The sequence below is a fragment of the Methanobacterium sp. genome, from assembly GCA_030017655.1.
Lineage (GTDB): Archaea > Methanobacteriota > Methanobacteria > Methanobacteriales > Methanobacteriaceae > Methanobacterium_D.
Genome location: JASEIM010000002.1, coordinates 1 through 57,671, shown reverse-complemented (window position 1 = coordinate 57,671; position 57,671 = coordinate 1). Strand labels below are relative to the sequence as shown.

Below are 57,671 nucleotides of genomic sequence, written 5' to 3'. Positions count from 1 at the left end.
TTTAAAGGCTTTATTCTCCTGATTTATCTTTGTATCTTCTATATTTTTTAGCATGTCTTTTATGAAATCAGAATTTAATATACTACCACACCATAGAGGACCTGAAATCTTAAAGTTTTTTCCACAAACAGGACAACTTGAAGGTATTTTGGGGGCAAAACCCCTAATCAATGTTCTATAGAGGCAATTATCACAGTGCATTATGTAACCTATGTTTTTTAGGGATTCATCGGTTATCTTAGCTCCTTTTTTAATTACTGCATAGAGTCTCATGTAATGTTCGCTGCTGTGTGAAAATTTCACTTCAATACACTTTTTATATTTGGAGAAAGTGCGGGCAATGAACCCAGCAAGAATCCTGATTCCAATCTCATGACAGTATTCAGTTTTAAGGGGTTTGGCACTATATTTTCGGATACACGGCTCTTTATAAGTTCCGCATAGTGCAGAAGTGTCAGTGGCAGTTGCGCATATCATTCCGCCCGCTTTAAGGCTAATTGCAGCAGATTCAATGTAGGGGGAGGGTGTACCGAAAGGATCTATGTCCACAACATCAAATTTGCCCCTGCATTTTCTAAGCAAGATATTTGAATCCTCTTTATATACTTTAACATTGTTTAAATTGTTTATTTCAATATTTTCATTTGCATATTGAACTGCCAGGGGATTAATGTCAGTTATAACTACATTAGAGACATCATCTATTTCCTTTGCATATCTTATTCCTCTGATGCCGCTTCCGCCAAAGGCATCACAAATACTGATTTCACGACCTAATTCCTTTTGATAAGCTTTTATTGCCAGTACAGATAAGTCCCTATTTAATTCCATAACTGGGTTGTAGAAAACAGGCGCTTTCGATGATATTTTATCAAATTCAGGGGCTTTAACTGTAACCAGTCCCTCTTTAATAGTTTTTATTTCCATAATTTAGCCTGATACATTATTTGAGATATAAATGTGATATTTTTAATTTGATTAAATGGTTTATAACTTGTTGAATTAACTATAATAAGTTTCTCAATGTTTAAATAGGAAATTGTTTTATTATCTATGTAGATGAAGGAGGAATTATCATATCTAAAATAGAATTTTTGAACAATGCATATGAAGGTAAAAATAACTGGTGGAGATATCTGCTTACAATAGGGGCAACATGGGGTATACAAATAGCTTTAGGTACCCTAATAGGCATAATTTTAATGATATATCTGATCATACAGGGCAATTTTTCCATGGCCACATATAATGGATATCTATATAATCCATTCTTTTTATTACCATTGTCTTTAATTGGATTTGGGGCATCATATTTAGTTTTGTATCTTTGCATGCGCTTTATTCATCTTAGAAGCTTCATATCATTTATTACTACAAAATCAAAGATTAACTGGATGAGAGTATTAAAGGGGGCTGTGGTCTGGCTTGCTATTTTAGGAATATATACTTTAATAACTTTTTTGATTAGTCCAGAGGGTTATAAATTTACCTTTAATCCAAACACATTTGGAATTCTTTTTATTATAAGTTTAGTAACATTTCCAATTCAAGCATCATTTGAAGAGTTATTTTTCAGAGGATATTTAATGCAGGGGTTTGGATTGCTAACTAAAAAGCCAATAGTACCTCTATTAGCTACTTCTATCATTTTTGGGCTTGTTCACGTAATGAATGGGAGTAACATGACTTTAAGCATCTTTCCAGTGATTGAAGCGTCTATAATGGGATTAATGTTGGGTATAATCACTTTAGGCGAGGACAGCATTGAAACTGCAACTGGAATACATATTATGAATAACCTCTATGTGGCATTAATAGTTAGTACTGAGGGCAGTGTATTGGGTGATGTGCCATCAGTCTTAAGTGTACCGGCTGATCCATCAGGAAGTGTATTATTAACAATTATTATTTCTGCAATTGCAATAGCAATTATATTTTGGGGTAAAAAAGATAAATTGATGGCAATATTCGAATAGAAGAATGTATAGTTATATGTATTATGATAAAGGTTCATATTCTTTTATTTATTCGTTAATAGCTCAGCATATGTTTTTTCCCCATATGTCGAGAGTTTTGGTCAGGTTATGTTTTTTTAATATCTTCTTTGAATTTCATTCTTTTATATTTTTGAATTTAGATGCTATGATGTGGATTTCATGACCACAATCCGCAAGACCATTGGCCAAATTAATAATTGAGATTACTGTGCCGTTTATTTGGGGTAAAAAATGTCAAAAAATGTCAATTTTCATTGGTATAATCTAATTATTGCTGGAAAAAAAATATTAAATTTTTTCAAATTGACTAAAAAGATGGATTTTTGAATTGGAGATTATGTATCTTAAATATTGAACTGATCAGATTTAAGTATTAATAATAATAGAAAAAATAATACAAATATTGGAGGTATAAATAATGACATATGAAAAATTATATGGGATGCTAGTTCACGACCATGAAGAGGTTAAAGGCCTTTTTGAGGAAACTATAAGTAAAAATGACACTTCCAAGTTCCCCGAAATTAAAAAAGAGTTGGAAGTACACATGATGGGCGAAGAGAAATTTTATTACCCTAAAGCAAAAAAAGTGGATAAAAAACTGGTCGAACATGGCATTGAAGAGCATGAAGAAGCCAAACAATTGCTTAGAGAATTAGATAAAATGGACACAGGCAGTAGCAAATGGATGTCTAAATTCAAAGAGTTAAAAGAGTCTGTAGAACATCATGTGGAGGAAGAAGAAGAAAAGCTCTTCCTTGAAACTAAAGAATCTCTAAGCGATAATGAGGAGATGGAAGCTGCTCAAAATATAGAGAAAGAAAAATCAAAAATGATGTAATTACATTATTTTTTACTTTTTTCTTTTTAATTTACCATAATTAAAATTAAAGATAATACAGCCCCTATTATCAAAATTATTGTGATTAACGCAATTAATATTAATGAAACGCTTCTTTTTACCTGTTTTTTCTTGAGAGTATCTATATTTTTCTTAAAAAATATGAAGGATAATGAAAAAAGAATAATACTTACTAAAACTGCCCCATATCCAATATAAATCAATAATGGTGATTCATTTTCTAAATACATTACTCTAGCGATATATAATCCACCCACAAGGGCGCCTAATCCTGCACTCATCCATGAATTATAGGTGGATTCGAAGGTAAAAACCATTAGTTTACGGTTTAAATCCACGTTTTTAAGAGAGCTATTTAAAGAATTATCACGTTTTCTTTCTTTAGAGCTATTATTAACTTCTTTATGAATGTTTGATTTAACCAGGAGAATCCCTCATATTTACTCTTTAAAAAAATATGATTTTATTGATATATAAATAATACGAAATACAATATTAATATTAAATAATTATATGGAGGTATTTAGATGAAGAGTCCTGACTTAACAGTAGATATAATTATTGCACGTGATAACAGGGATATTGTACTGGTAAAGAGAAAAAACGAACCATTTAGTGGTTGCTGGGAATTAACGGGAGGATTTGTCAAATAGGGTGAAAATATAGATCAACAGCCATCAGAGAAGTAAAAGAAGAAAAGATTTAAAAATAGACATTGAAGGCATAGTTGCTGTTTATTCTGAGCCGGACAGAGATTCTGAAGGCATATTGTTTTTATATGCTAATATTAAAGAATTAAAAAAGATAATTTTCAATGTTTAATTTAAATTAACTTAAGAAATATTAATTATGAAATAAATATGTTATAATCTATTCATATTTATGGAGTTTTAAAATGAACGAGATAGAACTGGAATTTGACGGTAAAAAAGTAACTTATGCCGAATATAAACTCATCACAAGGAAATTCATTGAAAAACAGATAAAAACCCCTGAAGAATTACAGAAATTATGGGTTGATGATGATAAAAGACGAAAATTTATAGATATGCTTCATGAAATGCGGATTGATATTAATTTTATAAAGGAAACCGAAAAAATAGATAAATCTGATACATTTGATGTTATTGCAAATATGATATTTGAAGCCCCTTTAATAACACGAAATGAACGCGCAGAACAGTATATTAAAGAGAATATTGATGAAATAAGTCAAAATGACCAAGAAGTTAGAGAAATCATACTTGATATTCTGGAGAAATATAAAAAAGGCGGAATTGAAAATATTGATCTTAGAATCCTTCTAAATGAAGATATGATTCAAAAAAATGCCTATAATATTTTAAAAAATAAGTTAGGATCTCTAAATATTGCTGAATTATTTAATGGCATTAAAATAGGACTTTATATGATTAAAAGTTCTTAAAATATTTTAAAATAAAAAATAGAACATATGCATTTACCTAGAAAGGTAATGAAGCATATGTACCTTTTAAAGTGTATGTAGCTGTATTCCAGTTATTTACAACACCCAGACTATTTTTAGAACTTGTTGCATCTGCTACATACCATTTACCGTCTACCCATATTCGGGCCCAAACGTGTCCGTATACACTACCACTGGTAAATCTGCAACTACCATGGGCATACATTGCAGGTAATCCTGCAGCTCTTGAAAGAGCAATAACAAGATGTGCTGTATCCACACAGTTTCCAGTTTTTGCGTTTAATGTACCTACAGCTCCTTTTTTGGTATTATAGTAGAAGGAATAACCAATATTATCCCTCACCCAGTTAAATATGGCCACTGCTTTCGCATATGTGGTAGTTTTACCGCTTGTTATTTTTGCTGCCAGTGCTTTAATTTGTGCATTGGTTACCTGACAGTTCGCTGTCGCTGCTAGATATTTCTGTAAATCTGCAGGCACTGGTGCACCCGAAATAACTGGTGTTGAAATTGAACTCCATGAATTTACTGAAACAGTAGCTGGTAGTCTGTTGTTTGAATCAGCAAAGCCGAGTATCTTTGCAAACATGTAAACAAAGGATTCATATTTCATTTCTCCAAGTGGAGTAGTTGCATGATTTGGTATTTTACCATTTGCATCTATGAATGCCTTAATTCTTTTTGCAAGATCCAGGTACTGATCTTTGGTTAAATCACCGCTTTTTATAGATTCGGCTGCTGCTGCTGGAGTGCCAATTTCTTTTAGTGATAATGGCATTTTTGCCCCATCATTGATTTCTATAGTACCTATGAGCATTAATCTAAGGAAATCTTCAGGGTTTATCTTGCTTGTACCTACAGTTACGTAGCTCGGTAGTTTATGATTTGTTTCAATGTACTTTTTGACATTCGCCGCTGCTTTTTGAATCTGAGCTAAGCTGAATATTGTTGTAGCTGTTCCATTTGAATTTGAAGGTGAAACTTTAAATGCTAAATCCATTGCAACGTTATTTGGTAGTGCATTGTTTGTATTGTAGAAATTGAATACTTTTGCAAACATATAAACTAAAGATTCATAATTAACTTTTCCTAAACTGCTTGATGCATAATTTGGAGCGTTATTATTGGAATCTATAAATGTGTTTATTCTTTTTGCAATATCCATATATTCTTTTTTACTGATACTTCCTGTTTTGAATGTTCCTGTAGATTCTTGAGGTCCAGATACACCCAGAAACTTAATTGATGTAGTTGTTCCATTGTTTAACTGAATTAAACCGCTGGTCATTAATTTCAGGAATTCAGACATTGAAATCTGGGCTGTGCCTATTGTTACATGGTTTGGAAGTCTATGATTAATATCAATGAATGACTTGATCCTACTTGCTGCACTCTTAATTTCGCTTAAGGTAAAGTTAGGTGGATTTATGAAGTCTTCATCTATTGTTCCATACCTGAATAAGACGTATCCTGATGCTCCATTATCTGCCGCTGATTTAATGTCCTGGTTAAGTTCACTTGCGGATAATTTGGTTGTATCGTAGTCTGAAACGTATGCTTGAAGTCCTGCAATCACTGGTTTTTCACCAGCCTGATCAACTATATATTTTGTTGTTGTACCAATCCATGCAGTATCTTTAGCGTAATTCCCTTTGTAAATCATTGGTACAAGGAAATCAACATATGGGGCAAGTTTAGCGTAATCCTGTCCATAGATATATGCGTTGGATGATCCTTCAGGCATTACTGCAGTTGAAACAGCAATATCAGGGTCAATAGCTTTAACTGTGTTCCAAACATCACGTACAAATGATGTTATATTCTCTGTTGCACCTGCATGCTTATTAGCTGCATTATCCCCAACTCCAGAATATCTCACATAATCGAGATGGATCCCATTGATATTGTAATTTTTTGCAATATCTTTAACTGTATTTAGTAAGTTTTGGCGATGTGTAGCGTTTGCTGGATCAACCCAGTTACCCTCAGCATCTTTGAAACATGTAATCCATGCATGTATCCTTATTCCGGTGTTCTGGAATTTAGATACAATATCTTTTAATACAGTTTTGTATGTTGGAGTTGAAACCAGATTTGCTTTAACAAATATGTCGGTAATATTTGCATTTTTAAGCTCGGTTACTGAAATTTTGCTTACATCTCCAGCATTTAACCAGATACCGTGTGTATTGGTATATGTGTTCCCTGATGCAGCTTGTGGCTCTTCTTGAGAGTTTTTATTGCTTTGATTTGTGGTATTTTGAGTTACTGGCGTGGTTACTGTACTTTCGTTTTCTTTACTTGTACTAACTAGATTTTTATTCACTGAATTTTCAGTTGAATTGTCTAATTTCTGTGTATTATTTAAGTTTTCTGTAACAGGTTTAGCTGTACTTTCAGTGCTTGTAGTTTCCATTGAAACTGTGTTCTTGTTTTGTGTATTCACTGACCGTTCATTGTTACTTCTTTGAACTCTGTTGTGTTTTGTATGTTTTTTGTCACTGGCCTTTTGCGTTGATTTTATGTCTTTTTCAGCCTTTTTTTGCGTTTCGGCTGTTTCTTTTAAAATATTCTCATCATCTGTTTCTGTATATATACTTTTATTTACAGTATTGGTATTAACAGACTGTGTTTGTACAATCCCCTCTTCTAATGCACTTACATTAGAAATACCGCCCAGTGATAAACTGGCGATTAAGAGGACTGTAAATAACAGTTTCCCCGTAATTATACCGCCTCCGATTCCCAATCATGCAAAAAATTTTTTCAATTTTTTGCGGTTGCAAATCTTTGCATTGCAGATTTGCAAACATAAAAATATCCCTAAGGAATATTTTTCTGGGTAGGGACTAATTATGCACTATTACATATAAAGGTTTCGGAAAATCAGGTTTAAAATAAGCTCTAATTAGTCTTTATTTCCAGTTTTAAAGGATATAGTGGTTTATTTCAAAAGCATGTTATGAGCATATAATAACCATTTAACTTATTATTGGACTTTATACACTCAAAGTGAAATTAAAACAATAATCTGATTGCTAATAATTTCCTGAAGGAATTTAAATATATTTTAAGAACCAGAAGAACTTAATATAAAAATAAGTATAAATTTTATTCAGATAATATTTATTTTTCTGTTAAGAGAAACAGTTTCATTTTATTCATGATTTAATGATTTATATGCTCCTAAAATCGTAAATGGATGAAAAATATTTATGTAAGGTTAATTATAATAGATATTTAAATAATGGTAATTTCTTAAATAACATCGTTATACATAAAGACTATTACTTTTCTTAATTACTAGTCCAGTTATGAGGTGAAAAATGATTCCTATTGCTAAACCATTTATAGGTGATGAAGAGATTGAAGAGGTAATAAAAGTATTAAAATCAGGATTTATAGCTCAAGGACCAAAAGTAGCTGAATTTGAAAAGCTTTTTGCAGATTATATCGGAATTCCACACGCAATTGCAACCAGTTCAGGGACTACAGCATTACATATAGCCCTTCTTTGTGCAGGAATTAGTAAAGGAGATGAAGTAATTACAACTCCATTTTCATTTGCAGCAACAGCAAATTCCATACTCTATGTGGGGGCAAAACCTGTGTTTGTTGATATAGACCCCAAAACGTATAATATTAATCCGGAAAAAGTTGAAGAAGCAGTAACTGATAAAACAAAGGCAATTATACCGGTGCATCTTTACGGTCAACCGGCAGATATGGATCCAATTAAGAAAACAGCCAGAAATCATGATCTTAAAGTGATTGAGGATGCTGCACAGGCCCATGGGGCTGTTTATAAGGGCACTAATGCCGGGGCTCTTGGAGATATGGGTTGTTTCAGTTTTTATCCAACCAAAAATATCACTACCAGTGAAGGGGGAATTATAACAACCAGAAACGCTGACTATGATCATGATGCACGCGCATTAAGGGCACATGGAGAAAGTGAAAGATATGAACATGTTATTTTAGGATATAATTTCAGAATGACTGATGTTTCTGCAGCTATAGGTGTAGCTCAAATTAAAAAGCTGGAAAACTTTAATGAAAAGCGTATAAAAAATGCGGAGTATCTAACTGAAAAAATTAAAGATATAGAAGGGATTCAGCCTCCTTTTATTCAAAAAGATGTTAAACATGTATTCCATCAATATACTATAAGGGTTTCAAGAAATAGGGATAAATTGATTGAATATCTAAATAATAATGGAATTGGAACCGGGATACACTATCCAAGGCCAATTTATAAACAGAAGCTTTACGAAGATTTAGGATTTAAAGCAAATTGCATGGAAGCAGAAAAAGCAGCAGCTGAAGTAATTTCTTTACCAGTACATCCTCGTTTAAGCCCTGAAGACCTTGAAAAAATAGTTTCAACCCTTAAAAAAGGATCAAAAGAAGTATTAAATAAATAAAAGAAATAAAATAAAGTTTAATACGGGAGAATTTAGAATCATTTTATGTTGGATAAGCTTTATTTAAGCTTTTGTTCAACTGATTTAACTTTCTCTTCCATTGTTTTTTCAACATCTCTTCTATCATCTATTTTAAGATGGGTTGCGACTCTCTGAGCCCCTTCATTGAATATGGTTTCATGGACAGCTTTTACAGCATCGAATAGTTTTTCAGCATTGTCAGTTTCTATTATAGTCCCTACTCCATTTATTTCATATTTAATTCCCATTTCATTTAAAACATTAATTCCAGAAGCAATATATTTACTTAAACTTGTACTGGAGGTTCCAATGGGAATCAGGGTAAGTTCTGCAGTTATCATAGGATTATATATGTATGAAATGATATAAATTTTTATTCCAATATTAAAAATCTGAATAATACAAGTTATCGCTGCTTTTTATAAGAAATGCTAAATTTGTCAAAAATATATTTGTGCAAGGTTCTTTTATGGTTAAGGCTGAAAATTTTAACAAATACTTGGAAAAAACGGTTAAAAAAACCATCTATGGCTATGATTTGCTCCAAAAGGATGAAAAGGTAGCTATAGCTCTTTCTGGTGGAAAAGACAGTATTTTAACGTTACATATGATGGATAAATTCAAAGATGAATTTAATCTTGATCTGATTGCCATAAGTATTGATGAAGGGATTTCAAGGTACAGAAATGAAGGCGTAGAGGTAGCAAGGAAAAATGCTGAAGATCTGGGGATAAAACTAATTGAAAAGTCGTTTTTAAATGAATTTAATTTTAAACTTGACAATATTATTGGGTTTTATAAGAGCGCCTGTATACCTTGCGGGGTTTTTAGGAGATATTTGCTTAATAAGACGGCTTTTGAAGAAGGGGCAGTTAAAATTGCAACTGGTCACAACCTTGACGATGAAATACAATCATTTTTAATGACATTTTCAAGAGCTGATTTCAGGAGATTTTCAAAGTTCGGCCCAAAACTTGATGCAATTCACCCTAAACTCATTCCAAGGATTAAACCGCTCTGGAATGTCCTTGAAAAAGATGTGGGAACATGGGCTGTTTTGAATAATATAGAAGTACATTTTGCAGAGTGTCCATACTCATATACATCGGCAAGATCTAAAATGAAGGAATATCTAAATAAAATGGAATCAAAAAGAAAAGGAACAAAGTTAAATATACTTGAATCCTTTAAAAATACATTTGAATTAGAAAAAAAGCCCGTTATTTTATATGAATGTGAAAAATGTGGGGAACCTTCATCTTCGAATGTTTGTAAAGCATGTGAAATGCGTGATGAAATAAATAAGCTTATTCTATAGTTATTCAATAATTCTGGTTATTGAACCAATACCTTTACTCCTTCCCTCACGGAATATTATTTTCTGACCTTCTTTGATATTAAAAGGTCTGTATTTAAATCTCATTTTAATTTTACCTGTATCTCCAGCAGACATAAATTCTTTATCAAGAGGTTCAAAAGCCACAGTCTCTGATATAGTTTCAATATGAGTTATACATTCATAACCTTCTTTAATTGTTGTAGGATGCACGAGGATGGCAACATCAGCTTCAAATTCTCTAACAGAACTTCTTTCATAGTTATAATCACATAAAATCATACCTCGTTTGATATCATCAATATTAACACCTTTTATTGAAATTCCTACCACATCACCCGCTTCTGCATAATCTTTTTTGCAGTAATGCATTTCAATGGACTTTGCCCGGACATCCATGTATTTTCCAGATCCATCGGGGCCTAAAAGTAATTTATCACCACTCTTTACTTTTCCCTGCCTTATTGTACCACTTACAACCACCCCAACACCTACAACAGAGTATATTTTATCTATATACATCATAAATGGCTTCAGTGATTCTTCTACCTTATTTGGAATCTTTAAATTTAAAAATAATTTGTCAAGAAGATCTAATCCTTCACCAGTTAATGATGATACATTTATAATTGGCACAAGATGAGGATTATCATTTCGAGCGACAAATTCAGCATCATCACTACTTTTTATCATAAAAGGGACTCTTCCAACAAGTTTTAAGAGTTCAAATACCTTTTCTTTGGTTTCTTTTACCTTTTCTGCAGTAACCATGTCAATTTTTGTAATAACCACTATTACTGGTAATTCCATGGCCATTATTATTCCAAGATGTTCTCTGGTAATGTGGGTTGGCCCCTGATCGGCTGCAATTGTAACAAGCCCATAATCGAGTTTTTGACCTACTATTCCCCGTATTGTTGTCCTGAGCCATGGTTCATGGCCTACAGTGTCAACGAAGCATATTAATTTATCACACTTTTCAACCAGTTTTGCCTTATCCTTTTTATTCAAAGGGTTTTTTATCCGCATAGCTTCATCATTGCAGAAACCATAGATTGCAAATGAAAGATCTGCTGAGAGGCCTCTTTCTATTTCGTGTTTTTGAAGATCAAGAAATATTCTTGTTCTACCAGAACCGTTATCAAGATTTCCTGTTGTGAGGGTTCCAACTAGTGTGCTTTTCCCATGGTCTACATGTCCAGCAACACCCACAAGCATATGATCCCGTTTAAAACCATTATTTTTCCCGATAAACACCCGGGCTATCTCTCCATTATCTGCAGGGTATTTTTCAACCATTAAAATAATCGCATTTATTTCTTCAGCCACTCTTTTTAAAACAAATAATGATTCTTCAATCTCTTTTTCATTAAGACCTATAAGATTACCATCATCGTCAACGCCAACAAAATAAATAGCTTCACCATTACCCCGCTCCATTCTATATTTCATCTGGGATGCAAGGCGTTGTTTTCTATCTTTTTGAAGATGATAGTTTTTATTCAGGCGTTCTTTAAATTCAATATTTCTTCTTTCGCCTTTTTTTGTGATATTATATATGCTGGTAGTCATGAGATTACAAAGAGATTTTTTTATTAATTCTTAATTAAATAACTATCTGGAGTTATATTCAAATTTTATCAGCGGTAGTAAAGTATGCTCCACCGTATTTTTCTTCCTGCAATTCTCTTACTTTTTCTGATGCATTTCGCACGTCTTCAGATCGTGCAATAATTCTCCTGCTTTTTATTTTGAATGTTTTGCCGCAGACGCATTTTTTTTGCACAACATCCTCTCTTGAGTACATTGCACGTCCGCAGTCACATCTAAATATGATATACATGAAATCACTATTAATATTTAAATTGATGATCACTGCTTATTATTCATGAATTAGTCACAGTATATTAGTTAATTAAAATTTTTTAACATAAATATTTATTTGAAAAATTATTATTAATTTATTTTTCATAAAATAAGGTATTTGGTGGATTTTTTTTAATTTTAAGCTTATCCCCATCCGAAAATTTTACCGAGTATTGGATAAATTATTTCATAAATTTTAATTAAAAGCGGATAGAAAACATTGGGTATTGTTAAAAAAGCCCCTATAGTGGCCCCAATATTTGCCCCGGCTGTAACAATTAAAACTCTGAACAAATTATTTTGCCAGAAATCTTTTAAACTTTCACATTTACCAAAATCAGAAAGATCATCCATATTTACCTTTCTTAATTTAGCTTCTACAAGCCCAGCAAACCATCCTGCAGCAAGCAGAGGGTGTAATACAGTTATGGGTGCAGCTAAAAAAGCGGTAATGGCAGAATAAATCTTCGAACCAGAAAGAATTGATCCAGCAAATGCAAGAATTCCAGTAAGTAGAATATATTCAATAAGACTGGTTTTAACATTAATTCCATTTAAAAATGCAAATAAAAAAATTAAAATAAATATTAAGGGAATTGAGAATAAAATAACTTTGCTAAATGAAATTCTGGATTTTTGAAGACTCATGAGTTTATACAGTGGCGGAATTTTATCAGGATTGTTCATATAATTTTTTATCCCTTCTTTATGCCCCGCACCAACAACAGCAACAACATTTTCTTCATTGATGTCAAGAAGCATCTTAGCCATATATGCATCTCTTTCTGTAACTAAAACATCGAAAGCTTTGGGTGACATTTCCTGGAAGTATCCCATAACCTCTTTTAAGGCATCACCTTCAGTTATACTATCTATATCGTCTATAGTTTCATCTTTACTAAAAAAGGAAGCTATTAATCCATATACAAATTTCATTTTTTCAAAAAAAGTCATTTTATCTATAGCACGTTTTAAAGTTATGGTTATGTCACGATCTATTAAAGCAACTTTTGCACCAACTTCTTCTGCTGCATCGATTGCAGCCATCATCTCTGATCCTGGTTTTACACCAACTTCATCCCCTATCTTCCGCTGCATATAGGACAAAAATCCACTGAGAAGAAAAAGAGTCAATTTATCTCCTTTAAGCAGTTCTTTTATTTGAAAATCATTTTTTGCTGAATCTCCCTGTCTTTCTTTCAATAAATTTTGATAACGGTTTAAGCATAATTCAACAGCAACAACGTCGGGATTTTTCTCTAAGATGGTATTTTTCACTTCTTCAATGCTTTTAGCTGATACATGCGCTGTTCCAATGATTTCAAGTGATTCTGGTGCCATAGTTTATCACGTTCTTTTTGATTTATTATTTATTCTATTAATAATATTAAATAATTTATATTTTTTTAATAATCCCATTTTGATAGACAGGAACCATATCATATATGTCTTTTTTAATACAGAATTTAACATCTTCAAAAAATCCAAGTTTTTTAAGCCCCAGTGCTGATTTGGAATTAATCACGGCTTCATTAACCATATTTTCGTCTCTTGATGCCATATAAGCTGCCTGAGCCATTTCATCAAGTTCATAGTTTTTAAGGTTTGATATTATTTCTCCAGCACCAAGAAAATCTTCAATTGCAAATCTCCCTCTAACTCCTGCCATTACAATTTCTATATGGTTTTCTGCAATTTTAGAAGCTAATTTGGCAGCTGCTTTTGCATTTACAAAGGATCCAACAAGCGATTTTGCGGTCATTCCTTTAAGGATTCTGGTACCATTGCTTGTTGTTAGAACAAGTGTATCGCCGCTGAAATTTTTTATTTCAACTGGTGAATTACCCACATCAAAACCTGGAATTGTTGCACCGTCTCTTTCACCTGCAAGAACTGCATCATATTTTTTTGCTAATTCAACGGCTTTATTCTTATCTTTAACTGCAAAAACTTTATTAAAATTATCTAATGCAACTGTAATTGTTGTACTGGCTCTTAAGACATCAACCATAATTCCAACATCGTGAGAAAGCGATTTCTCTAGGTTTAATGTAACTAGCATTTAAAAACACCAAAAAATTAGGATTTTAGAATAAAAAATGAATTGAGTGGGTTTATTTAAATTTTTTCAGCAAAACCAAATTTTCTTCTTACAGAAACTATTTTTACTTTAACCTCGTCACCAACTTTGGTATCAGGCACAAATACTACAAAACCATTTATTCTGGTAATTCCGTCGCCTTCTTTACCTACATCTTCAATTTTAACATCATATTCTTCCCCTTCTTCAATAGGGGCTGTTTTTGGACCTTGGTTTGTTCCGAACAATTAATTCACATCCTTCGATCAATATTATGATTGATCTTAAGATTATTTATAGTTGAATTAATATATAAATATTTTTAAAAATAGAAATAAAGCTAATGTGTTTATTTTAATTTTTTAACCACTAGAATCAATATTTTTTAATTTAGCGTTTGAATAAATATTTTAATGTTCAAATGAATAACTCTAACACTTTTCACTGATTCACTCTTTCTTTATTAAAATAAGAAAGGAATGGATTGATTGTTCTTCTGATCCTTTCTATTCTCCACCAGTTGTAACATCTAAATCTTGCAGACTTCGGCCTCTTCCAGATCGTAATAAGACTTTATCGCCAATTTTATCCACCATACTGCATGGTATTGTTCTTTGTTCGCCTAGTCCTATTTTTGCTGATAGGCTTCCTTCTCTAAGTACGATTCCTTCTATTCTACGATTACTAAGGTCTAATTCAAGGTCTTCTACTTCTCCTATTTTATTTCCTTCTGTATCTATCACATCTTTGCCTTTAATTTCATCTATTTTCATTATAAAACACCTCTAAATATTTTTAGAACTATCAATTGACTTCAATAAGTATTATGTATTATGTATTTATTAATACTTTAATTTAACTAAAGATTAAAAAGCAAAATTGATATAATATTTAAGGCGATGATAAAGCATGTCATCAATGAGAATTGTTACAACTCCCATGTGCGATAGAATTCTTGAATTAGCAGGCATCACTGACTATATTGTAAGCTCAAATCCAAATAAAATAAATGGAGATATTGTGGTAACACTATCTGAAACATTAACATCTTCTAAATCTATAAAGATTAAATTAAACACATTTTCACAGATTGATGAGAGCATAAAAAAGCTTTCAGAAATATTTAAAACTACACCATTAAAATATAAAACGAATAAAGTTGGATATTCAAAAAATAATAATGAAAAAATAAAAATAAAAGTATATTCAAATTTTTTAAGAGAAATAGTGGAAGATATGGGTTTTACAATTGTTCAAGAGAATTTTGACTATATAGTTTATCCGGATTATATGAAAGATAAAATACTTGGTGAAATAAAAGATAATGTAAGGGCAGTTGAAGTTCCTTCCCATAAAAATGTTCCATTAGACCCCATAAAAAGGGCTGAAATGAGATATAACATTTTGGAGAAAAGTTTATGTACGAAACACTGACATATACTGGTGGAGTTCACAAACATGAAGAGGTAACAGAATTAATAGAAGATCTGGGAGGATTTGTGCTGCAGGAAAACTTCAGCCAGATGGATCTTGTCATTACTATTGCTGTACCAATAGAAGATGTTGATAAAGTTAAAGAAAAAGCAAAAGAACTTCTTGGAACTATAAAAGTGGCTCCAATGGCAGGAACAGAAATTGCAATAGTATCTCCCACTCTTGCCAGACAGCATCTTCCTCATTCTGCATGCGATATTTCAGAATACCTCCGAAGATATGGTGCAAAGGATAATATGATAGGTTTATCCCGCGGAGCAGGAAAAGGCATATCCAGAATATCTCAGGATGAAAAAAAGCTCATTGAAGAGCATGATCTGGCGGTTTTTGCACTTGGAAGCTTCAGGGAATGTATACTAAACAAGACTCATCTTTTTGAAGATATGGAAATACCAGTTGTAGTAACAGGGGCACCATATATGAATGCAGACGAGATTCCAGGGGCAACAGCATATGTTGGAGGTTTGGGAAGAATTCCAAGAAGACTTAAGCGTGGAGAAAATATCAGGGCACTTAGAAACCTTGTTTCTACGGTTGAAGGTATTTTAAACGATAAACGGCATGAAATAGCTCAGGACCCTCCAATAGTTCCTTCAATACTTGTAAAAAGTGAAATAGAAAATCAGATACCTGCAATAGAAGAAATATATTCTCCTTCCCCAATTGTAAGTCAGCTTGATGGAGTAAGAGTTAAACTTAACTTTGATAGATATAAGGATGAAATTGGAAATGTCAAAGTTGACGATTACCGGTTAGGGGACGTTTCAGAAATCCAAAAATCCATGATGTATGATTATACACTGGTTAAACTGTTGCCAGAATCATCTATTTTATAATCACATTTTTTGGGTTAATCAATTAATATTTATTTTAGTACAGGAGTAAAAATGAAGAGAATAGTTCAGATGGCCATGTTCCTATCGGTATTTTTCTTTGGATTTCTAGCTCTAAATTACTATATATTCTCCAGAATGGGTATGCTCCTTGATTTATCAAAAATAACGGTTTATTCATTGATATTTTTATTTGCAATGTCTTATCCGACTGCAGCAGTACTTGAAAGGACAGTATCACATATAATTACCCGTGCTTTATATACAATTGCTTCTGTATGGATGGGAATATCATTTTTTATCTTATTTCTGCTTCTTAGCTATGAAATACTGAAATTTATATTTAATATACCTCCATTTACAGCAGGAATCTCAATCATAGTGCTTGCTTCAGTTATAAGTGCATATGCAATTTTTAACAGTCTGTATCTGGAAGTTAAAGAATTAGAAATTAATGTTCCAAATTTAAAAAGAGACATGAAAATAGTTCAACTTACAGATATGCATATAGGGTCTATACGGAATTCGGGATTTATAACAGAGATAGTTAAGAATACAAACGCTCTAAACCCGGATATTGTGTTAATAACAGGCGATACCGCAGATGGAAGTGCTAAATTACATCCATATATGTTTAATGCCATAGATAAACTTAAATGTCCAGTATTTCTTGGAATAGGTAATCATGACGTTTATGAAGGGTTGGATAATGTTCTTGAAGTTCTTAAAACCACAAATATAGGCGTATTGATGGATGAAATGGTAGAAGTCCATGACATTCAAATAATTGGTGTTAATTATTCATTTGAACAAGATCATCTTAAAAATGTGCTTTCGCAAATAAAAATAGATAAATCAAAACCTTCTATCCTAATGTACCATGTACCAACTGGAATTGAAGCTGCAAGTGCTGCAGGAGTTGATTTACAGATTTCAGGGCATACACATAAAGGACAGTTTTTCCCATTCAATTATCTGGGCCGTCTTGTTTTTCAGTATTTTAATGGGCTTTATGAATACAATGGAACGCATCTCTATGTTTCTCAGGGAACAGGGACTTGGGGCCCTCCAATGCGATTAGGCTCGAGAAATGAAATAACGCTGATAAAACTTAAAAAAGAACTGAAAATAAATAATTCAGTATACATGTAAAAGTCGTTTTTTAGTTATTTAAGATATGAAACTTTATAATATTAATATGAAGAATAATTTAGATTATTTCTTTTTTTAATCTAATTTTAGTGTTTCTAATTTTGAATTAACTAAATATAAGTGTAAAATAAAAATAATTGTTGGATTTTTTCTTTTATTTTTCCGATTAATATCCAAATTAATTCATTTTTATAATATTTTATATTATTTATGATATAATATATTATTATCATTATTTAGGTGGGAAAAAATGGATAAAAAGATGGGTATAGTTGGATTAACCGGTAGTTTTAGAGAAAGTCTAAGTGATATCGAGAATGAATCTAAAATTGTTTTTGTGGGTTCAGTAGCAGTATGTACACCATTTGTAGAGTTGTTATCTTATTCAGTTAGGGATAAAAACTATAAGTTGGTTTATGTACCAAAATCAGAAAAAGAAAGTGCTAAAAATGTAAAAATGCAGCAGGGTATTGGATTTAGCGTAGTGGATGAAAAAGCAGATCCTAAAAACCCTGATGCAATTGTTATTCTTGGTGGTTTGGCAATGCCTAAATTTGGCTGCGCTCCTGAAGATGTATTGGAAATGATCCAAGAAATATCTGGAGAAAAGAAACCAAAAGTCATTGGGGTCTGTTTTATGAACATATTCGAAAATGCAGGATGGGAAGAAAAAATACCATTTGATATTTTAATGGATACTACTTTGGAAACAGTTATTAAATAATTTATAATTTTTAAGATAAGTATTTTAATTCTTTTTTGATTTAAATTTTCTATACATAATTTTTTTACTATTTTTTTAGGTGGGCCAAAAACTTTATATTAGGGTTATGAATATATATTCATAACATGGTGAGACCAAAAAGATTCAGACAAATTTTTCAAGAACCCGCAATTAGATGCTTTAAACCAGATTCTAGAGACAATTGTAACCTAATTCGGCCAGTAGAGATTACATTAGATGAATTTGAAGCAATACGGCTAAAAGACTATGATGATATTAAACAGCAGAAGGCAGCAGAAAAAATGGATATCTCACAGCCAACCTTTCACAGGACATTGAATTCTGCTCGAGAAAAAATCGCTAAGGCTCTAATTGAAGGAAAGATCATCAAAATTAAAGGAGGCATTTTCGTGACAGATAAATATAGATGTAAAAGCTGTGGTTTTGAATGGAGCAGTCCTGAAAAAGAATATGAAAAATGCCCTGATTGCCAATCAGAGTACATATATAAAATAAATGCTGAAGAAATTCAAAAAAAAATTGGACAGCCAGGAATAGGAAGAAGAAAGGGATACAGCGGAGGTGGAATTGGTGCGGGCCCTTCAAGAATATGTAAATGTATACAATGTGGATATGAATCCTCAAAGACACCAAGAATCCCATGTAGAAACGCTAAATGCCCGGAATGTGGAGCACCACTTTGTGGGGCTGACTAATCGATTAAAAAGGAGATGATGAAAGTTACTCTTATATGTGTACCTACATTAGATGAGGGTGGTTTATTATCTGAAGTTTCCATTCATTTTGGGAAAAGTCCCTATTTTACTTTAATTGAGCTTGAAAAGGGTGAGATTAAAGAAATTAATGTAACTGAAAGTACTGGTAGGCATAGGGGTGGTTCTAAAACGCCAGCAGAGATAATAATTGGTTCAAGAGCTAATGTGCTGATTTGTGGAAATTTAGGTCCGAAAGCTATATCTATGCTACGTAATAGTGAAATAGAAGTATTTTCAGGGGCATCTGGAAAGGTTAAAGATGTTATTAAAGAATGGAAAAGGGGAATGTTGCCTATTGCAGATAAAAGATCATGTAAAGGAGAGGGCTGTTAAAAATTATTTAATTTTTTCAAAAAAACTTCAAATCTTGCCATTTTTATTTCTAAATGCAAAAAAAAAAATGAAAAATGTCTCAAATTCATGAAACTCAGGAAATGGACATATGTTGAAAATTGTAAATAAAATATAAAGTATGATATTAAAAAAAGAGGGATACGTATGAAAGTAGCTGTAACATCTGCAGGAACTAATTTAGGGTCTGAAGTAAGCTCTGTATTTGGGAGAAGCCCTGAATTTATAATTGCAGATTTAGAAAATGATGAAATAAAAGATGTTTCACCAATAGCAAACCCTGCAAAAAATGAAAGAGGAGCAGGAAACATAGCTGCACAATTTATAATAGATCATGAAGTTAATGCTCTAATTTCAGGCGAATTAGGCCCAATTGCATTTAATACTTTAAAAAATGCTGATATCAAAGTTTACAGAATTACTTCAGGTAGCGTGGAGAAAAATCTGGAACAATTCATTGAAGGTAAATTAGAAGAAGTAACTTCATTATTTTCTGGATTTCCGGGTGGAAGAGGATCTGGAAGGAAAGGGGGAATGGGACGAGGAATATAACTTATTTCTAATGGATAATAACTACTGAAAACAGTAAAATAGGTGATATGATGGTTAAAATAACAATTGACTATGAGAAATGTGACGGTGCTGACTGTGCAGAATGTGTGGATGTATGTCCGATGGAAGTTATAATAATAGATGGAGACAAAGTAATAGTCCAGAATAAAGAAGAATGCAGTTTATGCGAAGTTTGCATGGATGTTTGCCCAAATGAGGCAGTAGAAGTGGAAGAATAAAACACCCCACATAATTTAGTAAAAACCTTTAGATTTTGTATATATTAACTTAAAAACGATTCAATTATTTGAATAATAATTTGAGGATACTAATTTCCTCGGTAGCAAATCAAAGCTGACAAATCTATGGTTTGTCACATAAAAAAATCTTCGATTTTAAGATTTGCAGGGCCCGAACACAAGTGTTCGGCTGCCCCAAAAAATAGAAAATTTTTGAGGTTGAGGAAAATCAAAGATTTTCCGAACCCAAAAATAGAAAATTTTTGAGGTTGAAGGAAACTTTACGTTTTCGAACCACAAATTTTTAAAAAAAAATTTAGGTTGAAGGAAATGCTTGCATGCAAAAAACTTTCAAAAACCAGATGTTTTTGAATGCACAAACACTCCGTGTTTGTAAGCTTCGTTTTTTGTTGTTTCAAATCTTTGATTTGAAAACATTTCCTGAACCACATAAATAGAATAATTTATGAGGTGATAATTTGTCAGAACTATTAATCCCACTTGACAAGTATTTAGCAGCAGGTTTACACATTGGAACACAACAGAAAACCAAAGATATGGAACGATACATCTACAGAGTAAGAGCAGATGGTCTTTATGTCCTGGATGTAAGAAAAACAAACGATAGAATCCAGGCAGCAGCCAAATTCCTTTCAAAATTTGATCCAGATGACATACTTGTAGTCTCAACAAGACAATATGGCCAGGCTCCTGTTAAGAAGTTTGGACAGGTTACTGGAGCAAAAACAATTCCTGGAAGATTTATACCAGGTACATTGACCAATCCAAATTACGCTAAATTTATAGAACCAAAAGTACTCGTAGTCACAGACCCTCGTTCAGACTCACAAGCTATAATTGAGGCTAAACAAATAGGAATACCTGTTGTGGCGCTCTGCGATACAGAAAACTTACTTGGAAATGTAGATATAGTTTTACCTGTAAATAATAAGGGTAGAAAAGCTATTGCACTTGTTTACTGGTTACTTGCAAGAGAAATACTAAGGGCACGCGGAGTTTTAGGAGAAGAAGAAGACCTCGAAATGCAGCCATCTGATTTCGAGTTAAAAATATAAATTTTTAATCAACTTTGCAAAAGAATTTGCACGGCTGATTATGACATATGAATGGCTCATTTGAGCTTAAAAAGAAAGAGGCAGTGATTTTATGATAAGAAAACCTGCAGTTGCAGGCATTTTTTATGAAAGGAATCCTGATTCTTTAAAAAAACAAATCGAATGGTGTTTTGAACATAAATTGGGCCCTGGAAAAATTCCAGAAGAAACATTTAACAAAAGAGAAATAAAAGGAGCAATGGTCCCTCATGCTGGTTATCAGTACTCTGGACCTATTGCAGCACAATCTTACTACAAAATCTTCGAAGATGGATTTCCTGAAACTTTTGTAATACTCAGCCCTAACCATACGGGGCTTGGATCAGGCATTTCCACCATGATTGAAGGAGAATGGGAAACACCCCTTGGAAATGTTAGGATAGATGAAGAATTTACAGTAAAATTAGTAGATAATGCAGGGATCATTGACTTTGATGCAACATCACACATCCAGGAACACAGTCTTGAGGTTCAACTTCCATTTCTGCAGTATTTCAGTGATGATTTTGAAATTGTTCCAGTTAGCATGTGGATGCAGGACCTTGAATCATCTTATGAGATAGGTAAATCCATTAAAAAAACCGCAGAAGCACTTGAAAAAGACATAGTAGTTATTGCAAGTTCAGATATGACCCATTATAAACCACAAAATATAGCAAAACAGAATGACAGCCAGGTACTCGATGCAATAAATTCTATGGATGAAAAACTGATGATTAAAAGGGTTCTTGACATTAATGTTACAATGTGTGGTTATGGGCCTGTAGCAACCACAATTATTGCTTCAAAGGAACTGGGAGCTCAAAAAGCGGAAATACTGAAATATGCAACTAGTGGTGACACTACTGGCGATGAAAGCGCAGTTGTTGGATATGCATCAGCGATATTCTGGTAAATAAAATCTTTTGATTAAAATAGAGGACCTTAGTTAGTTTGGAGAATGTCAAAAACGCCTGAACCATTACGGTGGATTAAATGCAAGTTACAGCGTCTGCACCAGGAAAAGCAATTCTTTTTGGAGAACACGCAGTTGTATATGGAAAGCCAGCCATTGCAATGGCCATAAATAGGAGAGCTTATGTAAAAGTTTGTAAAAACGTAGATAATGAAATTTATGTAAATATAAGAGATTTAAAAATTGCTGGTTGCATTGATCTTGAAAATAACAATATAATTTCTGATTCACCAAAAAAAGGGATTTTAAAATATGTATTAACATCTCTTAAGAAGATACATGATGGTTCTGGATTAAATATATGTGTCGATGTTAACATTCCCATTGGTGGAGGACTTGGCTCTTCAGCAGCAATAACTGTTGCAACAATAGCAGCAGTGGCAAAATATAATAATATTGATTTAAAAGAAGTAGAAATAGCTAAATATGCTCATGAAGTTGAATTAGAGGTTCAAAAATCAGCAAGTCCACTTGATACTACTGTAAGTACATATGGTGGGTTAATTTATTTAGGAAAGGATGCTAAAGATATTATTCAATTGGATATCAATTATGATATTCCTGTTGTTATAGGATATACAGCTACAAGGGGAAATACTGGAAAACTTGTTGCGGGAGTTAGAAAAAAGAGAGAAGTATATCCTGAAATCATTAATCCAGTAATTGATTCAATTGAATCAGTTGTAGAAGAAGCAAAAGATGCAATTATTAATAATGATAAAAGGAGAATTATAGAGCTTATGAATATAAATCATGGGCTTTTAGATGCACTTGGAGTAAATACCAGAGAACTTTCTAATATGGTTTACACCGCAAGGAATGCAGGAAAATGTGGATCTAAAATAACCGGTGCCGGTGGTGGTGGTAGTATCATAGCCTACTGTCCAGATGGAACAGGGGAAGTTATATCTGCAATCAGGGAAATAGAAAATGCTATGAAGGCAGATATTTCAAAAGAAGGCGTTAAAATAATTGTTTCAAATTAAGAGGTTGATTGTAGTTGATTATTCTTAAATTAGGCGGAAGTGTAATTACAAAAAAGGGGGCAAAGGAGCCCACTATTGATTATGATAACTTAAATCGGATTTCTGCAGAAATAGCAAGCTCATCATTTGATAAACTGATAATAGTTCATGGGGCAGGTTCATATGGACACCCATTTGCCAAAGAATATGAAATAGGCAGTCCAATAAAAGATGAAGAAGATTTAGCCAATAAAAAGATTGGATTCTGCATAACCCAAAGCTGGGTTAAAAAATTAAATACCATTGTTTGTGATAGTTTAAGGGAAAATGGAGTTTTAGCAGTCTCTATACAGCCATCCTCATTCATAATAACAAAGAATAAAAGAATATGTTCCTGTGATTTGGATTTAATAAATAAATATTTAGAAATGGGGTTTGTCCCCGTTATCTATGGAGATGTAGTTGTAGATCTTGATGAATCAATTAAAATATGTGTTTTATCTGGAGATCAGATAATAAGATATTTTGGGGAGAATTTAAAACCTGAACGTGTTATTTTGGGTTCAGATGTAGATGGGATTTATACCAAAGACCCTAAAAAATATGAAGATGCAGAATTAATGAGCACAGTCACATCATGTGAAGACCTGGTAACAGAAGGTTCATTAAATGTGGACGTTACTGGCGGAATGAATGGAAAACTTTTAGAACTCATAGAACTTGCAGAACTTGAAGTAGAATCTGAGATTATAAATGCAGGTAAAGAAGGTTTAATTAAAAAAGCATTAAATCATCAAAAAGGCATTGGAACTGTAATAAAAAAGATGAAGTAATTACTTCAAATATTTGATAAAGCTAGATTATAATTAAAAAAAGGAAGTATAATATGACTTCAGAACGTAAATTGGAGCACTTACTGTTATGTGCAAATTGCGATGTAGAATACAAAAGGAAGAGAACAGGATTTGAAGACATAGAACTTATACACAAAGCTCTTCCAGAAGTAGATAAAGAAGAAATCGATATTAGTATTGATTTCTTTGGAAAAAAAATGGATGCACCATTAATAATATCTGCAATAACTGGTGGACATCCCGCATCACTTAAAATAAATTTGGAACTTGCAAAAACAGCACATAATCATAATATTGGTATTGGAGTTGGAAGTCAACGTGCTGCAATAGAAAACAAAGAATTAATACCAACTTATAGCGTTGTAAGAGAAAATGCACCTTCTGCATTTGTAATAGGTAATATTGGTGCACCACAGATAGAATATGCAGAAGCAGCAGCAGATATGATAGATGCAGATGCACTTGCCATTCATTTAAATCCACTGCAGGAAGCAATTCAGCCAGAAGGAGACATAGATGCAACTGGATATATTAATTCCATTAAAAAAACTGTAGAAACAGTAGAAATGCCGGTTATAGCTAAAGAAACTGGAGCGGGAATTTCAAAAAAAGATGCAATTACACTGGAAAATGCAGGAGTTGCTGCAATAGATGTTGCAGGCTCTGGGGGCACAAGCTGGGCTGCAGTTGAAACATACAGAGCTAAAAATGACTATCTTGGGAATTTATACTGGGACTGGGGAATTCCCACCGCAGTAAGTACGGTAGAAGTATGTGAATCTGTAAATATTCCTGTTATATCCTCTGGAGGGGTTAGAAGTGGGCTTGATGCTGCAAAGGCATTAGCATTAGGTGCTGAATCAGTGGGGATGGCTTTACCTTTACTTAAGGGGGCTTATGTTGGCCATAAAGCTTTAGAATCTATGATTGAAGAATTTAAGGAATCACTTAAAGTTGCAATGTTCCTTGTTGGTGCAGGTAACATTGAGGAGCTTAGGAAATGTGATTTATTGATACGTGGCCAGACAAGAGAATGGTTAACAGAAAGAGGATTTAATACAGCTAAATATGCACAAAGAACAATTTAAAAAATTAAAATGGTACAATTCCCTGTTTTTAGGGAGTTAAATTATAATTACGTACAGATCTCTAATTTTAATCTTAATTTCAGGTTAAAATTGTTAAGAGGTTTGTTTTTATACATAAAACGCAAGGAGGACAATTATGAGCGTTGAAGTAATTGCAATAGGCGGATACGAAGAAGTAGGAAAATCCATATCCGCGAAACCTTTAGAAAAGGTTTCATCCAAATGTAAAAGTTTTTCAACGTATTTTTCTAAAAAGATTTGTCAGGGAGGACAATTATGAGCGTAGAAGTTATAGCAATAGGCGGATACGAAGAAGTAGGAAAGAACATGTCCGCAGTAAAAGTCGGAGATGATGTGGTCATCTTTGACATGGGGATTCACCTTGATAGAATTCACATTCATGAAGATACAGACATAGCAAGAATGCACAGTTTAGATTTAATCGAAAGAGGAGTTATTCCTGACGATACATTAATGAAAGAAGTTGACGGTAAGGTAAGGGCCATAGTATTCACCCATGGTCATCTGGATCATATAGGGGCGGTTGCAAAGCTTGCACACAGATATGAAGCCCCAATAATAGCAACACCTTACACATTAGCTCTTATAGAGCGAACTATTAAAGGAGAAAAGAAATTCAATGTCACAAATCCGCTTCAGGTCTTAAATCCTGGCGAAAAATGTCAGATATCGCCAGATATTACACTTGAATTCATTAACATGACTCATAGTATCCCACAAGCCACAATGGCAGCTTTACACACTTCAGAAGGGATCATAATCTATGCAAATGACTTTAAATTTGATAATTATCAGATGATTTCTCCACCACCAGATTATGGTAGATTAAAAGAATTAGGTAGGAAAGGGGTTCTTGCATTAATAGTGGAAACAACAAGAGTTGGAGAAGATGGAGAAGCTAAAACTCACTCAGAAAAGATTGCAAGAATAATGCTTAAGGATATAATGCTTGATCCACTTGATGAAAAGAACGGAATGATTGTTACAACATTTTCATCACATATAGAGCGTATTCAGGCAATATGTAATATATCTGAACAAAGTGACCGTAACCTACTGCTTCTAGGAAGATCTATGGAACGGTACTGTGGTATGGCAGAAGCCATGGGAATTCTAAAGCTTCCTGCAACTGCAAGTATATATGGAAGTCCAAAGGCGGTTAATCGAGCACTGGCAAGGGCTGAAGAAAATAGGGGAGATTATCTTCTGGTTACAACAGGACATCAGGGAGAGCCGGACGCACTCCTGCCCCGTATTGCAAGTGGAAAAACCCAATTTAATGTTAGAAATGGTGATAATGTAGTGGTATCTGCACCTATTATTCCTAATCCCATGAACATAGCAAACAGGAATTTACTGGAGAGAAGACTTAAATCAAATGGTGCCAGAATATTTACCAATGCCCATGTTTCAGGGCATGCAGGACGTGAAGATCACAGAGATTTTATAAGAATGTTAAACCCAATGCATATCATTCCAGCACACGGAGATCTTGCAATGTTAGCATCATATACTGAACTTGCAGAGGAAGAGGGGTATAAAATGGGAAATAACATTCATGTTTTAAGAAATGGCCAGGCGCAGGTGTTTAATGGAGGAATTTGATGGTAATGGACATATTAAAGAAATATTCTGAAAGCATAGATAAAGAAATTAATGAATCATTAAGTACAATTGACCCTTCAATGCTTTGTGAGGCATCAGATCATCTAATTAAAGCTGGAGGGAAAAAAATTCGTCCATCACTTGTTGTTTTAAGCTGTGAAGCAGTAGGAGGTAGGAGTAAAGATGCCTTAAAAACTGCGGCTTCTATGGAGCTTATTCACACTTTTTCTCTTATCCACGATGATATTATGGATAAAGATGAAATGAGGAGAGGAAAGCCATCTGTGCACGCCCTTTGGGGAGAGCCAATGGCCATTTTAGCAGGGGACACACTTTTTTCTAAGGCATTTGAAACAGTACTTGAAACAAATACTGATGATATCCCTCCTAAAAGAGTTGTAGATGCTCTAAAAACTGTTGTAGACTCATGTATAAAAATCTGTGAGGGTCAGGCCCTTGATATAAGCTTTGAAGGAAAGTTAGACGTTAAAGAAGAGGAATACATGACAATGATCTACAAGAAGACAGCAGCACTTATAGCTGCGGCAACAAAATCAGGAGCTATACTCGGTGGGGGAACTGAAGAACAGATAGAAGCCCTTGCAGAATACGGTCGTTTAGTTGGATTAGCGTTCCAGATTCAGGATGATTATCTGGATGTTGTAAGTGATGAAGAAGATATTGGGAAGCCAGTGGGAAGTGACATTGTAGAAGGTAAGATGACCCTTATGGTTGTTCATGCCCTTGCAAATGCATCTGATGATGATAAAGAAAGGCTTATATCAATATTACAGGCAAATAATGAAGATTTAGTCGACGATGCAATTGGAATATTCAATAAATATGGTTCAATTGAATATACCAGAAATATCGCACTTGACAATGTTAAGTCTGCAAAAGAACTTTTAGATGTTTTAGAAGATTCTGAGGCTAAAGATTCTTTGAAAATGATTGCAGATTTTGTACTTGAGAGAACTCATTAATTTTATTAATTTTATAGATTTAAACAGTGATTTTATGGATAGTTTAAAAGACTTGGTATACAAATATACCCTTCAAAATGCTGTAAAACACAAAGGAAATGCTCAAAACGGCGCGGTAATAGGTATGATCATGGGTTCTCATCCAGAATTCAGGAAAGATTCTAAAGAAGTTTCAAAGGTAGTTGCTGAAGTTGTAACAAAAATAAATGCTTTAAATCCTGAAGAACAGATTAAAGAGCTTGAAAAATTAGGCGGCATGGTAGAGGAGGAAAAAAAAGTTTCTTCAAAAGGCCTTTCTGACCTTCCAGAAGTTGATGGGGATGTAATATTAAGATTTGCCCCAAATCCCAGCGGTCCGCTCCATATAGGTCATGCAAGAGCTGCTATTTTAAATCATGAATATGTGAAAAAATATGGTGGTAAACTTATTCTGCGTATAGAAGACACAGACCCGCGCAGAGTAGATCCTGATGCTTATGAAATGATAAATGAGGATCTGTCCTGGATGGATATTAAAATTGATGAAAAAGTCATACAGAGTGATAGACTTCCTATTTACTATGAATATGCTGAAAAACTCATTGAACTTGGCGGGGCCTACATGTGTACATGTGAAGGTGGGGAATTTAAAAAATTAAAAGACCAGTCAAAAGCATGTCCTTGTAGAGATTTAGGTGTTGAAGATAATCTTAAACGCTGGGAAAATATGGAAAACATGAGTGAAGGAGAAGCTGTACTTCGAGTAAAAACAGATATAGAACATAAAAATCCTGCAATAAGAGATTATGCAGCAATGAGGGTTGTGGATGCAGAACATCCCCGAACAGGTAAGAAATACAAAATTTATCCCATGATGAACTTTTCAGTTACAGTAGATGATCATTTGCTTGGAGTAACCCATGTTCTACGTGGAAAGGACCATCTTGCAAACAGTGAGAAACAGAAATACATATATGAATATTTTGGATGGGATGTCCCTGTTTTTATTCATTATGGGCGCCTTAAAATGGAAGATATAGCTTTAAGTACTTCTAAAGCTAGAACAGGCATTCAGGACGGTATATATTCTGGATGGGATGATCCAAGATTGGGAACAATACGGGCCATAGCAAGAAGAGGAATAATGAAGGAAGCCCTTTATGAGCTTATGAATGAAATAGGTGTTAAAATCGCAGATTCAACTGTAAGCTGGAAGAAAATATACGGATTAAACCGTGCAATCTTGGAAGAAGTTGCAAACAGGTATTTCTTCGTATGGAATCCAGAAGAAGTGAAAATAGAGAACCTTCCGGATTCTGATATGGGAACTATTGAAAGACCATTGCATCCTGATTTTTTAGAGCGAGGATATCGTGAAATTCCTTTTAACGGCGAAATTTACCTTGTAAAAGATGATATAAAAGAAGATAAAGTCTTAAGACTTATGGATTCTGTAAATATAACATTTAAAGATAAAAAATCTGTTTTTCATAGTTCAAGTTTTGAAGAAGCAAAAGAAGCAGGTGCACAGCTAATTCAATGGATTCCAAAAGATGATAATTTAAAAGCAGAAATTATAATGCCTGATGCAGGCAGTGTAAAAGGTTTAGTTGAGCCTTCCTGTAAAAATCTCAAAGTTGGAGATATTGTTCAGCTTGAAAGGTTTGGATTTGCAAGATTGGATGAAATAAAGGGTGATAAGTTAATATTTTACTTTGCACATAAATAAGACGAATATAGGAGAATATAAAATGGCGGTACAGATTAATGAAAACTTTCTATTGCTTAAAAGCAATTATATCTTTGCAGAAATTGATAATCGTGTTGAAAAATATGAAAAAGAAAACCCTGACGCGAATATAATTCGAATGGGAATTGGAGATGTAACAAAACCATTACCTGGAGCTGTAATTAAAGGATTCAAGCAGGGTGTGGATGAAATGGGCCAGGCTGAGACATTCAAGGGATATGGGCCCTATAGAGGTTATGATTTTTTAATTGAAGAAATCATCAAGAATGATTACGCACCTCTGGGAATTCAGTTAGATTCTGAAGAAGTATTCGTAAGCGAGGGCGCAAAACCTGATACTGGAAATATTCAGGAAATATTTGGTATAAACAATGTTGTAGCCGTAACAGACCCTGTTTATCCTGTTTATGTTGAAAGTAATATTATGGCAGGCCGTGGTGGCCCAATGGGAGAAGATGGAAAATATGAAGGTCTGGTTTACCTTCCATGTACTGAAGAAAACAATTTCATACCAGAACTTCCAGAAACTCAGGTTGATTTAATTTATCTCTGTTACCCTAACAATCCAACAGGTACGGTGCTTACAAGGGAACAACTGGCTAAATGGGTCGATTATGCACGAGAAAATAAATCAGTTATATTATTCGATGCCGCATACGAATCTTACGTACAGGAAGAAGAAATTCCTCGAAGCATATATGAAATTGAAGGGGCAAAAGAAGTTGCTATAGAATTTAGAAGCTTTTCCAAAAATGCTGGATTTACAGGAACAAGATGTGCCTACACTGTTGTACCTAAAGAATTAATGGGTTTCGATGCTTCCGGTAATCCATATTCATTAAATGAATTATGGTTTAGAAGATTAACTACCAAGTTTAACGGTGTTTCTTATCCAGTTCAAATGGCTGCTAAGGCAATTTATTCAGAAGAGGGTCAGAAGGAAATTAAGGAACTGGTAAGCTACTATATGAAAAATGCAGCAATTATCAAAGAAAGTTTGGAAAAACTCGGTTTAAATGTTTATGGTGGAACTAATTCGCCATATATCTGGGTTAAAACTCCAAATAACATGGATTCATGGGAATTCTTTGACCTTCTTTTAAATGAAGCCAACGTGGTTGGAACACCAGGTGTAGGTTTTGGTCCAAGTGGAGAAGGCTATTTCAGAATAACAGCCTTTAATACCCTTAAAAATACCAAAGAAGCCATGGAAAGGATATCCAATTTATCCTTCTAATTATTTTTTTATTTTAACTATTTTTCTTAAATTTTATTAAGATTAAAATCAGATCATTACCATATCAAAATATATTACTGGTGATCTGATGCAGGAAGCGCTGGAATACGTTGACCAAAATTTAGATGCATTTATCGAAGATTTAAAAGTTTTATGTTCTATTCCATCAGTATCAGCGGAAAATAGATGTATAGAAGAAGCATCTGTGAAAGTAATGGGAATTATGAAGGGTGCAGGAATAGATTCAAGAATATTAAGACTTGATGATGCAAATCCATTAGTTTATGGTGAATACAAGCCAGAATCCTATGAAAAAACAATTATTTTTTATAATCATTACGATGTGCAGCCTGCAGATCCATTAGAGCTCTGGAAAAGCCCTCCTTTTGAACCAACCATTAGAAATAATAAAATATTTGCTCGTGGAGTTGCAGATAACAAGGGAAATATAATAGCCAGGATAAAAGCTGTAGAATCAATATTAAGGACTCATGGAGAACTTCCAGTTGCAGTAAAATTTATTTTTGAGGGAGAAGAGGAAATTGGAGGTGTTTCTCTTCCCCGATATGTGGATAAATATGAAGAGCTTTTTAAAGCGGATATGGGGGTTTGGGAATCAGGAGATCGGCATGAAAACGAAATACCAACCGTAAAATTGGGTTATAAAGGAATTGCTTATTTTGATTTTAAAGTTATAGGGCCGAATAAAGATGTGCATTCTGGAAGGGCTGGTTTAATTCCCAACCCTATATGGCGTTTAATGGAGTTTTTAAGCAGTTTAAGGGATAAAAACGGTAGAATACTTATTGAAGGTTTCTATGATGACATAGACTTGGTTGAAGGAGAAGAAGAAAACCTTCTAAAAAATATTCCCTTCAATGATGAGGAAATAATGGAAAAATATGGGCTAAATGCATTTGTAGGTAATTATAAAGGTTTTGATGCTCTAAAATCTTTATATTTGGAACCTACATGTAATATTGATGGTTTACATACTGGCTATGCTGGGGCAAGCTCCAAAACCATTGTACCAAGCGAAGCATATGCTAAAGTGGATTTTAGATTCCTTCCAGGACAAAAAGTAGAAAATCTACTTAAAAATCTTTATAAACACGTTAAAAAATATGGATTTGATGATGTAGATGTTAATTATCTTTATGGATACGAAGCTGCTAAAATTCCAGCCTCTTCCTTTGCAACTGAGATTATTAAAGAAGCTACAGCAAAAACATATGGTTTAAAACCTTTAATTTATCCTATTTCAGTTGGTAGCAGTCCTGTTTACAATTTTATCAATAAATTAGGGATACCAACAGTTTCTGTGGGTGTAGAATATTGGGGATCACTTGTTCATGCTCCAAATGAGAATATAAGGATAGAAGACTTTAGATTAGGTATTAAAAACATTATAAACATCTTTGATGTGTTATATAAAAGTTAAATTAAAATTAATACTCCTAATACTAAATTTAACATATCTTAGGTTCATTTTTTCCATGAATCTGTTAATGGGGAGAGTATAAGAAAATTCAGTCAAAAATATTAGATATATAATTGACAGAATATTTATTTAGAATTTCAAACCAATAACATAATGGAAAGATTTTTATTTAAGGCTTCCCAAAGTATGAGAGGCAAAGAAATATGGAGAACTAAAAATGACATGTAGTATATTGGTCGGTGGCGCCTGGGGAGATGAAGGTAAAGGAAAATGTATCACTTATCTCTGTTACAATGATAAACCTGATATTATAGCAAGAGCAGGAGTAGGTCCTAATGCAGGACATTCTGTGGAATTTAAGGGAGATAAATATGGATTAAGGCTAACTCCTTCTGGATTTTTCTACACTGGTGCAAAATTACTTATTGGGGCCGGAGTGCTTGTTGATCCTGGCGTTTTTATGCATGAACTTGATTATTTAAATAAATATAATGTTAAGGGCAGAACTTTTGCTGATTACAGATGTGCAATAATTGAAGAAAAACATAAAGAACGGGATAAATCTTCAGATTACCTTGCTAAAAAAATAGGGAGTACTGGAACAGGATGCGGGCCTGCAAATGCTGATAGGGTAAATAGAACAGTAAAAAGAGCTGAAGATTTCCCAGAATTAAAAGATTACATAACTGATGTTCCAAAAGAAGTAAATGAAGCATTAGATGATGAAAGGGATGTTTTTATTGAAGGATCCCAGGGTTTCGGCCTTTCACTTTATTATGGTACTTATCCTTTTGTAACAAGTAAAGATACAACTGCAAGTACCTTTGCAGCCGATGTTGGTATTGGTCCAACAAGAGTTGATGATGTTATAGTTGTTTTCAAATCATACATAACTCGTGTTGGTGAAGGACCATTTAAAACGGAAATTTCTGAGAAAGAGGCAGAAAAAAAAGGTCTTGAAGAATATGGAACAGTTACAGGTCGTAGAAGAAGAGTGGGAACCTTTGATATGGATCTGGCAAAGGAATCCTGCATGATAAACGGGGCAACCCAGATTGCTTTAACATGTGTTGACAAAATATTCCCTGAATGTGAAAGGGTAAAGGACTATTCAAAGCTCTCAGCTGAAGTTAAGAAGTTCGTTAATGAGATTGAAGGAGAAACAGGAGTTCCTGTAACTATAATTTCAACAGGACCTGATCTTGAAGATACTATTGATTTAAGGGAAGAACTTCTTTAATTAATCCCTTTAAAACTCTTTTTTTGATTTATTTACTTCAAAAATTATTCTAATAAAAAAGAAAAAAATATTTTTTTATAAAACAGCGCCAATTAATAATGCAGGAATCACGTGTAAAACAATATCTGCTGAAAAATGTGCTATCATCGCTGATTCCAGTCCTTTTTTCCAGTAAAGCCATCCAAAAATAATTCCACCTATACTGTTTAAAATAATTGTCCTGGCAACTAGAATTGGAGTTAGCGCTGTAATTGATGCTAAAGTCGGTAGATGACCAACTCCAAATAAAATTGATGCTAAAAGGATGGCAAGCCATACTCCTATTTTTGTTGGTTTTCCAGTTTCGGTTTTCTTAATTTTAAAGAATATCCAGACAAGTAAAGTCATCACGAATAATCTAAGTAATATTTCTTCGTTTATTCCCCCGTAAAATGATGCAAGAAAGCCCTGCCATGCGGGAGGAGTAAGCTGACTTCCTGTAACATTAATCACAGCTCCTGCTAATGAAAATAGGTAATCTAATCCAATTATTAAAATCCCGGCTATAATTCCAAGAATGATTGATATGGGGAGAATTGATATAAAGTATTTTTTAACAGGTTTGCCTTCAAGCCACCCTTCAAGTATTGGAAGGCCAAATCCAACTTTTTTTGCAAAGTAAAGACCTACAAAGATGGCAATTACGGATATTATTAAACTTTGAATAAACTGTACTGTTAATAGTACAGAAAGTTCTATGGGTAAATTTTGGAGTGCACTGCTTTGGAGAGTCAGAGTATAGGGTAATACAGCAAACCATCCAAAGATGCATCCAATTAATAGAATTATAAATAATTTCCAGTTTAATTTCATATTTTTTCACCATATAATTGTTTAAATAGATTAATTGTTTTTTATTTTAAACAAATTTATATATTTAGAAATAATTTTTTAGTTTATTATGAATTTCTTTTTTCATCCCATCCTCAGCAGCTGCAACTATTTTTACCGGTGTCTTCAAGTGCTTTTAGAACACAATCTGAAGTATCATCTATAATTGCAGGTGTTTTATTAATTTCAATTTTAGAAAAGTCATTAGAAGGATAAAAACTAGGGAGATGAAGATTGAGCAATAAATAGATAATTTTTAAGTCTATGGATTTGGATTTACATAAAAAATTTTTATTTTTAAATTAATTTCGTCATATCAACGTTTAACGAACTAAAATTTAATGGAAATTCTTTACATGTTTTCCTCCTTTGGATAAAAACATTAGATATAATTTAAATTGAACAATCAAATTCATTTTATTTCCTCAATATGGTATTAAAATATAAATTAGATGTTATTATGAAATAAAATCAAACAAAAGTTACATGAATTAATTATTTACCCTATATAGAACTCTATAGATCTTTAATTTTTGATAATTATAAAATTATCTTCATTTTTTGAATGAAAAATATAATTTTTTTCAGGAAGGGGGTTTAAAAAAATAATTATTATAAACTTAATAAATAATAATACAATGGACTTTATCATCTCATAAATTTATCTGGAAGTATATATGATGGAACGAGATAGCAGAGGATTTATTCCACCACTCTGTTTAGAAACCGGGAGTTATTGCGATATATTTGAAAATATGCATGAAGGAGTTTCTATTTACAAAATTATACGTAATAGGGGAGGAAATATTGTTGACTTGCAAGTTATGTATTTTAATTCTAAATCAGTACTGAATGAAATAACAAATTTAGAAGAAGCAGTAGGTAAATCTTTAAATGAAATCTATGCTGAAGATTCGGTTTATTACATTAAAATAGCAAATGAAGTGGTTTCTAATAAAAAAAGAAAAAACTTTGAAAGGTTTTTTAAGCCTTTAAATAAATATCTTTTTATTACAACGTTCTCTCCTGATGGAGAATTATTTATAATGCTTACAAGGGATATTACAGAAGAAAAGATATCTGAAAGTGCATTAAAAGCTTCTGAAAATAAATACAGAACTATTTTTGAAAATACGGGAATTGCTTTCATAATTATAGAGGAAGACATGACAATCTCTTTGATGAACGAAGAAACAGAAAAAATTATTGGATATTCCAGAGAAGAAGTGGAAAATAAAAAAAAATGGACAGAATTTGTGGTGAATGAAGAGGAACTAATGAATATGAAAAAATACCATAAAATGCGGAGGATTAACGCAGATAGTGTTCCAGAAAGATATGAATTTCAAGCTATTGATAAAAATGGGAAAATTAAAGATATACTTGCAAATGTTTCCATGATTCCGGGCACTAAAAGGAGTATAGCCTCCTTTTTAGATATTACTGGGCGTAAAAAGAATGAAAATAAATTAAAAGAAAGAGAAGAAGAACTAAGAACCATAATTGAACATTCTCCAGATGCCATCACTCGTTTTGATAAAAATCTGCGCCATACTTTTATAAATCCTGCAGGAACAAAAATGACAGGATTAAAAGAAGAGGATTATATTGGTAAAACGCATGCAGAACTTGGAATATCTAAAGAACTGGCTAAAGAAGTTGATAATCTTTTAAAAGGAGTATTTAAAACTGGAAAAACAAAAACATTTGAATTTGAAATAAATACACCAGAGGGGGTTAAATACTATTATTCATACAATATCCCAGAATTTGATGAAAAAGGAAGGGTGAAATCAGTTTTGGCCATTGCTCACGACATAACAGATCGTAAAAAAGCAGAAGAAGATCTAATGAAAAGCGAGAAAAAATTTAGAACAACTATTGAAGAATCATATGATGGGATAATGTTAATTGATGAGAAAAAAGCCATTATTGAATGGAACCGTGCCATGGAAGAAATTACGGGACTTAAAAGAGAAGATATGCTGGGTTCGTTTCTATGGGATTTTGTGTATAGGGTTTCAGTTGAAGAAAGAAAAACTCCTGAGGCATATAAGAGAATTAAATCAATTTTAATAAAAAATTTAAGGAACAGTGGAGAAATCCATCATGATTATAGATTAGCAAGACAAATTCAGCGTCCCAATGGAGAAAGGAGATTTATTGAAAGCACCATTTATCCTATAAAAACTGAGAAAGGAATAATGTATGGAAGTATAACTCGTGATATAACTGAAAATAAAAGATTAGAAGAAGAGTTAAGAAATGCGAGGATTAATCTTGAACTACAGGTTCAAAAGCGCACAAAAGAGCTGGAAAAGACTTATAGATCATTAAAAGAAAGTGAACAGAAGTTTCGAGAGTTATTCAACAAAGCAGATGATATGATAACGCTGGTTGAGCTAAAGGAAAATGGATTACCTGGTAAATTTGTTGAGGTAAATGATATTACATCCCAGAGGTTAGGTTACAGTAAGAACGAACTTTTAAACATGACCCCTCTGGATATAATTGCCCCTGAAAGATTAGAAGATGTACCAAAAAATGCAAGAGAATTGAAGAAGAAGAAAAAGGCCAGATTTGAAATAGTTCATTTAACTAAGGATGGAGAAAGGATTCCCGTAGAAAATAATAATCATCTTTTTGAATTAGGTGGAAAAACTTTTATTCTCGCAATTTCCCGTGATATTAGCGAACGTAAAAAAGCTGAATTAGCTTTAAAAGAAAGTGAAGAATTATTAAAAACAACTATTGAATCTTCGCCAGATTCTATTACTGTGACAGATTTAGATTTAAATATAATATTATGTAATCAGGCAACCGTGGATATGTACGGAGTCTCCTCAAAGGATGATATAATAGGATTAAATGCTTTTGAATTAGTTGATCCAAAAGATCGTGGTAAATTAGTAGAAGTAGTGCAAAAATCGTTATTAAATATGGAAATCGTTCATTTAGAGATTAATTTGTTTACAAAAGATAAAAAAGAATCATTTCCAGCAGAAATTTCTGGAAATATTATTAAAGATGCTCATGGAAAACCCATATCATTTGTAGCTATAACAAAAGATATTACTGAACGTAAAAAAGCTGAAAAAGAGCTTAAAGATACCATTGAAGAACTAACACGTTCTAATAATGAACTTCAACAATTTGCTTATATCACTTCTCATGATCTTCAAGAACCTCTTAGAGCTATTAGCAGTTATGCCGGACTTTTGAAAAGGAGATATGGAGGTCAGTTAGACCAGGATGCTGATGATTTCATTGAATTTATGATTGATGGATCAAGAAGAATGAAAGAAATGATTCAAGCATTACTTGAATATTCACGCGTTGGAACAAAAGGAGGGGATTTCAAAGTCTTCAACGTTGAAAAAAGCCTTGAAATAGCATTGAATAATCTGAGCGTGTCTATTGATGAAAATAAAGCCGTAATAAATCATGATCCTCTCCCCGATATTTTTGCAGACCCCAATCAAATAACGAGGGTATTTCAGAATTTAATTGGTAATGCTATTAAGTTCCGTAAAGAAGACGAACCTCCTGAAATATATATTTCAGCACAAAAAAGTGAAGATGAATGGGTTTTTTCAGTTAGCGACAACAGTATTGGAATGGAGCAGGAATATACTGACAAAATATTTGAAATATTCAGACGATTACACCCTATTGGAGAATATAGGGGTGCAGGAATAGGACTTGCCATTGTGAAAAGGATTATTGATAGACACGGAGGACATATATGGGTCGAATCACAATTAGGAAAGGGTTCAACTTTTTATTTTACAATACCCTTAAAAATAAAATAGTTTAAGGTGCTCCTCCAGCACCACCAACATTTTCACCTGTTTCAGGATCTATGTGTATTTCACCCACCTGTTTGCCTTTGGATAAAACTGGAACAACGTCAGTTTGCTTTCCACCAATTTTAATCCTTTTTGGCTTTCCTGCTACTGCTCCAGGTTCTTCTATATATTTTTCTGCAATTGATTGAGAATTAGAATCCTTTATACTATTTTTAGAACTTTTATATTCTGTATTTTGATCATCATCGTTTTCCTGTAAATTATTTTGCTGTTCTTGATTTGCAGCTTTACTGGAGTCATTAACATCTGAATTAGTGGGATTTTGTAAAGAATTTTTTAGTTCGAGTAGTTGATTATTGTCTTTAAATTGATAACCAGTTACAGCAACACATGCAATAAGCACAATACATGCTAAAATTAATGCTTTCCTTTTAATCATACCACCTCTTCATAAAACTATATTCTTTATTATGTTTTTCATAAGTATAACTATGTCGTTTAATGCATTTTATGCCTTAAATTTGATGTACTTTAAAGAAGAAGTATTTAAATTATATGAGCTATAATAAAAATAATCAAAGGAATATAAGAAAAAACGGTTTCTAATTCTAATAAAAATTCAAAAAACACATAATAAATACATAAATAAATTTAAATTTGTTAAATAAACCTTTAAATTAGTTAATTTAATTATTAGGGGAATTTAAGTTAAAAAAATACATTAAAAAGAACTATTTAAGTTTTAAGGATTTAAATTCTATATTATTTAAATAATATTTTTGATTATTGATTAAATTTATCAAAGGAGAGTTTACAGTTGTTTTATAAATAACAGTAATTAACCTTCATTTTTCATTTCCATAACTTCAAAAAAAGCAGCCCAGAGATGCTTGCAAATGAAACTACCTGGCTCTCTCTCACTTCTGAACTGATAGTCATCGCAATCGCACATCCACATATTTTCATTCATACTAACTTGATATTTTTCTTTTCTTGAGCCCATTACATTAAATATCATTAAATCATCATCAAATAATTCAATTTCTACATTCCCTTTTTTATATAATCTAAACCCTTCATTCATCCTGTTTACCATGATATGCCCCTTATCGAGAATTCTATTACATTTATTTAAAACATTATTTACCTTTCTATTCCCATTAAATCAAGCAATTGTTCTATTATAAAGATAGTACCTTCCTTATTCAGTGGTTTATTGTCATTACCGCATTTTGGTGAATATATGCATGCTGGACAGCCCTCATCGCATGTACAATCTCTAACAAGCTCGTAGGTCATCTGAACTGTTTCTTCAATTAATTCATATGCTTTTTCAGTTAATCCAACGCCACCTTCAAATCCATCATAAATGAAAATTGTTGCCATTTTAGTATCTTTATGGTTTGGTGTAGAAACACCCCCAATATCAAATCTATCACACATAACATGGAATGGAATTATGGATATCATAGCATGCTCAAGGCCATGAATACCACCCTCAAATACGTTTTCTCCTGATAAAGCACATTTAAGCCCGTCTTTAATGCTCTGGGGCAAAGTAATCCATAGTCCTTTGGTTTTAAACTGTATTGGGGGTAAATTAAGATTTCTAACGCTTACCACCTGACTTTTATCAATTACCTTATATTTGGGATAAGATTCACTTACCTTAAGCTCTCCAAATGATATTTTCAGGTCTCCTATCACTTTCTGGTTAATTTCTTTAATTATTTTAATTTCAATATCCTTCTGGACACTGGTATGGCTATCCAGATCTTTTTTAGCTACTTTAATGGTATTGGTGACTAAATTAAAGTCATACACGACGTAAGTTTCGCCCTGATTAATAAGCACAGCTCCCTGATGCGCTTCGGTATATGCCTGTCTTTTATCCATTGTTTCAAGAAGTTTTCCCTTGTTATATACCTTAAAAATTTCAGAAGAAATACTGCCTAAATTAACTTTAAATGGAGGATAATCTGTACCTGAATAGACCCATGTGTCTGATGATTTTTCAATTAACTTTTTGGATGCCAGTGATTTAATATGATCATCGAGTGAGGATTCAAAGTCAATTTTAATCAACTTAGGGTTTACTGGCATTTCCTTTGCAGCACACATTAAATGTCCTTCAATAATATGGGGATTTGTTAGATCAATAATTGCATGTTCATGGGGTTTATCAAAAAATACTGCGGGATGTTTCATAAAATACTGGTCCAAGGGATTTTGAAAGGCTACAAAAGTTACAATTGAATCATCAGTTCCCCGACCTGCCCTACCTGCCTGCTGCCAAGTGGACATTATGGTCCCTGGATAACCTGAAATTACAACAGCATCAAGTGATCCAATGTCAATGCCCAGTTCCAGGGCATTTGTAGCGGTTACTCCTCGCATTTCACCATTTTTAAGTCGATTTTCTATTTTACGCCTATCTTTTGCCAGATAGCCAGCCCTATAGGCCGAGATCTTTTCAGCCAGTGCATCATCTATTTGAGAAATTTCCTTTTTGGAACGCCTGGCAATTAATTCAGCCATTTTTCGCGAGGTTGTAAAGCAGAGAGTTTGTAAATTGTTAAGTATGAATAATTGGAATAAATTCTGGGATTCTACATGGGTGGTAGTTTTTCCTGCACCGTCAAAATATGGATTATAAAATATAAAATGTTTTTTTCCTTTTGGAGAGCCATCTTGGGATATTAACTCAAATTTGAGACCTGTTAATTTTTCACTAAACTCAATGGGGTTTGCAAGTGTGGCGGTTGACAGAACAAATTGAGGATTGGAACCATAATAATTGCAGATTCTCAGGAATCTTCTTATTAAAAAAGCTACATTGGAACCGAAAACTCCTCTATACTGATGTGCTTCGTCTATAACAACAAATTTAAGGTTGCTTAAGAAATTTTCCCACTGATGATGCCATGGTAATACATTGTGCAGTTCATAGGGATTGGTTATAATTATCCTTGATTCTTTTCTTATTTTTCTTTTTTGTTCTTTGGAGGTATCTCCATCATATACTGCGGGATTCAGTTTAGTTCCACAGTATTTTTCAAGTTCTTTCATTGACTTAAGCTGGTCATTTGCAAGGGCCTTTGCAGGGTAAATGTACAGGGCTGAAGCTTTATTATTTTGGATTAACTTTTCGAAAACCGGAATATTGAAAGCGAGGGTTTTACCTGAGGCAGTGGGAGTGGTTATGGTTATATTTTTTCCACTTCTTAGATGATCAATTGCATCACACTGGTGTTTATAAAGTTTGATATTGTTCTTTTGCAAGTAGTTCTTTATATATTGGGGTAAAATAGCTTTAGTATCTCCATATATTGGTTTTTGAGGTTTTAAGAGCTCTATATGTGCCAGCCGGTTTTTATACCATTTTCTTGAATTCAATATTTTTATAGTTTTTTCTATCATCAATGATTCCTTTTTAGCTTGCGGTGTATTAAAATAAGATTAATACATGATAAAAGCACAAAAATTCATTTATTACTTTAAATCAAGATTAAACAATATAGAATTGATTTAACTGATTTAAAAATCTTTTCTCTATTAAAAACAGAAATTTAATGTGTAAGAATAATATAATATTTAAATCATAAAAATTAATTACCACTGATTTTATTGTTTCTAGATTGATTAGAGAATGTTCAATGTAAATAGGGGAGGAATTCTATATATAAATATTTATTTACTATTCATCAATGCCATTTTACTTGTTACTATCATTTTAGCTCTTAAAAGGATTCTATCTGCATATCCTCTATCATTTATTTCAGATTCTATTTTTCCAAGCAAAGACTTTAATTCTACATGTTTGCATCGGTATGCTTCATCTAAAAGACTGTTAGAAATATTCCTATTACTAATATAATCCATCAATTCAACCTCCAATAACCTAAGAGGTATATTATATTTGTATTACTCAGTATTTAGATTTTATGTTTCTACAAAGAATTTTTAAATGCATCTGCTTATCATCAAAATATGTTAAAATGATTATAGTTCAATTTCTAATCCAACAGGGCAATGGTCAGAACCAATTACGTCATTAAGAATATATGATGCATTTATTTTATCCTGGAACTCTTCATTAACGAAGAAATAATCCAGTCTCCATCCTACGTTTCTTTCTCTTGCTCTGGTTCTGTAACTCCACCATGTATACTGATCAGGTTCGCTGTTGAACATTCGGAAAGTATCAACATATCCGTGACTTAAGAATTTATCAATCCAGGCGCGTTCTTCAGGTAAGAATCCAGAAATTTTTTCATTTGCCTTTGGTCTTGCCAGATCAATTTCCTTATGGGCTGTATTTAAGTCTCCGCATATTACCATGTTTTTACCCATTTTTTTAAAGTTTTTCACGTAATCAAGAAGAGCATCATAGAATTCTAGTTTATATAAAAGTCTTTCAGGGGACATCTTGCCGTTAGGGAAATATATGTTGAGAAGGATGAATTCTTTGTAGTGTGCAATGATTATTCTGCCTTCATCATCAAATTTTTTGATTCCAAAGCCATATTCAACCATTTCAGGCTTTATTTTAGTATATAATGCAACTCCGCTGTAACCTTTTTTTTCTGCACCTTTAAAATAGGAATAATATCCATCAACTCTTTTTAATGTCTTTGGTAATTGATCTTCAGTAGCCTTTGTTTCCTGAATGCATAGAATATCTGGATTTTCTTCTAAAAACCATTTAAGAAAACCTTTTCTATGTACCGCTCTTAAGCCGTTAACATTCCATGATAAGATCCGCAGTGTCATTTTTTTCCACCTTAAAAATCTCTGATTTTCGCGTATGAGAAACTGTATTTGCACCAAACGCTTCATGTTTAAAGCTTTAAACACATGGTGTTTGAGAATTTTCAACCTCATCTTTTAATACTTTATATTTTTTGACTTAATCTATTTTAAATAGATTTATTTTATTATAAAACAATAAGTATAACCTCCAACATAGTAATACTTAAATTAAATAAATTACTAATTATAGGTGAATTTATTTGAACAAGTAAGTTTAATAAAGATAAAACCAAAAATGTAATCCTAATAAAAGATATATTGGAGCGAATATAGATTGGAGAAATTCTTGTTTATAACTGGGTTTTTAATTTTAGTCATTACAGCATCAGGATGTACAGATTACAACACCCAGAAACAAATAAAACACTATGAAATGGGAGAATTATCATTTGATTATCCAGATACATGGAATATAACCAGTGAAGATAATTCTACTGTATCTTTTTTTGATACTGAAAATTCATACAATGTAACAATTATTGAACAAAGAAAACCACAGGGGTATTCTTTAAAGAATAGTTTAAATTTAAATTCTGCTGGAAATATCGACAAAAACTTCCAGCTTATATCAAAAAATAATTTAACTATAAATGGGCTTGAAGCATATGAAAACAATTACCATTTAAACGATGAAAACGGTAAAAAGCAAAGAAAAGAAATATGGTTCGAGAAAAACAATAAACTTTACACAATAATATATAACGGCCCTATTGATGGATTAGATAGTAAAAATGAGGATTTTTCAGGTTTAAATATAAATCTTATAAATAGCAAAAGCTCTTTTGAAAAAGTTGTTGACAGTATACAAATTAAAGACAATGAAAGCGTTTCAAGTCAATCCACCAGGTGGGCGGAAATTTCAATACCTTCAATTCATGCAGAATGGTGGATAACTTCTAAGTCAGTTAATACGGCTAATTCCGTATATCACCTTCCAAATAGTTACTATCCTGGAGAAAAGGGTGAAATGGCTTTAATGGGACATCATACAACACATCATGCTCCATTTTTACATATTGACAGACTGAAGACAGGAGATAAGGTAATAATAAAGGATTTCCTTACACAGAAGAAATATATATATGAAGTTGAGTACAATGGAGATGTTAGATGGGGTGTTAAGGGCAAAAATATTGAATATAAAGCAAGTGAACAACCTAAACTGCTTCTAATTACATGTTATCCTCCTGGATATTCAAGGGCAGCATGGATTGTCCATTCAAAGCTTGTTTCTGTAGAACCTTTAGATAAAGGAACAGAAACAAATTAAAAAACTTTAAATTTAATAGAATACCATTATGAATAGGATATAATTAAAAACATAAGAATGATTTTGATTTTATATTTAACTCATTAAGGAGATAGAGATACTATGGTAGGTGGAACTGTATTTTTCATATATTTCCCTGCAATTTTTGGATTTGTAGGTATTTTACTTATTGCATCAGGAATAATGGATGATAAATTAGAATATACTCTTGGAGGAATAGGACTCTTTTTTGCTGCAGGAATACTGCCGTTTATAATTCTTCCGTCACTATTAGGGATATAGATTAGGAAATTTTCATTTTTTCTTCAATTAAATCCCTATTTTCCCTAAAAGGGCCGTTTTTTTCAAGTTTTATTGCAGCAGCAGCTGCAGCAAATATTCCGCACTCTTCAGGATCTTCTATTTCGAGTTTTCTTACAGAATAGGCTGCCATAAACGTATCTCCCAATCCTGTGGGATCCAATACATGATTTGCTTTAAAAGCAGGTATTTTATACGTTTTATTTAATTTCTTTGAATATATCACTGCTCCATGACTTCCACATGTAATAATTACCTCTTCTGGGCCAAAGGACGCCAGAATTTTTGCAGTTTCAGGTAATGATATATCCTCATTCAGAATTATCTTTGCTTCATTTTCATCTAAAAACAGAATTTTAATAAATTTTAGGAACTTTTTAAAGTCATTCCATGGACTTAAAACGATTTCATCTCCTTTTAAATGCCTTAAATATCCCTGTGCTCCAAGATACAGGGGAATATTGAATTTAGACAAAAATTCAACTGTTTCAAGGGGAATGTCATAGGGACAGAGAGGCCCTAAAAGAATGACTTCAACGTCTTCTAAATTTAAATCCACTATATTTTCTATAGTTATTGGATTACAGGGAATATTGGCCTTTTGTATCCTGAAATCAGGGTCATCTGTAGGGTATATATTTTGAAATTCAATGGTTTTATTTCTAAATGATGGAATTATTTCAATATTTTTTCTAAATTCTTTTAATAATGTTTTATCACTCTTTGAAAGGGTAATAAGGGCGCTGACATTTATTTTAAGGCTTTTCATCACACTTGATTGATAATAAACAGGTCCTCCGGCAGATTTATGCATCATGTTCTCTTTTATGACTCTGTCTTTAGATAATGGACCTATGAGTGCTATTTTAGGCATTTTTTCCTCTCTAAATGGATAATTTATTGGCATGCAATGCAGTGCCCACTAAAAATTTGTTCAATCCCAGTTTTTCAAGTTCTTCTATGTCTTTACTGGTAATTCCTCCTCCAATGATTAAAGAAGAATCAAGTTTTAAAAATTTTTTGATAATGGCATGATTAACTCCCTTTTCAGTTCCAACCCTTGAAATATCGAGTAATATGATTTCAGGAGGATTTATTTTACTCATTTTTTTAACAATATCTTCAATATTCATATCCAGATGCTTACTGAAGATTTCATTATCTTTAATATCAATACTTATTATAAATCTGTCTTTGTTATTGCTATCCAATATGTCAATAAGGTCATCTACACTTTGCAATGTTTCAGTTGCAATAATTACTTTTTCTGCTATTTCAAGAGCCTCTTCAGATTTATTAACAGTATTTACACCTGAATCCAGCATCACGGGTAATTTCTGGTTTATCTTTTTTATTATATCGTAATTTGGTTTTCTATTTTCTATTGCATCAAGATCTGCTATATAGATCCTTTTTGCACCCGCATCTTTAAGGGCATTTGCAATTTTATATGGGTTAGAAGAAGGATGAAATATAGTTTTAAGGGGTATGTAGGTTTCTCTTTTACCTGACTTTCCAGAAACCGCCATTCCACTCATTATATCTAAAACTGGTATAATCATACAGTTAATATATATTTAAAGTTAATTAATTTATCGACTTATTAAAAATAGTAATTATCCAAAAATTTAGAATAATTAAGTTATTTATATTTTAATTACTGAGAACAATATTTTTTGTAGGTATCTGTAGGTATCAGGACATCTATAAATTTGAGCGAAACCAAAATTCGACGTCCTGATACTATTTTTAGGGATTATCCATGGCCTCATAAAGGAGGGGTTGGCAAAGGATAAATTGATAATATTTTTATTAATTAAAGTATTAATTGCTATTAATTTGTTATAATTTGTATTTAATAATTTCTGTTTTTAATTCAAAACTAAATTTAAAAAGAGAAAAAGAGTTAAAGTTCAGCTAAAAATTTTTCAACTGCTTCTACTGCATAGTCAACTGCATCGTCAATGATACTTGCATCTGCAGATGAAAGATCATCGAATATTACATCAATAGATACATCTATATCCAGACCTTCATCATAGTAAAGCTCTACACTGATATCTATATCAATAACTTCTTTTTTTGAAACTTTAGAAAAAATAAAACTTTCTGCAGAAGATATAACAATTTCCGAGATTTTGTCCACTTCTTCATCAGTTAATTCTATCAATTATTAACCTCTACTGTACTCCTGGCCCCTGCATTGCTTCTTGGATAGACGCCTGCATTTCCTGAAGCCTCTTCATGATCCGTTCTTCCTGTCTTTTAACAGTTTTTTCACGAAGCTGCAATGTTTCAAGTTTATCTTCAAGTTCTTTGGTCATTTCATCTTTTTTTACTTTTATCAGCAAGGTTCCAGCAGTTTTATAAACATCTCCATTTTCTTCAATTTTTTTCAATTCTTCAAGTGCTTTTTCAGTTTCTTTAAGCTGTAAATCAACATTTTGCTTTTGTATTGAAATTGCCTGTGCCTGTTGCTGCACCTGCTGGAATTGAGCTAATTGATGCTGTACATTTTGAGGAAGTTCCATATCAATCACCAACCTTTTAGTTAAATTAATTATTAAATTAAATTTCATCCATTTTAGTTAGATTTTAAATTTTGAATGTCGTGTGACAGTATTATCCACCTTAAACAGGAATTAACGGATGCTCGCAGAGATGGAGCATCTTTAGCACTGATTACTAATTTAAGGGTATTTCCATTTAAACTAGTATTAATAGACGATCTTTCAGATGGCGAAGTTTTAAGTTCGGGTTCTATTGCTTTTAGAACCAGACCTGCTTCATCTGAACTTTCAAACTCTATTTTAAATTTGGCTTTTACATATTCTGGAATGTTCATTCAAATCTTCTTACATAAATTTTAGGGTCTATTAATGAACCATGTTTATCATAAAACTCTAAAGTAGCTTTATTTTCTCCTTTACCCTTCCTAATCCAGAGAATATTAGTATTCCGTTTTTCGTGGTCTTCAGCTATATCTAAGACTTTAATAAGTCGTTTTTTAAGATCATCAATTTCAGATCTTATGCTGAGCTTATCTGAATCTATTCTGCCTTTTAAATTTAAAAGCACCCCTGAAATATACAAAATTATGAGAATTTCACCCTTTTCATTGTATATTTCAATTCTGCTGGGGTTTCCTTTCATCTGGGAAACCACCGCAATTTTCTGAAATCCAGATTGTGAAGCTTTAATTAAAACATCCCTGAAACTCATTTTGCCCCGGTTAACGTACTTAGAATTTAAAGCACGACTCAAACTCTGGCAAAAGGACCTTGTTTTAGCGGATGGTTTCCTTGATGTTGTAATAAACATTTAATACTGCCTTAGAATGTAGACATTTATCAGAATTATCTTGCTTTTATATCCCTTTTTACTGGTGGAATTTCTTTAAATAGAATTCTATATCTGCATTTAGGACATTTAGCTTCAGTATATCCCTTAAGATCCACTAAAGTACCACATTTTGCACATTTGTACAAATCATAACCTCCAAATATTGAAAATTTTTGGTGTTCAGGAAAATTACTTTCCCAGCCCTCCAACAATCCTCTTTATGTTCCTTGCGGCTGTTCTGGCCATTGGAGTTTGTGGAACATATGCGCCGCCTGTAAATACAGTATTACACTTTTTACATTTCCATATACCGCTGCTTATTCTTTTAACAGCGACTCTATCACATTGAGGACATGTATGGTTCTTCTTCATCTTTTCTTCTATACTTTTAACGGTCCTTTTGGCTTTTCTCCCGTATCTTGGACCAAATCTTCCGGTTATACCGACTTTTTTAGTTCTTGCCATTATATCACCTTAAAATCATGATTTTGAGGTTAAGGAAACCCCAAAATAGGAGATTTTGGGGCCGAAAAACGTAGCTAACAAACATTAAATGTTTGCACATTCGAAATCAATGATTTCGAAGGTTTTTCAGGCTTAGTTTCCTTCAACCAGTAATTATAAATATTAAAGCAAAATTCAGAATCTTGCTTACTTCAAATGTTCTCTAAGTTCTTTTGTTTTCTGGGAAGTTATATTGATTGCTTCCTTTATTTCTTCATTTGTTAGGGGCATTTCCCCTCCTTTTTGCATTGCACAAAGACTGCCGTCTTCTCTCATTCCTATTGAGATTCTGGCGTCCATGATGTTTTCTTCGTCAAGTGATGGGTCAATAACCAGTTCACCACCTATTTTTGCAAATGTGCACATTAATGGTTTTTCTTTAATAGGCAGTTCAACAGAATTTTCTTCATCAATGACTACATTATCCTCTTCGACCTTTGCAACCGGTATTTTTGTGTTTAAAAGGGCAGCTACGCTTCCTAAAACGGCTGCATCCATTAGATTACCGTCATAGTCTAAAACATGGAGATCTAAAAATATCATCCAGACCTTTTCACCTTCTATGATGCAAAGTTTTTCAAGATCTATAACTTCACCTTCTCTTAAACATCTGTCAACAACTCTTGCCAGTTCTACAGACCTTTCATCAGGAGGTCCGGGCTCAAATGTTGGGGATGCCATTGGTAATAATTCAGAATTAGTCATCAATACTCCTACATTTGGTGTATCAGCAAAAGGCTCGCCAATTTGAGGTTTTATTCCAATCATTATCTGTGTATTACCCATCTTGACTCTTGCAGATCCTTCAGCTTTTTCGATCACACCCACTTCAAGAGATATATCTCTATAATCATTAGGAGATCTGCCATCTGCACGTTCTCCTTTCTTTATAAGTTCAGTTATACTTTTCCTTGTAATTTCAGGAACTATATTAACCATTTTCCTCACCATACCTGTTTTTAATGGCTTCTTTCTGTGCTTCGTTGATTTTTTTACATCCTTCAACTGCAAGATTAAGTGCTTTATCAAATTCTTCAGATGTTAAATGACCGTCCATTTGTAGGAGTGTTATTTCACCTGATCTGGGCATTATAGCAACAGGTAAATCTGCTTCGCCTTCTTTATCTTCATTTTCTGAAAGATCAAGCACTACATTGCCGTTTGCTTTTCCAGCTGCACATGAAACCACTAAATCTCTCATTGGTATTCCTGCATCAGCCAGAGCTACTGAAGCTGCAGTTATTCCTGCACATCTTGTACCTCCTTCAGCTTCCAGGATTTCTATAAATATGTCAATTGTTGATCTTGGGAATTTCTCCAGGAATACAGCGGGTCTGAGAGCATCTGCAGTTATTTTTGAAATTTCTACGGATCTTCTGTCTGGGCCAGGCCTCTTTCTATCTCCAACTGAGAAGGGGGCCATATTGTATCTACATCTTATAACTGCCATATCTGGTCTCATTATACGCCTTACATGGAGTTCTCTTGGACCATATACTGCTGCAAGGACTTTGTTTCCTCCAATTTCAAGATAAGCAGAACCATCTGCTCTTTCCAGTACTCCTGCTTCTATTTTCAACGGTCTTAATTCGTCAAAATTTCTTCCATCTGCCCTTAAATTGTTGTTATTATTATTTATTAGGATATAATCACCCCTGTTATTCTTCTATGTCTGGTTCAGGGACTTCTTCTTCTACATCTTCTTTTTCTTCTTCGATTTCTTTACCAAGAAGTTCATAAAGCATGTTTCTTACTCTGTCTGTTAATCCTGAGGTGTGGGCCTGGTCTTCTATCATGTTAATTACTTTTTCTGCAACCCTTTCCATTTCAGGTTCTCCCTTTACCCATACCACGCCGTTTTGACCAACAATAATGTCACATTTTGTTTCATCTTTAATCATGTTGATCATGGATCCTTTTTTACCTATAAGTCGCGGTACTTTAGTTGGGGTAATATAAATTAAGATTCCACCTCTGAATTTACCGAGTCCTCGTCCTTTTAAACCCAATTTTACTTTTTTTACTTCATCAACATCAACAACTCTTAAAAAGAGAACATCACCAACATCAAATGCCTTATTCAGGTCTCTTTTTTCTTTTCCAAAAACATCTGAGGCGGGTAAAAATCCGGAATACGGTGAATTAATATCTAAGTTCCACATGGAAAATCTTATATCAGTAATTTCACCAATAACCACATCTCCTCTTTTAGGGATGTATTTGCTCTGTAAGGGTATTACGCTGATTTTTTTGTCCCTTACTGCAACTAATCCAACGAGAGATGAACATATTTTATTACCGTCCCTAAATGTTCCTCTTCCTGTATGATATTCATCATCAGCAAGAACATCTCCAGGAACTACTAAGTTTTTATCTTCTACAAATATCACGTTCTGCCTCCTTTAATGTGGAAAGCCATAAAAAGCATAGTGAAGATCAATTTTTAATTATTCCATATTGGAAAATAATTTTTAACAGATTGAAAATAATTTATTAGAATTTATATATAAGTTTAATAAACTATGCTCTTCACTATAAAAAGTCTATTTTATTAACTTGGTTTCCACCTGTCCACCTGTTAGCTCGCTCAGTTTTCTGTGAAAGCTTTCCTGCAGACCTCCAGGCACTTCAACCACAGCTATCCATGATCCATCATTTTGCCATTCTTCTTTTCTTGTTTTTCCATACTCTGAAATCACAGAATATACTTTTCCAGTATAATCTCCAGGTATTTTAATTGCCATACTCACTTTTTCAAACTTTATGGGTATCTTCACACGAATGGCCTTAAGAACATCATTTACCTGCTCATCTACACTTTTAAATGGATCTATATGAACTTTAGCCTCTTCCATGGCTTTTTCAATTCTTCTTGCAGGGTGAGGAAGTTTTGTCTGAGGATTTATAGCTTCTCTTGTTATTTTAGCAATAATTTTTTTTCTTTTCTCTTCTTGCATCTCTTTTCGCTGCTGAGCAGTTAACTGAACATGCCCTTTCTTTATTATAATCGAAGCAGCTTCAAGAGGGTCGGTACTGTCAAAAGCTTTTTTCATAGCTTCTTCAGATGCTTTATCTCCCTTTCTGGCATCTTTAAATACCTCTTCAACAGCAAGAATTTCTTCTAACGGTATATCCTTACCTCTTTTATATTCTGATGCAAGATCTGGATCTACCAGTATTTCAAAGCGTTCGCCAAAATATTCAAGACGCGCTATCACTGAATCTTCGAGAGTTACCATATTATTACTCCTCTTCTTCCTCTTCCTCCTTAGGTTTTCTTAAGAGAAGTTCATCAATATACTCTTCAATTTCATCTTCAGTTAATTTTCTGAACTTTTTGGTACTGTACTCTATAACTGCAATTTCTACACTTTCAGCTGTAGTTTTACCTTCTGTAGCTTCATAAACAGCATCTAATGCTAAATCAATAGCTTCATTTAGTGTCATATCTTCTCTATATTTCTTTTCAAACTCATCCATTGCAATCTGTCTTCCAGCACCTATTGCTGTTGCTTTGTATTCAATTAATGCTCCGCTTGGGTCGGTTTCAAATAATTTGCACCCGTTTTCATTCACTCCCCCAATTATCAGAGCTGAACCAAAAGGTCTTACACCACCATGCTGTGTGTACATCTGTTTCATGTCACAAATTTTTTTTGCTAAACCTTCTACTCTAATTGGTTCGTTATAGGTTATTCTGTTTATTTGAGATTCTAATCTTGCTCTTTCAATTAGAGACCTTGCATCAGCCACAAGTCCGGAGGTTGCTGCACCAATATGGTCATCAATCTGGAATATTTTTTCTATGGATTTTGGCTCAACCAGTTTACTTGTTGGCCTTTTATCAACAACAAGTACAATACCTTCACTGGATTTTACACCTAATGAAGTTGTACCTCTTTTTACAGCTTCTCTTGCATATTCAACCTGAAAAAGTCTTCCATCTGGGCTAAATACAGTTATAGCCCTATCATATCCTGCTCCTGGCATAGGTTGCATATATATACCTCTCTATTATTTTTCAATTACATAAATGAATTTGATTTTCGGATTTAATAAATATTAGGGGTCAATATTTTACTTAGATTAATTGATCATTTCTGAATATATCAGATTACCCATTCAAATCTGATTTTAGATAATATTTAGAATTCATGGTATTTTGGATTAAGATGAATTCAAAATATAAATTAAAAACTATTTATTTATGTTTGTCTTCTAGTTTAATATACTTTTTTATTGCTGCTTTAATAGTCCCAGAAATACCAAGGGTATGGAAGACAACGGGTTTACCTTTAAATTTATTTATAAGTGAAATAGATGTTCTAACTGATTTTATTTCTTCTCTATTGCATTGAATAATTCCTTTAATAATATTTTTATCATTTGATGATCCAAAATTCCAGATTCTCATAATCCATAAATCGAATTTACTGGTTTTGCATTCTCCATAAAAGTTTAATGATGATTCCCATACCATTGAAATTACATCCTCCCTTTTTAACGGCACTGGGGATATAGCTTCAAATGCAATGTACCGTTTTTTAGTTCTAAGAGTTGGAGGAAGTATTTTGAGTTTCATTTTATCATCTTATTCTACTATTCTGACTCCTTTAACCACTATATTTTCTCTGATTTTACTCCTCTCAATTATATCTAGAGGATATTTGGATAAAGAATTCTTTGCCTCTTGTGAATCCATTCCAAGGCAACTTAATAATGTAATTATATCTTCAGGGGTTCTGAGATCGTATATAGAATGAGCATTACTTGTGGTTATTAATGGAAATTTAAATTTATGCTTGAGTTTAATTATTTGCCTGAAATTACTCAATATTTTGGCCCTAACAGATGATCTGGTTTTAATTATTTGATTGAGGCCAATTTCCAGTGCAACTTTATTTTCCGCAGCTTTTTTTGCAATTATATGGTTTATTCCACTATCTCTTCTATTTTTATAGGGATTTGCAAGTATATCTACCCTTGGATCTTCACATGCAGCCCTATTTATTTTTATGTTCCCACCATTTACTATTAGAACGTCTGCTTTTGCCCTGAACTTTTGAACTTTCTTTCTCAGATCTTCCGGATTTTTTGCATAGATTTCAACACCGCTTAAAAGGAGGAAATCATCTTTAATTCCTTTAATATTTTCAAGATAGTTGGGGTTGAATTTATCGGAATGCTGGATTAGAGCAATACCGTTGAATCCTAATCTCATAGATTCATAAGCTAACTGGAAATCCTCATGAACATGAAAATCATAGTACATTTTATTCACCGAAAATTTCCCTTGCAAGTCTCAAAGCATTCTCTTTTTTTGCTGGATAGGCAGCTATCTTTATCTTGACATGTATGGCATCGCCGTGTTCAATAACCTTTAAATTTCCAAGATATGCCCTTTGTTTGTCAAATCTCAAGAATAAGTTTCCTTTATCATCCATCTTACTATCAAGTTCGTTAAGAATTCTTTTTTTAACCTGAGAATCTAAATTATCTAATAATTTAACAAATTCTTTAATATCACGGTTTCGGGTTATTTTATCATGCAATATTAAAACCTGATTTTTAAAATAGCCCTCTGTAATATCAGTTTGGGGAGAAGAATTGGGAAAGAGAGTTTTAATAGCCTCTCTAACTTTTTCTTCGTTTTCTGTTCCATAAACAAACACACGATAGGAGATGTTATGGATCATATATATTTTACCTTTATTTTTTATAAAAAAAGATTTAAGGCTTATCTTACCTTTTCTGCCCCTTTACCTTTTCCTCGAAGTCCACGGGTCTTCTTACCTTCACTGGTGAGTCCTCTAAACACACGATTCTTGTGTTGATTTTCACAGATCCAGTTAATGTTCTTGTCGTTTTTAATTGATGGATGATTTGGGTCAACCAGTATAACTTCAAAGAACTTGAATTTACCGTCTTCCCATACCCAGTATGAGTTCAAAACTTCCAGGTTAGGATATTTCCGGGCAACTCTTTCTTCAGCTATTCTTTTAATGGATTTTGCAGGGGTTATCTTTTTAACACCCATTCTTTTAGGTCTTCTTCCGGCGGTGAATCTTGTTTTTCGCCTTCCACCACGCCTGACTCTTGTCCTAACGACAATATATCCTTTTTTAGCTTTATATCCAAGGGATCTTGCTTTATCAATTCTTGTAGGTCTGTCTATTCTCTGGATAGTACTTTCCTTTCTCCATAATGGGGCTCTTTCATGCATGAGTTCCTTTACATAGGAATCACTTGGATTTTTCCATGCGTCTCTAATATATTTATACAAATTTAACACCTCTTTTTGTTCAGCTTTCGCCACATCCATGAGACTATGTCTCAAAAAAAGATAGTTTTTCACCAATTTGGTGATGATCATTATTAGTTTAAGTTCCTTTAAAAAGGTTACGCTATAACGGTTGAAAGAAATTTTTCAAGTAATTAGATGGAATACTTATTTTTATATTTTTGACCAGCTTTGGTAATGGTGCATCGTTTTCCAGACGTTTAATGCATTGGAAACTCTATTTATAACCGCAGCACTATTATTAATTTCAAGTAACTTTATTCTGACAATTATTTCCTTCTTTTCCTCATGATTTTCCATAGCCAGAATAGTTAAGCTGGATATGGAACATGTTTTGACAAATGTATTTTTATCTTTAAGAAGGTTAATAGGGTGGAAATTATTTCCTTTTCTTCATTTCTTGAAAGGTCTAAATTAACAAATAACATTGCCAGATGCCAGAAAACAAATGGAAGAGAATCATTTTTAGCAAATCTATTAATCTGTCAGTATATCATTTAAAAAGTTCTGGATGTACTCGTGATACGTTCTCTAAAGCATGTAATGTTCTACCACGCACCAGATCATCATCTTCGTTAAGTCCATAGAATAATAGGTCAAAAAGTTCAGTATTCTGGATAACATCCTCTGCAACTTCGTCAGCAGGACCATCAGAATGCAGGTCTCCTCCTTTTAATAATTCAAGAAGTTGATTCTTTTTTCATTCAATTATAGTCATTGAAATAAATAATTGGTAAAGTTGAATTGGATATTCTTTAGCTATATACTGTATAGTATTCGCATGGCTTTGGTAAATGGGGGATTTCCAGATGTTAATAGAACTACCCTTAAAACGTCTACTATTTCATCCTTAGTTATTCCAAATTCATTTATAGCACTCTGCATCTGCTTTTTCATAGCCCTATCATCAGATGCTGCTGCACTAATTCCAAGGGCAATTAATTTTTGTGTCTTGTAGTCAAGGACCTTTCCAGTATAAGCTGCTTCATTTAACTCTACAACTGCCTTATATATGTCAGGATAGTCTTCTTTTACATGTTTCATTCCTTTACCGTAAAATACATCTTCTTTCATATTATCATCTCTTTTTATAGGATAATATTAATTTGTATTTTTTATTATTTATAATTTGAATTGATAATGAAAAAATAGAATTTTATTTTAATTTAAAAATTAGAATTCAGACAGGTCCAACATCGGGACGTCCTTCTCTCATACCCATTCCAGCTTCTTTTTCCATCTCTTTAGGCTTAAAAAGCATTTTAACAAGGTTCTGGGCATGTTCTCTTGCACGGTTTTCTGCAAGCTGTCTGAGGTCTTTTGGGCTTTCACCTTCATCTTCATGCACAAATACCTCTAGAATATGTGTATTTGTCATAAGCTGGGCTTGTATAAGGCCTGTTGAGGCTTCATGGGCGCAAACTTTATCTTTTTCTTCGCCCCCAGGCATCCCCAGTGCCATTACCATTTCGCATCCTTCTTCTTCAATTAATTTCTTTGATGCTACAGGTAAATCTTTGATTCCTGGAACTGTGCGTCTTATGAATGTAATATTTCCAACATGCTTTTTGATCTCATCTATTGCATGTGCACCCATGTCTACTCTTGCAAATGTGGTATCACAGATTCCTATTTTCATTTTATCACCAGTACAACTAAATTTTTACTCATTAAAATGATCCTTTAACTTTCTTCTTGCTTCACCTATAGTGAGAGGATAAGGTTTATCAAAGGGCAGTTCATCTTCTTTTTGCAGTATTTCCATTAGGTGGGCAATTCTTGGAAGTCTTAAATTAGCATCTCTTATTGTTTTAATGTCTTCAAACACTTCCTTAGGACTTCCCTTTTTTATAATTTTTCCTTCACTTATTATGTAAACTTGATAAGCATAAAGTGGTACTGAATCTACGTCATGAGTTGATACAATTATAGTCATACCCTCTTTATTTAAATCATACAGTAACTTGAGAATTTGAGATGCTCCTTTGGGATCAAGACCAGATGTAGGTTCATCAAGCACCATTATCTTTGGTTTCATGGCCAATATTCCAGCAATAGCCACCTTTTTCTTTTCACCCCCACTTAGGTGATGAGGTGCTTTCTTTTTATTTTTTTCCATTCCTACTCGCTTAAGAGCATCATCAACTCTTTTTTTTACCTCTTCTTTAGATAAACCGAGGTTCATAGGTCCAAAAGCCACATCTTCAACTACTGTTGGAGCAAAGAGCTGATCATCAGGATTCTGGAACACTATTCCTACATTCTGCCTTACTCTCATCAGATCCTTTTTATCATATTTTATTTCTTCTTTATCAACCAGTATATTACCTGAAGAAGGTCTCAAAATACCGTTAAAATGCAGAAATAAGGTGGATTTTCCGGCACCGTTAGGTCCAAGAAGAGCGATAATTTTACCTTCTTCTGCTTTAAAATTAACATTTTTTAAGGCTTCAGTGCCGTCAGGATAGCGATAAGTGATTTTGTTGGTTTCTATAATATTCATTGATTCACCTGAATTGATAAATTAATAATTGATAAACTTTATTTTTTGCTTCTATTTAATAGTTTTCAGATTAGTGGATATCAAATAATATTTAATTTATTTTTGAACTTTATTTTAAATTAATTAAACATCGCTGTTTAATTTATCCGAATTTACCTTAAAATTCAATTTAAACTAATTCTAAAGATTTATTGAACATTTAAATTGAGATAATTAGAGTAAGTATTATATAATGTTTAAACCCCATGTTAAATAGGTACCTAACAAAAGAAATGATTCAAAGAACAGTAATACCATTATATTTTTAACGCTAATCCTGTCATAGGCTTTAAATGAGTTAATAGATCCGTTATAGCACCTTGATTCCATTGCAATATATGATTGTTCTCCCTTAAGCCATGTTCTTATAAAAAGATTGCTACCGAGCATACCCATTGATTTTAAAGATTTTTTAATTGAAGAATATCCTAAACGAGTTTCCTGTGAATGATACATGTTTATGGCTTCATCTAAAAATACGAAAATATAACGGTACATAAGCATTGCTATTTCCAAGACAATTTTAGGGATTTT

Annotated in this window: 67 protein-coding genes (1 of these 67 running past the window's edge); 30 read left to right on the top strand and 37 right to left on the bottom strand. The window is 33.0% G+C overall.

All coding sequences use genetic code 11. The features are described from left to right. Positions 1-927 carry the 5' portion of a tRNA (guanine(10)-N(2))-dimethyltransferase gene (locus tag QMD61_01560; GenBank protein MDI6723314.1) on the bottom strand. It extends 222 nt beyond the left edge of the window, so 927 of the gene's 1,149 nt are visible here — the first part of the coding sequence; it begins with the start codon at positions 925-927; the stop codon falls past the left edge of the window. 167 nt (positions 928-1,094) lie between these two features. On the opposite strand from QMD61_01560, the gene QMD61_01555 reads away from it, so the two are divergent. Together QMD61_01555 and QMD61_01550 are read left to right on the top strand one after the other, a co-directional pair. Then, positions 1,095-1,976 carry a type II CAAX endopeptidase family protein gene (locus tag QMD61_01555; GenBank protein ID MDI6723313.1) on the top strand — a complete coding sequence of 294 codons (882 nt, stop codon included), beginning with the start codon at positions 1,095-1,097 and terminating at the stop codon, positions 1,974-1,976. 439 nt (positions 1,977-2,415) lie between these two features. After that, complete coding sequence (locus QMD61_01550; GenBank protein MDI6723312.1) at positions 2,416-2,838, top strand: hemerythrin domain-containing protein; 423 nt, start codon at positions 2,416-2,418, stop codon at positions 2,836-2,838. 26 nt (positions 2,839-2,864) lie between these two features. Here QMD61_01550 and QMD61_01545 read toward each other — a convergent pair whose 3' ends face one another. Further along, entirely contained in the window at positions 2,865-3,140 is a 276-nt protein-coding gene (locus QMD61_01545) for a hypothetical protein (protein ID MDI6723311.1), read from the bottom strand. Between the two features lie 246 nt (positions 3,141-3,386). Here QMD61_01545 and QMD61_01540 point away from each other — a divergent pair, with 246 nt between their 5' ends. Both QMD61_01540 and QMD61_01535 read left to right on the top strand, forming a co-directional pair. Next, positions 3,387-3,512, top strand: coding sequence for an NUDIX domain-containing protein (locus tag QMD61_01540; GenBank protein ID MDI6723310.1), 126 nt, complete (start codon positions 3,387-3,389; stop codon positions 3,510-3,512). Between the two features lie 242 nt (positions 3,513-3,754). Continuing rightward, entirely contained in the window at positions 3,755-4,285 is a 531-nt protein-coding gene (locus QMD61_01535; protein MDI6723309.1) for a type I restriction-modification enzyme R subunit C-terminal domain-containing protein, read from the top strand. Between the two features lie 37 nt (positions 4,286-4,322). On the opposite strand, the gene QMD61_01530 is transcribed toward QMD61_01535, so the two are convergent. Then, the gene (locus tag QMD61_01530) at positions 4,323-7,055 is read right to left on the bottom strand and encodes a pseudomurein-binding repeat-containing protein (GenBank protein MDI6723308.1); all 2,733 of its coding nucleotides are present in this window, start codon (positions 7,053-7,055) and stop codon (positions 4,323-4,325) included. A 577-nt stretch (positions 7,056-7,632) separates the two neighbouring features. Between QMD61_01530 and QMD61_01525 the strand changes: the two genes are divergently transcribed. Then, positions 7,633-8,730, top strand: coding sequence for a DegT/DnrJ/EryC1/StrS family aminotransferase (locus QMD61_01525; GenBank protein MDI6723307.1), 1,098 nt, complete (start codon positions 7,633-7,635; stop codon positions 8,728-8,730). Between the two features lie 59 nt (positions 8,731-8,789). Here QMD61_01525 and QMD61_01520 read toward each other — a convergent pair whose 3' ends face one another. Further along, positions 8,790-9,092, bottom strand: a complete 303-nt coding sequence (locus tag QMD61_01520; GenBank protein MDI6723306.1) for an MTH1187 family thiamine-binding protein — start codon at positions 9,090-9,092, stop codon at positions 8,790-8,792. Positions 9,093-9,220: 128 nt separating this feature from the next. Here QMD61_01520 and QMD61_01515 point away from each other — a divergent pair, with 128 nt between their 5' ends. Next, complete coding sequence (locus QMD61_01515) at positions 9,221-10,069, top strand: TIGR00269 family protein (protein MDI6723305.1); 849 nt, start codon at positions 9,221-9,223, stop codon at positions 10,067-10,069. Here QMD61_01515 and QMD61_01510 read toward each other — a convergent pair whose 3' ends face one another. From QMD61_01510 to QMD61_01485, 6 genes are all read right to left on the bottom strand, one after another. After that, positions 10,070-11,659, bottom strand: coding sequence for a GTP-binding protein (locus QMD61_01510; protein MDI6723304.1), 1,590 nt, complete (start codon positions 11,657-11,659; stop codon positions 10,070-10,072). A 58-nt stretch (positions 11,660-11,717) separates the two neighbouring features. Next, entirely contained in the window at positions 11,718-11,930 is a 213-nt protein-coding gene (locus tag QMD61_01505; protein ID MDI6723303.1) for a DUF1922 domain-containing protein, read from the bottom strand. Between the two features lie 167 nt (positions 11,931-12,097). Further along, positions 12,098-13,294 carry a TraB/GumN family protein gene (locus QMD61_01500; protein MDI6723302.1) on the bottom strand — a complete coding sequence of 399 codons (1,197 nt, stop codon included), beginning with the start codon at positions 13,292-13,294 and terminating at the stop codon, positions 12,098-12,100. A gap of 55 nt (positions 13,295-13,349) precedes the next feature. Beyond that, the gene (gene comB, locus QMD61_01495) at positions 13,350-14,015 is read right to left on the bottom strand and encodes a 2-phosphosulfolactate phosphatase (GenBank protein ID MDI6723301.1); all 666 of its coding nucleotides are present in this window, start codon (positions 14,013-14,015) and stop codon (positions 13,350-13,352) included. 56 nt (positions 14,016-14,071) lie between these two features. Next, complete coding sequence (locus QMD61_01490) at positions 14,072-14,281, bottom strand: TRAM domain-containing protein (GenBank protein ID MDI6723300.1); 210 nt, start codon at positions 14,279-14,281, stop codon at positions 14,072-14,074. A 258-nt stretch (positions 14,282-14,539) separates the two neighbouring features. Beyond that, positions 14,540-14,806: a PRC-barrel domain-containing protein gene (locus tag QMD61_01485; protein ID MDI6723299.1), complete on the bottom strand. Its 267-nt coding sequence runs from the start codon at positions 14,804-14,806 to the stop codon at positions 14,540-14,542. A 145-nt stretch (positions 14,807-14,951) separates the two neighbouring features. Here QMD61_01485 and QMD61_01480 point away from each other — a divergent pair, with 145 nt between their 5' ends. The 20 genes from QMD61_01480 (at position 14,952) to QMD61_01385 (ending at position 33,387) form a co-directional block, all read left to right on the top strand. Next, entirely contained in the window at positions 14,952-15,467 is a 516-nt protein-coding gene (locus tag QMD61_01480; GenBank protein ID MDI6723298.1) for a hypothetical protein, read from the top strand. After that, a complete protein-coding gene (locus QMD61_01475) occupies positions 15,452-16,363 on the top strand; it encodes a methanogenesis marker 7 protein (GenBank protein ID MDI6723297.1) in 912 nt (303 codons plus the stop codon). The genes QMD61_01480 and QMD61_01475 overlap by 16 nt, the downstream gene beginning before the upstream one ends. A 51-nt stretch (positions 16,364-16,414) precedes the next feature. Continuing rightward, complete coding sequence (locus tag QMD61_01470; protein MDI6723296.1) at positions 16,415-17,512, top strand: metallophosphoesterase; 1,098 nt, start codon at positions 16,415-16,417, stop codon at positions 17,510-17,512. Between the two features lie 250 nt (positions 17,513-17,762). After that, positions 17,763-18,236 (top strand): DUF2124 family protein, encoded by a 474-nt coding sequence (locus QMD61_01465; GenBank protein MDI6723295.1) that lies wholly within the window; start codon positions 17,763-17,765, stop codon positions 18,234-18,236. A 125-nt stretch (positions 18,237-18,361) separates the two neighbouring features. Further along, positions 18,362-18,952, top strand: coding sequence for a DUF134 domain-containing protein (locus tag QMD61_01460; protein ID MDI6723294.1), 591 nt, complete (start codon positions 18,362-18,364; stop codon positions 18,950-18,952). 18 nt (positions 18,953-18,970) lie between these two features. Next, positions 18,971-19,345, top strand: coding sequence for a NifB/NifX family molybdenum-iron cluster-binding protein (locus QMD61_01455; protein ID MDI6723293.1), 375 nt, complete (start codon positions 18,971-18,973; stop codon positions 19,343-19,345). A gap of 165 nt (positions 19,346-19,510) precedes the next feature. After that, positions 19,511-19,915 (top strand): NifB/NifX family molybdenum-iron cluster-binding protein, encoded by a 405-nt coding sequence (locus QMD61_01450; GenBank protein MDI6723292.1) that lies wholly within the window; start codon positions 19,511-19,513, stop codon positions 19,913-19,915. Positions 19,916-19,965: 50 nt separating this feature from the next. Beyond that, positions 19,966-20,154, top strand: a complete 189-nt coding sequence (locus QMD61_01445) for a 4Fe-4S dicluster domain-containing protein (protein MDI6723291.1) — start codon at positions 19,966-19,968, stop codon at positions 20,152-20,154. 479 nt (positions 20,155-20,633) lie between these two features. Next, positions 20,634-21,230 carry a 30S ribosomal protein S2 gene (gene rpsB, locus QMD61_01440; protein MDI6723290.1) on the top strand — a complete coding sequence of 199 codons (597 nt, stop codon included), beginning with the start codon at positions 20,634-20,636 and terminating at the stop codon, positions 21,228-21,230. Between the two features lie 91 nt (positions 21,231-21,321). Continuing rightward, positions 21,322-22,164: an AmmeMemoRadiSam system protein B gene (amrB, locus tag QMD61_01435; GenBank protein ID MDI6723289.1), complete on the top strand. Its 843-nt coding sequence runs from the start codon at positions 21,322-21,324 to the stop codon at positions 22,162-22,164. 80 nt (positions 22,165-22,244) lie between these two features. After that, positions 22,245-23,210: a mevalonate kinase gene (gene mvk, locus QMD61_01430; GenBank protein ID MDI6723288.1), complete on the top strand. Its 966-nt coding sequence runs from the start codon at positions 22,245-22,247 to the stop codon at positions 23,208-23,210. A gap of 14 nt (positions 23,211-23,224) precedes the next feature. Then, on the top strand, positions 23,225-24,022 hold the full coding sequence (locus tag QMD61_01425; protein ID MDI6723287.1) for an isopentenyl phosphate kinase: 798 nt from the start codon (positions 23,225-23,227) through the stop codon (positions 24,020-24,022). 53 nt (positions 24,023-24,075) lie between these two features. Beyond that, positions 24,076-25,131 carry a type 2 isopentenyl-diphosphate Delta-isomerase gene (fni, locus tag QMD61_01420; protein MDI6723286.1) on the top strand — a complete coding sequence of 352 codons (1,056 nt, stop codon included), beginning with the start codon at positions 24,076-24,078 and terminating at the stop codon, positions 25,129-25,131. A gap of 136 nt (positions 25,132-25,267) precedes the next feature. After that, the gene (locus QMD61_01415; protein MDI6723285.1) at positions 25,268-25,411 is read left to right on the top strand and encodes a hypothetical protein; all 144 of its coding nucleotides are present in this window, start codon (positions 25,268-25,270) and stop codon (positions 25,409-25,411) included. Beyond that, a complete protein-coding gene (locus QMD61_01410) occupies positions 25,408-26,757 on the top strand; it encodes an RNase J family beta-CASP ribonuclease (GenBank protein MDI6723284.1) in 1,350 nt (449 codons plus the stop codon). The genes QMD61_01415 and QMD61_01410 overlap by 4 nt, the downstream gene beginning before the upstream one ends. Then, the gene (gene idsA / locus QMD61_01405; protein ID MDI6723283.1) at positions 26,757-27,740 is read left to right on the top strand and encodes a short chain isoprenyl diphosphate synthase IdsA; all 984 of its coding nucleotides are present in this window, start codon (positions 26,757-26,759) and stop codon (positions 27,738-27,740) included. The genes QMD61_01410 and idsA overlap by 1 nt, the downstream gene beginning before the upstream one ends. Positions 27,741-27,774: 34 nt before the next feature. Beyond that, positions 27,775-29,448, top strand: coding sequence for a glutamate--tRNA ligase (locus QMD61_01400; protein MDI6723282.1), 1,674 nt, complete (start codon positions 27,775-27,777; stop codon positions 29,446-29,448). A 22-nt stretch (positions 29,449-29,470) separates the two neighbouring features. After that, positions 29,471-30,706, top strand: a complete 1,236-nt coding sequence (locus QMD61_01395; GenBank protein ID MDI6723281.1) for an LL-diaminopimelate aminotransferase — start codon at positions 29,471-29,473, stop codon at positions 30,704-30,706. 88 nt (positions 30,707-30,794) lie between these two features. Then, positions 30,795-32,147, top strand: a complete 1,353-nt coding sequence (locus QMD61_01390) for a M20/M25/M40 family metallo-hydrolase (GenBank protein MDI6723280.1) — start codon at positions 30,795-30,797, stop codon at positions 32,145-32,147. A gap of 217 nt (positions 32,148-32,364) precedes the next feature. Beyond that, positions 32,365-33,387, top strand: a complete 1,023-nt coding sequence (locus QMD61_01385) for an adenylosuccinate synthetase (protein MDI6723279.1) — start codon at positions 32,365-32,367, stop codon at positions 33,385-33,387. A 75-nt stretch (positions 33,388-33,462) separates the two neighbouring features. On the opposite strand, the gene QMD61_01380 is transcribed toward QMD61_01385, so the two are convergent. After that, positions 33,463-34,239 (bottom strand): CPBP family intramembrane metalloprotease, encoded by a 777-nt coding sequence (locus tag QMD61_01380; protein MDI6723278.1) that lies wholly within the window; start codon positions 34,237-34,239, stop codon positions 33,463-33,465. A gap of 695 nt (positions 34,240-34,934) precedes the next feature. Here QMD61_01380 and QMD61_01375 point away from each other — a divergent pair. Continuing rightward, positions 34,935-38,069 (top strand): PAS domain S-box protein, encoded by a 3,135-nt coding sequence (locus QMD61_01375; GenBank protein MDI6723277.1) that lies wholly within the window; start codon positions 34,935-34,937, stop codon positions 38,067-38,069. A gap of 1 nt (position 38,070) precedes the next feature. Here the strand turns inward: QMD61_01375 and QMD61_01370 are convergent, their stop codons facing one another. From QMD61_01370 to xth, 5 genes are all read right to left on the bottom strand, one after another. Continuing rightward, on the bottom strand, positions 38,071-38,505 hold the full coding sequence (locus tag QMD61_01370; GenBank protein MDI6723276.1) for a peptidase M4: 435 nt from the start codon (positions 38,503-38,505) through the stop codon (positions 38,071-38,073). A 399-nt stretch (positions 38,506-38,904) separates the two neighbouring features. Beyond that, complete coding sequence (locus tag QMD61_01365; protein ID MDI6723275.1) at positions 38,905-39,162, bottom strand: SWIM zinc finger family protein; 258 nt, start codon at positions 39,160-39,162, stop codon at positions 38,905-38,907. A gap of 47 nt (positions 39,163-39,209) precedes the next feature. Further along, complete coding sequence (locus tag QMD61_01360) at positions 39,210-41,486, bottom strand: DEAD/DEAH box helicase (GenBank protein ID MDI6723274.1); 2,277 nt, start codon at positions 41,484-41,486, stop codon at positions 39,210-39,212. 270 nt (positions 41,487-41,756) lie between these two features. After that, complete coding sequence (locus tag QMD61_01355; GenBank protein MDI6723273.1) at positions 41,757-41,948, bottom strand: hypothetical protein; 192 nt, start codon at positions 41,946-41,948, stop codon at positions 41,757-41,759. A 120-nt stretch (positions 41,949-42,068) separates the two neighbouring features. Further along, a complete protein-coding gene (xth, locus tag QMD61_01350) occupies positions 42,069-42,839 on the bottom strand; it encodes an exodeoxyribonuclease III (GenBank protein ID MDI6723272.1) in 771 nt (256 codons plus the stop codon). A 325-nt stretch (positions 42,840-43,164) separates the two neighbouring features. Here xth and QMD61_01345 point away from each other — a divergent pair, with 325 nt between their 5' ends. Then, positions 43,165-44,148 (top strand): sortase, encoded by a 984-nt coding sequence (locus QMD61_01345; GenBank protein ID MDI6723271.1) that lies wholly within the window; start codon positions 43,165-43,167, stop codon positions 44,146-44,148. Positions 44,149-44,250: 102 nt separating this feature from the next. Then, positions 44,251-44,430 (top strand): hypothetical protein, encoded by a 180-nt coding sequence (locus tag QMD61_01340; protein ID MDI6723270.1) that lies wholly within the window; start codon positions 44,251-44,253, stop codon positions 44,428-44,430. 1 nt (position 44,431) lies between these two features. Here the strand turns inward: QMD61_01340 and QMD61_01335 are convergent, their stop codons facing one another. The 17 genes from QMD61_01335 to QMD61_01255 form a co-directional block, all read right to left on the bottom strand. Then, on the bottom strand, positions 44,432-45,322 hold the full coding sequence (locus QMD61_01335) for a PfkB family carbohydrate kinase (GenBank protein MDI6723269.1): 891 nt from the start codon (positions 45,320-45,322) through the stop codon (positions 44,432-44,434). Between the two features lie 10 nt (positions 45,323-45,332). Continuing rightward, positions 45,333-46,010 (bottom strand): HisA/HisF family protein, encoded by a 678-nt coding sequence (locus tag QMD61_01330; protein MDI6723268.1) that lies wholly within the window; start codon positions 46,008-46,010, stop codon positions 45,333-45,335. Between the two features lie 344 nt (positions 46,011-46,354). Then, positions 46,355-46,618, bottom strand: a complete 264-nt coding sequence (locus QMD61_01325) for a DUF3194 domain-containing protein (protein MDI6723267.1) — start codon at positions 46,616-46,618, stop codon at positions 46,355-46,357. A 10-nt stretch (positions 46,619-46,628) separates the two neighbouring features. Beyond that, entirely contained in the window at positions 46,629-46,979 is a 351-nt protein-coding gene (locus QMD61_01320; protein ID MDI6723266.1) for a prefoldin subunit beta, read from the bottom strand. A 53-nt stretch (positions 46,980-47,032) separates the two neighbouring features. Then, a complete protein-coding gene (locus QMD61_01315; GenBank protein ID MDI6723265.1) occupies positions 47,033-47,293 on the bottom strand; it encodes a KEOPS complex subunit Pcc1 in 261 nt (86 codons plus the stop codon). Further along, entirely contained in the window at positions 47,290-47,769 is a 480-nt protein-coding gene (locus tag QMD61_01310; GenBank protein ID MDI6723264.1) for a ribosomal biogenesis protein, read from the bottom strand. Before QMD61_01310 ends, QMD61_01315 begins: the two co-directional genes overlap by 4 nt. Positions 47,770-47,804: 35 nt before the next feature. Beyond that, the gene (locus QMD61_01305) at positions 47,805-47,936 is read right to left on the bottom strand and encodes a DNA-directed RNA polymerase subunit P (GenBank protein MDI6723263.1); all 132 of its coding nucleotides are present in this window, start codon (positions 47,934-47,936) and stop codon (positions 47,805-47,807) included. 43 nt (positions 47,937-47,979) lie between these two features. Beyond that, positions 47,980-48,255 carry a 50S ribosomal protein L37Ae gene (rpl37A, locus tag QMD61_01300; protein MDI6723262.1) on the bottom strand — a complete coding sequence of 92 codons (276 nt, stop codon included), beginning with the start codon at positions 48,253-48,255 and terminating at the stop codon, positions 47,980-47,982. A 186-nt stretch (positions 48,256-48,441) separates the two neighbouring features. After that, the gene (gene rrp42 / locus QMD61_01295) at positions 48,442-49,233 is read right to left on the bottom strand and encodes an exosome complex protein Rrp42 (GenBank protein MDI6723261.1); all 792 of its coding nucleotides are present in this window, start codon (positions 49,231-49,233) and stop codon (positions 48,442-48,444) included. Further along, a complete protein-coding gene (rrp41, locus tag QMD61_01290; protein ID MDI6723260.1) occupies positions 49,226-49,933 on the bottom strand; it encodes an exosome complex exonuclease Rrp41 in 708 nt (235 codons plus the stop codon). Before rrp41 ends, rrp42 begins: the two co-directional genes overlap by 8 nt. Before the next feature lie 19 nt (positions 49,934-49,952). After that, on the bottom strand, positions 49,953-50,684 hold the full coding sequence (gene rrp4 / locus QMD61_01285) for an exosome complex RNA-binding protein Rrp4 (GenBank protein ID MDI6723259.1): 732 nt from the start codon (positions 50,682-50,684) through the stop codon (positions 49,953-49,955). Between the two features lie 153 nt (positions 50,685-50,837). Continuing rightward, positions 50,838-51,533, bottom strand: coding sequence for a ribosome assembly factor SBDS (locus QMD61_01280; protein ID MDI6723258.1), 696 nt, complete (start codon positions 51,531-51,533; stop codon positions 50,838-50,840). Positions 51,534-51,537: 4 nt separating this feature from the next. Next, positions 51,538-52,293 carry an archaeal proteasome endopeptidase complex subunit alpha gene (gene psmA / locus QMD61_01275; protein ID MDI6723257.1) on the bottom strand — a complete coding sequence of 252 codons (756 nt, stop codon included), beginning with the start codon at positions 52,291-52,293 and terminating at the stop codon, positions 51,538-51,540. Between the two features lie 202 nt (positions 52,294-52,495). Then, the gene (locus QMD61_01270; protein MDI6723256.1) at positions 52,496-52,876 is read right to left on the bottom strand and encodes an Rpp14/Pop5 family protein; all 381 of its coding nucleotides are present in this window, start codon (positions 52,874-52,876) and stop codon (positions 52,496-52,498) included. Positions 52,877-52,885: 9 nt separating this feature from the next. After that, the gene (locus tag QMD61_01265; protein MDI6723255.1) at positions 52,886-53,566 is read right to left on the bottom strand and encodes an RNase P subunit p30 family protein; all 681 of its coding nucleotides are present in this window, start codon (positions 53,564-53,566) and stop codon (positions 52,886-52,888) included. A 1-nt stretch (position 53,567) separates the two neighbouring features. Continuing rightward, positions 53,568-53,990 (bottom strand): RNA-binding protein, encoded by a 423-nt coding sequence (locus tag QMD61_01260; GenBank protein MDI6723254.1) that lies wholly within the window; start codon positions 53,988-53,990, stop codon positions 53,568-53,570. 41 nt (positions 53,991-54,031) lie between these two features. Then, positions 54,032-54,577 (bottom strand): 50S ribosomal protein L15e, encoded by a 546-nt coding sequence (locus QMD61_01255; GenBank protein MDI6723253.1) that lies wholly within the window; start codon positions 54,575-54,577, stop codon positions 54,032-54,034. Between the two features lie 390 nt (positions 54,578-54,967). On the opposite strand from QMD61_01255, the gene QMD61_01250 reads away from it, so the two are divergent. Then, complete coding sequence (locus QMD61_01250; GenBank protein ID MDI6723252.1) at positions 54,968-55,096, top strand: hypothetical protein; 129 nt, start codon at positions 54,968-54,970, stop codon at positions 55,094-55,096. 258 nt (positions 55,097-55,354) lie between these two features. Here the strand turns inward: QMD61_01250 and QMD61_01245 are convergent, their stop codons facing one another. The 4 genes from QMD61_01245 to QMD61_01230 all read right to left on the bottom strand — a co-directional run. After that, a complete protein-coding gene (locus tag QMD61_01245; protein MDI6723251.1) occupies positions 55,355-55,669 on the bottom strand; it encodes a carboxymuconolactone decarboxylase family protein in 315 nt (104 codons plus the stop codon). Between the two features lie 106 nt (positions 55,670-55,775). Beyond that, positions 55,776-56,234, bottom strand: coding sequence for a riboflavin synthase (ribC, locus tag QMD61_01240; protein ID MDI6723250.1), 459 nt, complete (start codon positions 56,232-56,234; stop codon positions 55,776-55,778). A gap of 24 nt (positions 56,235-56,258) precedes the next feature. Further along, positions 56,259-57,098, bottom strand: a complete 840-nt coding sequence (locus QMD61_01235) for an ATP-binding cassette domain-containing protein (protein MDI6723249.1) — start codon at positions 57,096-57,098, stop codon at positions 56,259-56,261. 225 nt (positions 57,099-57,323) lie between these two features. Beyond that, positions 57,324-57,671 (bottom strand): CbiQ family ECF transporter T component (locus QMD61_01230; protein MDI6723248.1); only part of this gene is annotated, 348 nt, incomplete at its 5' end.

Bases quoted from the DNA above. Each gene is read 5' to 3' on its own strand.
- QMD61_01550 (MDI6723312.1), top strand. From the start codon at position 2,416: ATGACATATGAAAAATTATATGGGATGCTAGTTCACGACCATGAAGAG.
- QMD61_01545 (MDI6723311.1), bottom strand. From the start codon at position 3,140: ATGAGTGCAGGATTAGGCGCCCTTGTGGGTGGATTATATATCGCTAGA.
- QMD61_01540 (MDI6723310.1), top strand. From the start codon at position 3,387: ATGAAGAGTCCTGACTTAACAGTAGATATAATTATTGCACGTGATAAC.
- QMD61_01535 (MDI6723309.1), top strand. From the start codon at position 3,755: ATGAACGAGATAGAACTGGAATTTGACGGTAAAAAAGTAACTTATGCC.
- QMD61_01525 (MDI6723307.1), top strand. From the start codon at position 7,633: ATGATTCCTATTGCTAAACCATTTATAGGTGATGAAGAGATTGAAGAG.
- QMD61_01520 (MDI6723306.1), bottom strand. From the start codon at position 9,092: ATGATAACTGCAGAACTTACCCTGATTCCCATTGGAACCTCCAGTACA.
- QMD61_01515 (MDI6723305.1), top strand. From the start codon at position 9,221: ATGGTTAAGGCTGAAAATTTTAACAAATACTTGGAAAAAACGGTTAAA.
- QMD61_01510 (MDI6723304.1), bottom strand. From the start codon at position 11,659: ATGACTACCAGCATATATAATATCACAAAAAAAGGCGAAAGAAGAAAT.
- QMD61_01505 (MDI6723303.1), bottom strand. From the start codon at position 11,930: ATGTATATCATATTTAGATGTGACTGCGGACGTGCAATGTACTCAAGA.
- QMD61_01500 (MDI6723302.1), bottom strand. From the start codon at position 13,294: ATGGCACCAGAATCACTTGAAATCATTGGAACAGCGCATGTATCAGCT.
- comB (MDI6723301.1), bottom strand. From the start codon at position 14,015: ATGCTAGTTACATTAAACCTAGAGAAATCGCTTTCTCACGATGTTGGA.
- QMD61_01485 (MDI6723299.1), bottom strand. From the start codon at position 14,806: ATGAAAATAGATGAAATTAAAGGCAAAGATGTGATAGATACAGAAGGA.
- QMD61_01480 (MDI6723298.1), top strand. From the start codon at position 14,952: ATGAGAATTGTTACAACTCCCATGTGCGATAGAATTCTTGAATTAGCA.
- QMD61_01475 (MDI6723297.1), top strand. From the start codon at position 15,452: ATGTACGAAACACTGACATATACTGGTGGAGTTCACAAACATGAAGAG.
- QMD61_01470 (MDI6723296.1), top strand. From the start codon at position 16,415: ATGAAGAGAATAGTTCAGATGGCCATGTTCCTATCGGTATTTTTCTTT.
- QMD61_01465 (MDI6723295.1), top strand. From the start codon at position 17,763: ATGGATAAAAAGATGGGTATAGTTGGATTAACCGGTAGTTTTAGAGAA.
- QMD61_01460 (MDI6723294.1), top strand. From the start codon at position 18,362: ATGGTGAGACCAAAAAGATTCAGACAAATTTTTCAAGAACCCGCAATT.
- QMD61_01455 (MDI6723293.1), top strand. From the start codon at position 18,971: ATGAAAGTTACTCTTATATGTGTACCTACATTAGATGAGGGTGGTTTA.
- QMD61_01450 (MDI6723292.1), top strand. From the start codon at position 19,511: ATGAAAGTAGCTGTAACATCTGCAGGAACTAATTTAGGGTCTGAAGTA.
- QMD61_01445 (MDI6723291.1), top strand. From the start codon at position 19,966: ATGGTTAAAATAACAATTGACTATGAGAAATGTGACGGTGCTGACTGT.
- amrB (MDI6723289.1), top strand. From the start codon at position 21,322: ATGATAAGAAAACCTGCAGTTGCAGGCATTTTTTATGAAAGGAATCCT.
- mvk (MDI6723288.1), top strand. From the start codon at position 22,245: ATGCAAGTTACAGCGTCTGCACCAGGAAAAGCAATTCTTTTTGGAGAA.
- fni (MDI6723286.1), top strand. From the start codon at position 24,076: ATGACTTCAGAACGTAAATTGGAGCACTTACTGTTATGTGCAAATTGC.
- QMD61_01415 (MDI6723285.1), top strand. From the start codon at position 25,268: ATGAGCGTTGAAGTAATTGCAATAGGCGGATACGAAGAAGTAGGAAAA.
- QMD61_01410 (MDI6723284.1), top strand. From the start codon at position 25,408: ATGAGCGTAGAAGTTATAGCAATAGGCGGATACGAAGAAGTAGGAAAG.
- idsA (MDI6723283.1), top strand. From the start codon at position 26,757: ATGGTAATGGACATATTAAAGAAATATTCTGAAAGCATAGATAAAGAA.
- QMD61_01400 (MDI6723282.1), top strand. From the start codon at position 27,775: ATGGATAGTTTAAAAGACTTGGTATACAAATATACCCTTCAAAATGCT.
- QMD61_01395 (MDI6723281.1), top strand. From the start codon at position 29,471: ATGGCGGTACAGATTAATGAAAACTTTCTATTGCTTAAAAGCAATTAT.
- QMD61_01390 (MDI6723280.1), top strand. From the start codon at position 30,795: ATGCAGGAAGCGCTGGAATACGTTGACCAAAATTTAGATGCATTTATC.
- QMD61_01385 (MDI6723279.1), top strand. From the start codon at position 32,365: ATGACATGTAGTATATTGGTCGGTGGCGCCTGGGGAGATGAAGGTAAA.
- QMD61_01380 (MDI6723278.1), bottom strand. From the start codon at position 34,239: ATGAAATTAAACTGGAAATTATTTATAATTCTATTAATTGGATGCATC.
- QMD61_01375 (MDI6723277.1), top strand. From the start codon at position 34,935: ATGATGGAACGAGATAGCAGAGGATTTATTCCACCACTCTGTTTAGAA.
- QMD61_01370 (MDI6723276.1), bottom strand. From the start codon at position 38,505: ATGATTAAAAGGAAAGCATTAATTTTAGCATGTATTGTGCTTATTGCA.
- QMD61_01365 (MDI6723275.1), bottom strand. From the start codon at position 39,162: ATGGTAAACAGGATGAATGAAGGGTTTAGATTATATAAAAAAGGGAAT.
- QMD61_01360 (MDI6723274.1), bottom strand. From the start codon at position 41,486: ATGATAGAAAAAACTATAAAAATATTGAATTCAAGAAAATGGTATAAA.
- QMD61_01355 (MDI6723273.1), bottom strand. From the start codon at position 41,948: ATGGATTATATTAGTAATAGGAATATTTCTAACAGTCTTTTAGATGAA.
- xth (MDI6723272.1), bottom strand. From the start codon at position 42,839: ATGACACTGCGGATCTTATCATGGAATGTTAACGGCTTAAGAGCGGTA.
- QMD61_01340 (MDI6723270.1), top strand. From the start codon at position 44,251: ATGGTAGGTGGAACTGTATTTTTCATATATTTCCCTGCAATTTTTGGA.
- QMD61_01335 (MDI6723269.1), bottom strand. From the start codon at position 45,322: ATGCCTAAAATAGCACTCATAGGTCCATTATCTAAAGACAGAGTCATA.
- QMD61_01330 (MDI6723268.1), bottom strand. From the start codon at position 46,010: ATGATTATACCAGTTTTAGATATAATGAGTGGAATGGCGGTTTCTGGA.
- QMD61_01320 (MDI6723266.1), bottom strand. From the start codon at position 46,979: ATGGAACTTCCTCAAAATGTACAGCATCAATTAGCTCAATTCCAGCAG.
- QMD61_01315 (MDI6723265.1), bottom strand. From the start codon at position 47,293: ATGAACATTCCAGAATATGTAAAAGCCAAATTTAAAATAGAGTTTGAA.
- QMD61_01310 (MDI6723264.1), bottom strand. From the start codon at position 47,769: ATGTTTATTACAACATCAAGGAAACCATCCGCTAAAACAAGGTCCTTT.
- rpl37A (MDI6723262.1), bottom strand. From the start codon at position 48,255: ATGGCAAGAACTAAAAAAGTCGGTATAACCGGAAGATTTGGTCCAAGA.
- rrp42 (MDI6723261.1), bottom strand. From the start codon at position 49,233: ATGGTTAATATAGTTCCTGAAATTACAAGGAAAAGTATAACTGAACTT.
- QMD61_01280 (MDI6723258.1), bottom strand. From the start codon at position 51,533: ATGGTAACTCTCGAAGATTCAGTGATAGCGCGTCTTGAATATTTTGGC.
- psmA (MDI6723257.1), bottom strand. From the start codon at position 52,293: ATGCAACCTATGCCAGGAGCAGGATATGATAGGGCTATAACTGTATTT.
- QMD61_01270 (MDI6723256.1), bottom strand. From the start codon at position 52,876: ATGAAACTCAAAATACTTCCTCCAACTCTTAGAACTAAAAAACGGTAC.
- QMD61_01265 (MDI6723255.1), bottom strand. From the start codon at position 53,566: ATGTACTATGATTTTCATGTTCATGAGGATTTCCAGTTAGCTTATGAA.
- QMD61_01260 (MDI6723254.1), bottom strand. From the start codon at position 53,990: ATGATCCATAACATCTCCTATCGTGTGTTTGTTTATGGAACAGAAAAC.
- QMD61_01245 (MDI6723251.1), bottom strand. From the start codon at position 55,669: ATGAAAGAAGATGTATTTTACGGTAAAGGAATGAAACATGTAAAAGAA.
- ribC (MDI6723250.1), bottom strand. From the start codon at position 56,234: ATGAAAATAGGAATCTGTGATACCACATTTGCAAGAGTAGACATGGGT.
- QMD61_01235 (MDI6723249.1), bottom strand. From the start codon at position 57,098: ATGAATATTATAGAAACCAACAAAATCACTTATCGCTATCCTGACGGC.